Annotated in this window: 56 protein-coding genes, 1 tRNA gene and 1 pseudogene (2 of these 58 running past the window's edge); 40 read left to right on the top strand and 18 right to left on the bottom strand. The window is 63.7% G+C overall.

From position 1 onward, the window contains the following. Both rsmB and ACZLHH_RS21120 read left to right on the top strand, forming a co-directional pair. On the top strand, nt 1–569 hold the final stretch of the coding sequence (rsmB, locus tag ACZLHH_RS21125) for a 16S rRNA (cytosine(967)-C(5))-methyltransferase RsmB (RefSeq protein WP_180845230.1). The gene continues 763 nt to the left of window position 1, outside the view; only the last 569 of its 1,332 coding nucleotides appear in the window; its start codon lies beyond the left edge, outside the window; its stop codon occupies nt 567–569. Between the two features lie 23 nt (nt 570–592). Continuing rightward, nucleotides 593–2,314 carry an ArnT family glycosyltransferase gene (locus tag ACZLHH_RS21120; protein WP_180845231.1) on the top strand — a complete coding sequence of 574 codons (1,722 nt, stop codon included), beginning with the start codon at nt 593–595 and terminating at the stop codon, nt 2,312–2,314. Between the two features lie 18 nt (nt 2,315–2,332). Here ACZLHH_RS21120 and ACZLHH_RS21115 read toward each other — a convergent pair whose 3' ends face one another. Together ACZLHH_RS21115 and ACZLHH_RS21110 are read right to left on the bottom strand one after the other, a co-directional pair. Continuing rightward, on the bottom strand, nt 2,333–3,454 hold the full coding sequence (locus ACZLHH_RS21115; RefSeq protein ID WP_180845232.1) for a glycosyltransferase family 4 protein: 1,122 nt from the start codon (nt 3,452–3,454) through the stop codon (nt 2,333–2,335). Nucleotides 3,455–3,498: 44 nt separating this feature from the next. Then, nucleotides 3,499–4,317 carry a glycosyltransferase family 2 protein gene (locus tag ACZLHH_RS21110; RefSeq protein ID WP_180845233.1) on the bottom strand — a complete coding sequence of 273 codons (819 nt, stop codon included), beginning with the start codon at nt 4,315–4,317 and terminating at the stop codon, nt 3,499–3,501. Between ACZLHH_RS21110 and ACZLHH_RS21105 the strand changes: the two genes are divergently transcribed. Beyond that, on the top strand, nt 4,316–5,374 hold the full coding sequence (locus ACZLHH_RS21105; protein ID WP_049461970.1) for a CDP-glycerol glycerophosphotransferase family protein: 1,059 nt from the start codon (nt 4,316–4,318) through the stop codon (nt 5,372–5,374). The genes ACZLHH_RS21110 and ACZLHH_RS21105 overlap by 2 nt on opposite strands. A 97-nt stretch (nt 5,375–5,471) precedes the next feature. On the opposite strand, the gene ACZLHH_RS21100 is transcribed toward ACZLHH_RS21105, so the two are convergent. From ACZLHH_RS21100 to ACZLHH_RS21085, 4 genes are all read right to left on the bottom strand, one after another. Beyond that, nucleotides 5,472–7,016, bottom strand: a complete 1,545-nt coding sequence (locus ACZLHH_RS21100) for a PH domain-containing protein (RefSeq protein ID WP_180845234.1) — start codon at nt 7,014–7,016, stop codon at nt 5,472–5,474. Next, nucleotides 7,013–7,513, bottom strand: a complete 501-nt coding sequence (locus tag ACZLHH_RS21095; RefSeq protein WP_125892202.1) for a PH domain-containing protein — start codon at nt 7,511–7,513, stop codon at nt 7,013–7,015. Before ACZLHH_RS21095 ends, ACZLHH_RS21100 begins: the two co-directional genes overlap by 4 nt. 75 nt (nt 7,514–7,588) lie before the next feature. After that, a complete protein-coding gene (gene ribA, locus ACZLHH_RS21090; protein ID WP_180845235.1) occupies nt 7,589–8,725 on the bottom strand; it encodes a GTP cyclohydrolase II RibA in 1,137 nt (378 codons plus the stop codon). Between the two features lie 87 nt (nt 8,726–8,812). Next, entirely contained in the window at nt 8,813–9,733 is a 921-nt protein-coding gene (locus ACZLHH_RS21085) for a lauroyl acyltransferase (protein ID WP_049401011.1), read from the bottom strand. A gap of 60 nt (nt 9,734–9,793) precedes the next feature. Between ACZLHH_RS21085 and dtd the strand changes: the two genes are divergently transcribed. The 21 genes from dtd (at nt 9,794) to ACZLHH_RS20980 (ending at nt 30,343) form a co-directional block, all read left to right on the top strand. Further along, complete coding sequence (gene dtd, locus ACZLHH_RS21080) at nt 9,794–10,234, top strand: D-aminoacyl-tRNA deacylase (RefSeq protein WP_049401012.1); 441 nt, start codon at nt 9,794–9,796, stop codon at nt 10,232–10,234. 90 nt (nt 10,235–10,324) lie between these two features. Then, the gene (gene rpoD / locus ACZLHH_RS21075) at nt 10,325–12,178 is read left to right on the top strand and encodes an RNA polymerase sigma factor RpoD (RefSeq protein ID WP_014038623.1); all 1,854 of its coding nucleotides are present in this window, start codon (nt 10,325–10,327) and stop codon (nt 12,176–12,178) included. 257 nt (nt 12,179–12,435) lie between these two features. Then, the gene (yjjJ, locus tag ACZLHH_RS21070) at nt 12,436–13,836 is read left to right on the top strand and encodes a type II toxin-antitoxin system HipA family toxin YjjJ (RefSeq protein ID WP_065428852.1); all 1,401 of its coding nucleotides are present in this window, start codon (nt 12,436–12,438) and stop codon (nt 13,834–13,836) included. Between the two features lie 124 nt (nt 13,837–13,960). After that, nucleotides 13,961–14,036, top strand: a tRNA-Ile gene (locus ACZLHH_RS21065). A 176-nt stretch (nt 14,037–14,212) separates the two neighbouring features. Continuing rightward, nucleotides 14,213–15,427, top strand: coding sequence for a tyrosine-type recombinase/integrase (locus tag ACZLHH_RS21060; RefSeq protein ID WP_180845236.1), 1,215 nt, complete (start codon nt 14,213–14,215; stop codon nt 15,425–15,427). Nucleotides 15,428–15,776: 349 nt separating this feature from the next. Beyond that, entirely contained in the window at nt 15,777–16,034 is a 258-nt protein-coding gene (locus ACZLHH_RS21055) for a hypothetical protein (protein WP_180845238.1), read from the top strand. Nucleotides 16,035–16,048: 14 nt separating this feature from the next. After that, nucleotides 16,049–16,249, top strand: coding sequence for a hypothetical protein (locus ACZLHH_RS21050; RefSeq protein WP_180845239.1), 201 nt, complete (start codon nt 16,049–16,051; stop codon nt 16,247–16,249). 128 nt (nt 16,250–16,377) lie between these two features. Further along, nucleotides 16,378–16,647 (top strand): hypothetical protein, encoded by a 270-nt coding sequence (locus tag ACZLHH_RS21045; RefSeq protein WP_180845240.1) that lies wholly within the window; start codon nt 16,378–16,380, stop codon nt 16,645–16,647. A 589-nt stretch (nt 16,648–17,236) separates the two neighbouring features. Beyond that, nucleotides 17,237–18,061 (top strand): hypothetical protein, encoded by an 825-nt coding sequence (locus tag ACZLHH_RS21040; protein WP_180845241.1) that lies wholly within the window; start codon nt 17,237–17,239, stop codon nt 18,059–18,061. 528 nt (nt 18,062–18,589) lie between these two features. Then, nucleotides 18,590–18,820 (top strand): helix-turn-helix transcriptional regulator, encoded by a 231-nt coding sequence (locus ACZLHH_RS21035; RefSeq protein ID WP_164115661.1) that lies wholly within the window; start codon nt 18,590–18,592, stop codon nt 18,818–18,820. Then, nucleotides 18,820–19,515 (top strand): phage antirepressor N-terminal domain-containing protein, encoded by a 696-nt coding sequence (locus tag ACZLHH_RS21030; RefSeq protein WP_180845242.1) that lies wholly within the window; start codon nt 18,820–18,822, stop codon nt 19,513–19,515. The genes ACZLHH_RS21035 and ACZLHH_RS21030 overlap by 1 nt, the downstream gene beginning before the upstream one ends. After that, nucleotides 19,457–20,038 carry an HNH endonuclease signature motif containing protein gene (locus tag ACZLHH_RS21025; RefSeq protein WP_478478738.1) on the top strand — a complete coding sequence of 194 codons (582 nt, stop codon included), beginning with the start codon at nt 19,457–19,459 and terminating at the stop codon, nt 20,036–20,038. The genes ACZLHH_RS21030 and ACZLHH_RS21025 overlap by 59 nt, the downstream gene beginning before the upstream one ends. Nucleotides 20,039–20,066: 28 nt before the next feature. Then, on the top strand, nt 20,067–20,543 hold the full coding sequence (locus ACZLHH_RS21020) for a hypothetical protein (protein ID WP_051007174.1): 477 nt from the start codon (nt 20,067–20,069) through the stop codon (nt 20,541–20,543). A 326-nt stretch (nt 20,544–20,869) separates the two neighbouring features. Continuing rightward, nucleotides 20,870–21,586 (top strand): hypothetical protein, encoded by a 717-nt coding sequence (locus ACZLHH_RS21015; RefSeq protein WP_197573094.1) that lies wholly within the window; start codon nt 20,870–20,872, stop codon nt 21,584–21,586. A 201-nt stretch (nt 21,587–21,787) separates the two neighbouring features. Further along, entirely contained in the window at nt 21,788–23,467 is a 1,680-nt protein-coding gene (locus tag ACZLHH_RS21010; protein ID WP_164212590.1) for a D-Ala-D-Ala carboxypeptidase family metallohydrolase, read from the top strand. 3 nt (nt 23,468–23,470) lie between these two features. Then, nucleotides 23,471–25,732 carry a hypothetical protein gene (locus ACZLHH_RS21005; protein WP_180845244.1) on the top strand — a complete coding sequence of 754 codons (2,262 nt, stop codon included), beginning with the start codon at nt 23,471–23,473 and terminating at the stop codon, nt 25,730–25,732. 1,031 nt (nt 25,733–26,763) lie between these two features. Then, on the top strand, nt 26,764–27,435 hold the full coding sequence (locus ACZLHH_RS21000; protein ID WP_180845245.1) for a hypothetical protein: 672 nt from the start codon (nt 26,764–26,766) through the stop codon (nt 27,433–27,435). 1,020 nt (nt 27,436–28,455) lie between these two features. Then, complete coding sequence (locus ACZLHH_RS20995; RefSeq protein ID WP_180845246.1) at nt 28,456–28,905, top strand: hypothetical protein; 450 nt, start codon at nt 28,456–28,458, stop codon at nt 28,903–28,905. Beyond that, nucleotides 28,835–29,377, top strand: a complete 543-nt coding sequence (locus tag ACZLHH_RS20990) for a helix-turn-helix domain-containing protein (RefSeq protein WP_197573093.1) — start codon at nt 28,835–28,837, stop codon at nt 29,375–29,377. The genes ACZLHH_RS20995 and ACZLHH_RS20990 overlap by 71 nt, the downstream gene beginning before the upstream one ends. After that, nucleotides 29,370–29,897, top strand: coding sequence for a hypothetical protein (locus ACZLHH_RS20985; RefSeq protein ID WP_180845247.1), 528 nt, complete (start codon nt 29,370–29,372; stop codon nt 29,895–29,897). The genes ACZLHH_RS20990 and ACZLHH_RS20985 overlap by 8 nt, the downstream gene beginning before the upstream one ends. A 176-nt stretch (nt 29,898–30,073) precedes the next feature. Then, on the top strand, nt 30,074–30,343 hold the full coding sequence (locus ACZLHH_RS20980) for a hypothetical protein (RefSeq protein ID WP_180845248.1): 270 nt from the start codon (nt 30,074–30,076) through the stop codon (nt 30,341–30,343). Between the two features lie 59 nt (nt 30,344–30,402). Here the strand turns inward: ACZLHH_RS20980 and ACZLHH_RS20975 are convergent, their stop codons facing one another. Further along, nucleotides 30,403–30,624, bottom strand: a complete 222-nt coding sequence (locus ACZLHH_RS20975; protein WP_180845249.1) for a hypothetical protein — start codon at nt 30,622–30,624, stop codon at nt 30,403–30,405. A 328-nt stretch (nt 30,625–30,952) separates the two neighbouring features. Beyond that, nucleotides 30,953–31,205: pseudogene (locus ACZLHH_RS20970) on the bottom strand (SOS response-associated peptidase family protein); the annotation flags it as partial. Between the two features lie 445 nt (nt 31,206–31,650). On the opposite strand from ACZLHH_RS20970, the gene ACZLHH_RS20965 reads away from it, so the two are divergent. From ACZLHH_RS20965 to ACZLHH_RS20945, 5 genes are all read left to right on the top strand, one after another. Continuing rightward, the gene (locus tag ACZLHH_RS20965; RefSeq protein ID WP_180845250.1) at nt 31,651–32,100 is read left to right on the top strand and encodes a BLUF domain-containing protein; all 450 of its coding nucleotides are present in this window, start codon (nt 31,651–31,653) and stop codon (nt 32,098–32,100) included. 70 nt (nt 32,101–32,170) lie between these two features. Next, a complete protein-coding gene (locus ACZLHH_RS20960) occupies nt 32,171–32,461 on the top strand; it encodes a hypothetical protein (protein ID WP_180845251.1) in 291 nt (96 codons plus the stop codon). A 108-nt stretch (nt 32,462–32,569) separates the two neighbouring features. Beyond that, entirely contained in the window at nt 32,570–33,184 is a 615-nt protein-coding gene (locus ACZLHH_RS20955) for a hypothetical protein (protein ID WP_197573092.1), read from the top strand. Nucleotides 33,185–33,992: 808 nt separating this feature from the next. Further along, complete coding sequence (locus ACZLHH_RS20950; RefSeq protein ID WP_478478737.1) at nt 33,993–34,556, top strand: hypothetical protein; 564 nt, start codon at nt 33,993–33,995, stop codon at nt 34,554–34,556. Nucleotides 34,557–34,628: 72 nt separating this feature from the next. Continuing rightward, a complete protein-coding gene (locus ACZLHH_RS20945) occupies nt 34,629–35,072 on the top strand; it encodes a RidA family protein (protein WP_171956541.1) in 444 nt (147 codons plus the stop codon). Between the two features lie 79 nt (nt 35,073–35,151). Here ACZLHH_RS20945 and ACZLHH_RS20940 read toward each other — a convergent pair whose 3' ends face one another. Next, nucleotides 35,152–35,442, bottom strand: coding sequence for an excisionase family DNA-binding protein (locus tag ACZLHH_RS20940; protein WP_171956542.1), 291 nt, complete (start codon nt 35,440–35,442; stop codon nt 35,152–35,154). 20 nt (nt 35,443–35,462) lie between these two features. Further along, nucleotides 35,463–36,035: a hypothetical protein gene (locus tag ACZLHH_RS20935; RefSeq protein ID WP_180844720.1), complete on the bottom strand. Its 573-nt coding sequence runs from the start codon at nt 36,033–36,035 to the stop codon at nt 35,463–35,465. A gap of 246 nt (nt 36,036–36,281) precedes the next feature. Here ACZLHH_RS20935 and ACZLHH_RS20930 point away from each other — a divergent pair, with 246 nt between their 5' ends. After that, on the top strand, nt 36,282–36,929 hold the full coding sequence (locus tag ACZLHH_RS20930; protein WP_180844719.1) for a hypothetical protein: 648 nt from the start codon (nt 36,282–36,284) through the stop codon (nt 36,927–36,929). Between the two features lie 60 nt (nt 36,930–36,989). Next, on the top strand, nt 36,990–37,676 hold the full coding sequence (locus ACZLHH_RS20925; protein WP_180844718.1) for a hypothetical protein: 687 nt from the start codon (nt 36,990–36,992) through the stop codon (nt 37,674–37,676). Nucleotides 37,677–37,700: 24 nt separating this feature from the next. Here the strand turns inward: ACZLHH_RS20925 and ACZLHH_RS20920 are convergent, their stop codons facing one another. Next, complete coding sequence (locus ACZLHH_RS20920; RefSeq protein ID WP_180844717.1) at nt 37,701–38,093, bottom strand: DoxX family protein; 393 nt, start codon at nt 38,091–38,093, stop codon at nt 37,701–37,703. Nucleotides 38,094–38,211: 118 nt separating this feature from the next. Between ACZLHH_RS20920 and ACZLHH_RS20915 the strand changes: the two genes are divergently transcribed. Together ACZLHH_RS20915 and ACZLHH_RS20910 are read left to right on the top strand one after the other, a co-directional pair. Then, nucleotides 38,212–38,631 (top strand): H-NS histone family protein, encoded by a 420-nt coding sequence (locus ACZLHH_RS20915; protein WP_049423730.1) that lies wholly within the window; start codon nt 38,212–38,214, stop codon nt 38,629–38,631. Nucleotides 38,632–38,680: 49 nt separating this feature from the next. Then, a complete protein-coding gene (locus tag ACZLHH_RS20910; RefSeq protein WP_180844716.1) occupies nt 38,681–39,088 on the top strand; it encodes a hypothetical protein in 408 nt (135 codons plus the stop codon). 21 nt (nt 39,089–39,109) lie between these two features. Here the strand turns inward: ACZLHH_RS20910 and ACZLHH_RS20905 are convergent, their stop codons facing one another. After that, the gene (locus ACZLHH_RS20905; RefSeq protein WP_180844715.1) at nt 39,110–39,751 is read right to left on the bottom strand and encodes a glutathione S-transferase family protein; all 642 of its coding nucleotides are present in this window, start codon (nt 39,749–39,751) and stop codon (nt 39,110–39,112) included. 127 nt (nt 39,752–39,878) lie between these two features. Between ACZLHH_RS20905 and ACZLHH_RS20900 the strand changes: the two genes are divergently transcribed. After that, on the top strand, nt 39,879–40,295 hold the full coding sequence (locus tag ACZLHH_RS20900; RefSeq protein WP_180844714.1) for a hypothetical protein: 417 nt from the start codon (nt 39,879–39,881) through the stop codon (nt 40,293–40,295). 7 nt (nt 40,296–40,302) lie between these two features. Here ACZLHH_RS20900 and ACZLHH_RS20895 read toward each other — a convergent pair whose 3' ends face one another. Next, nucleotides 40,303–41,106: an AraC family transcriptional regulator gene (locus tag ACZLHH_RS20895; RefSeq protein ID WP_180844724.1), complete on the bottom strand. Its 804-nt coding sequence runs from the start codon at nt 41,104–41,106 to the stop codon at nt 40,303–40,305. A gap of 65 nt (nt 41,107–41,171) precedes the next feature. On the opposite strand from ACZLHH_RS20895, the gene ACZLHH_RS20890 reads away from it, so the two are divergent. After that, entirely contained in the window at nt 41,172–42,065 is an 894-nt protein-coding gene (locus ACZLHH_RS20890) for a DMT family transporter (protein WP_478478736.1), read from the top strand. An 8-nt stretch (nt 42,066–42,073) separates the two neighbouring features. Here ACZLHH_RS20890 and ACZLHH_RS20885 read toward each other — a convergent pair whose 3' ends face one another. Both ACZLHH_RS20885 and ACZLHH_RS20880 read right to left on the bottom strand, forming a co-directional pair. After that, a complete protein-coding gene (locus ACZLHH_RS20885) occupies nt 42,074–43,102 on the bottom strand; it encodes an IclR family transcriptional regulator (protein ID WP_049462006.1) in 1,029 nt (342 codons plus the stop codon). Nucleotides 43,103–43,360: 258 nt separating this feature from the next. Next, a complete protein-coding gene (locus tag ACZLHH_RS20880; RefSeq protein WP_180844713.1) occupies nt 43,361–46,195 on the bottom strand; it encodes a TonB-dependent receptor in 2,835 nt (944 codons plus the stop codon). Nucleotides 46,196–46,749: 554 nt separating this feature from the next. On the opposite strand from ACZLHH_RS20880, the gene ACZLHH_RS20875 reads away from it, so the two are divergent. Then, the gene (locus ACZLHH_RS20875; protein WP_005419568.1) at nt 46,750–47,202 is read left to right on the top strand and encodes a PA2169 family four-helix-bundle protein; all 453 of its coding nucleotides are present in this window, start codon (nt 46,750–46,752) and stop codon (nt 47,200–47,202) included. An 85-nt stretch (nt 47,203–47,287) separates the two neighbouring features. Here the strand turns inward: ACZLHH_RS20875 and ACZLHH_RS20870 are convergent, their stop codons facing one another. Next, complete coding sequence (locus ACZLHH_RS20870) at nt 47,288–48,778, bottom strand: MFS transporter (RefSeq protein WP_343205603.1); 1,491 nt, start codon at nt 48,776–48,778, stop codon at nt 47,288–47,290. Nucleotides 48,779–48,885: 107 nt separating this feature from the next. On the opposite strand from ACZLHH_RS20870, the gene ACZLHH_RS20865 reads away from it, so the two are divergent. Next, nucleotides 48,886–49,791: a LysR family transcriptional regulator gene (locus tag ACZLHH_RS20865; protein WP_032128595.1), complete on the top strand. Its 906-nt coding sequence runs from the start codon at nt 48,886–48,888 to the stop codon at nt 49,789–49,791. 198 nt (nt 49,792–49,989) lie between these two features. Then, nucleotides 49,990–51,177, top strand: a complete 1,188-nt coding sequence (gene cml / locus ACZLHH_RS20860) for a CmlA/FloR family chloramphenicol efflux MFS transporter (protein ID WP_180844712.1) — start codon at nt 49,990–49,992, stop codon at nt 51,175–51,177. 66 nt (nt 51,178–51,243) lie between these two features. Here cml and ACZLHH_RS20855 read toward each other — a convergent pair whose 3' ends face one another. Next, nucleotides 51,244–54,600, bottom strand: coding sequence for an autotransporter domain-containing protein (locus ACZLHH_RS20855; protein WP_180844711.1), 3,357 nt, complete (start codon nt 54,598–54,600; stop codon nt 51,244–51,246). Nucleotides 54,601–54,788: 188 nt separating this feature from the next. Here ACZLHH_RS20855 and ACZLHH_RS20850 point away from each other — a divergent pair, with 188 nt between their 5' ends. After that, complete coding sequence (locus ACZLHH_RS20850) at nt 54,789–54,989, top strand: hypothetical protein (RefSeq protein ID WP_080291777.1); 201 nt, start codon at nt 54,789–54,791, stop codon at nt 54,987–54,989. 124 nt (nt 54,990–55,113) lie between these two features. Next, complete coding sequence (locus tag ACZLHH_RS20845; protein WP_180844710.1) at nt 55,114–55,464, top strand: VOC family protein; 351 nt, start codon at nt 55,114–55,116, stop codon at nt 55,462–55,464. A 15-nt stretch (nt 55,465–55,479) separates the two neighbouring features. Here the strand turns inward: ACZLHH_RS20845 and ACZLHH_RS20840 are convergent, their stop codons facing one another. Then, nucleotides 55,480–56,024, bottom strand: the 3' portion of a protein-coding gene (locus ACZLHH_RS20840; RefSeq protein ID WP_180844709.1) for a TetR/AcrR family transcriptional regulator. The gene runs 85 nt beyond the window's last position; only the last 545 of its 630 coding nucleotides appear in the window; its start codon lies off the right edge, out of view; its stop codon occupies nt 55,480–55,482.

Raw genomic sequence — 56,024 nt, 5'->3', positions numbered from 1 at the left:
GCGTGCTGGATGCCTGCGCGGCACCCGGCGGCAAATCGGCGCATCTGCTGGAGCGTGACCCGAGCCTGCGCCTGCTGGCGCTGGATATCGACGCGCGCCGCCTGGCCCGTGCACGCGATACCTACACCCGTACCGGCGTGGGCGAGCATGCGCAGACCCTGGCGGCAGATGCCAGTGATCCGGGCGCCTGGTGGGATGGCGTGCCGTTCGACGCGATCCTGCTTGATGCGCCGTGCTCGGCGACCGGCGTGATCCGCCGCCAGCCGGATGTGATGTTCCACCGTCGCGCCGAAGACATCGATGCACTGGTCGGCGTGCAGGCGCGCCTGCTGGAAGCCTGCTGGTCGATGCTGCGCCCGGGCGGCGTGCTGTTGTATGCCACCTGTTCGATCCTGCGCGCCGAGAACATCGATCAGGTGCGCGCGTTCCTGAAGTGGCATCCGGATGCCGTGGCGCAGCCGCTGGGCGATGCATTCGGCGTGGATTGCGAAGGGGTGGCGCGCCAGCGGCTGCCGGGTGAAAACGATGCTGACGGTTTCTTCTACGCGCGTCTGTTAAAAGCAGCCTGACCTCCGCTGCCGTTTCGAGTCCCATGCTGAAAGCCCACGCGTCGCGCCAGACGTGGTTGTTGGTGGTGATGGCCCTGCTGGTGCTGGGGGCCGGCCTGGGCCTCCGTGATCCATGGCCCTCGGATGAGCCACGTTTCGCGCTGGTGGCCAAGCAGATGGTCGACAGTGGCTACTGGTTGTTCCCGCATCGCGGCCCCGAGCTGTATTCGGACAAGCCGCCGATGCTGATGTGGTTGCAGGCGGCGATGTACAGCCTGGTCGGCCACTGGCGGGTGGCGTTCCTGCTGCCCTCGCTGCTGGCCGCGCTGGGCACGCTGTGGTGCGTGGTCGATCTCGGCCGCCGCCTGTGGACGCGGCAGGTGGGGCTGTACGCGGGCTGGGCACTGCTGTTCGCGCTGCACTTCACCTTCCAGGCGAAGAAGGCGCAGATCGATCCGCTGGTGGTGCTGTTCATCACCCTGGCCAACTACGGCCTGCTGCGCCATCTGCTGTTGGGTCCGGCCTGGCGCTGGTGGTGGCTGGGCTGGTTCTTTGCCGGCATCGGTGTGATCACCAAGGGCGTAGGCGTGCTGGCGCTGATGATGATCGCGCCGGCGGCAGTCGCATCCGTGCTGCACTGGCCGCGGGTACGCCTGCACGTGCGCGACCTGCGTTTCTGGCTGGCACCGTTGGCCTTCCTGCTGGCGGTGTCGTTGTGGCTGGCGCCGATGCTGCTGGCAGGCTTCGCCACCGGTTCGGAACCGTACCGCGCCTACATGGACGACATCCTGTTCCGGCAGACCGCGCGGCGCTATACGCAGTCCTGGGACCATCACCAGCCGTGGTGGTACTTCCTGGCGATCATGCCGTCGATGTGGGTTCCCGCGTTTCTGCTGCTGCCCTGGGCGCTTCCGGCCTGGTTCCGGCGGCTGCGCCGGCGCGATGCGCGCTACCTGCTGCCGTTGGCCTGGTGGCTGCTGGTCGTGCTGTTCTTCTCCCTTCCGCACGGCAAGCGCGACGTCTACATCCTGCCGGCATTGCCGATGTTCTGCCTGGCGCTGGCGCCGTTGCTGCCCGGGTTGCTGAGGCGGCGCGATGTGCAGCGCGTGCTGGGCGCATTCACCGCGTTGCTGGCACTGGCGCTGGGGCTGGTCGGTGCGCTGGCGCTGCTGGGTGATCCGGATTTCGAAGTGCGCCTTACCCATGGCCGCGGGTTGCTTCCCGGTGCCACCGATGCGCTGGCCTGGGCGGCGCTGGCGATGGCGGTCTGGTCGGCCTTGAGCCTGTGGGTGTGCGGGCGCCAGCGTCGGCACGTTGCCCTGGTCTCTACCCTGGCAGGAGTCTGGGTGCTGTACAGCCTGGTCGGTTATCCGGTGTTGAACGACTCCAGCTCGGCCCGTGGCCTGATGCGTGAAGTGAGTGCACGCATCGGCCCGCAGGCCGAGCTGGGACTGGTGGCATGGAAAGAGCAGAACCTGCTGATGGCCGATCGCCCGGCGGCCACCTTTGGATTCGAAGCACGTTGGCATCAACAGCTGCAGGCGGCCGTGCGCTGGCAGCGGCTGGTTCCGCAGCAACGCTGGCTGCTGGTGAACGAGGATGCGATGCAGGCCTGCATCGATCGTGCGCGGGCCGAGATGGCGGGCATTTCCAATCGTCGCCGCTGGTGGCTGGTGCCAGCCGATGCGGTCGCCGGCGACTGCCGGCCGTCAGTGGCGGAACTCGAGCACGAGCGCCGCCTGCAGGGGCCCGGCATCACCGATTGAGCGTTCGGGGAGCGTGGCTCAGGTGCTGGCCAGGGCGGCGTGGTAGCTGGCCAGCGTGGCGTCGGCGAATGTCTGCAGGCCGAACTCCCGCTGTGCATGGCGGCGTGCTGCGCGGCCCTGTTCCGGCAGCGCATCGCGCTGTGCGTACAGCGCCTGTACCTGGGCGGCGATGGCGTCGATGTCGCGTGTGGCAACCACCCAGCCATCGACGCCTTGTTCGATGTTCTCCGGCAGGCCCGCGTAGTCGCTGACCAGCATCGGCTTGGCGCTGGCCATCATCTCGCGGCAGGCGAAGGAGATCGTCTCGACGTCATGGGACAGTACGAAGCCAGCATCGCCGGCCGCGATCAGGACACGGGTATCGGCCAGCAGGCCGGTGAAGTGCACCTGCGCGGCCACCTCGCCCAGCGCCTGCACCTGTTCGCGCTGCTGCGCGCTGGGCAGGTGGCCGGCCACGGCCATGTGCACATGCGGACGCACCGCATCGGGCAGCCGTGCGATGGCCCGGGCCAGGTCGATCCAGCCCTTGTAATCGTCGGTGCCGGCGTTGCTGACCAGCACCAGCGCCTGTGGATCCTGCGTCCACTGCTGGCGCAGCGCGCTGCCGGTGCCGGCCGGCTGCGGTGAGTAGCGCTCCAGGTCAACGCCATTGCGGACCACGTCGATCGGGCAGCGACGGTACGGGCCCTGTTCCAGCAGGCGCTTGGTGTCGGCCGAGACCGCGATCAGCCGATCGGTGGCCCAGCGTGCGCGCAGCGCATTGCCAAAGGTATTGGTGGGTTTGCTGTTGTGCTTGGTCAGCACGATCGGCGGGCGGCGCATGCCCAGCAGCCCCTGCATCACGAAACGGTGGTCGCGTGCACCGTTGACATGGATCAGGTCGATGCCTTCATCGTGGACCAGCCTGCGCAGCGCGCGCTGTTCGGCCAGCTGCCGGGGCAGCGTTGGCAGGCCGCTGCCGAACGCAATCGGCAGTGTGCGGGCAATGCCTTCATCGGCCATGGTCCGCAGCAGGCGGCTGTCGGCCGGCGCGGCGACGTGGAGCGTGTGCTGGCCGTGCAGCGCACGCACCAGCGAGACGATGTACGTGGTGTGGCCGCCACCGTCGCCGTAGTGGAAGTTGGTGTACAGGATTTTCATGGGGGGGGCTTCAGGCAACGCCCACGCAGTGTGACACAGCGTGGTCAAGGCCGGTCCGCGGAAGGCGCCGGGTCGGCCACCGCCTGTCCATTGCCCAGCATCCACAGCATGATGGTCTTCTGCCGCACGTAGTTGGCGCGGACGTAGGCGTAGACCAGGCCGTGCCAGCCGTCGCGGAAGCCGCCACGGAACAGGAAGCCGCGCCAGAACCGCCAGGCCGGCGCCAGCACCAGCTTGCCCAGCGTGGCCCGCTTGCCGCGTGCGAACTCGTGCTCGGCCATCATCCGCGCGTACTTCTCGGTCTTGGCCAGCTGCTGCTGCAATGACCGGTACGGATAGTGGATCAGGTCGCCGCGCAGGGTGCCCACACTACCGTCGGCACTGGCCGCCTCGTGGATCTCGCGCTTGCCGCGCCAGCCGCCGCGGCGGCGGTCGAACAGGCGCATCACCCGGTCCGGGTAGGCATTGCCATGGCGCAGGAACTTCCCGAAGTACTCCGAGAGGCGGGCGAAGCGGTAGCCGGCCTGGCCGCCGAAGCCACCGTCGCGGGCCTGCTCGATGGCGGTGCGCAGTTCGGGGCTGATGCGCTCGTCGGCGTCCAGGCACAGCACCCAGTCGTGGCTGGCCTGCTCGACGCAGAACGCCTTCTGGCTGCGGAAGCCCTCGAACCGGCGCTGCAGCACGCGGGCACCGGCGGACTCGGCGATGGCTACGGTGGCATCGGTGGACTGCGAGTCCACCACCACGATCTCATCGCAGAAGGCCAGCGAGGCCAGGCAGTCGCCGATGCGCCCGGCCTCGTTGAACGCGATAATGCACGCCGAGATGCGAGGCCGTTCGATGGGAGCGGTCGTGGAGGACATGATGGCCGGGTACCTGTTGTTTGCGACGGAGCGCTATGCGCTGCCTATTCTCGCCCCGTTGGCGCAGGCCTTGCACGCGTCAGGGCAGGAGGTGGCGGCCTGGTTCGAGGACGGCGCGGCCGGCAGCAGCCTGCCGGGGGTGCCCAACGTGGGCCTGAAGCAGGCCCTGGCAATGCGTCCGCGGGCGGTGTTCAGCGCGGCCAACTGGGTGCCGACCTTCCTTTCGGGGGCCAAGGTGCAGCTGTTCCATGGCTTCAACGTGGAGAAGCGGGACAGTGCGCGCGGCCACTTCCGGGTGCGCGGCATGTTCGACCTGTACTGCACGCAGGGGCCGGCCACGACCGCACCGTTCCGCGAGATCGCCAGCCTGCAGGGCCACTTCGCCGTGGCCGAGACTGGCTGGCCGAAGCTGGACCCGCTGTTCCGCGATGACGGAGGCGAGAGTTCCGCGCTGCGCGCACCGGCCGGTGACCGCCCGGTGATCCTGTTCGGTTCCACCTTCACCGAGCGGCTCAGCGCGGCTCCGCACCTGCATGCGCAGATCGCCGCTGATATCGCCGCCGGTGACCACTACTGGCTGCTGACCCTGCACCCGAAGTGCCCACCGGAACTGTTCGAACGCTACCGCGCGCTGGCCGGTGCCAATGCCCGCTTCATCGAGCCGGAGCAGGTGATGGCCGCGCAGCGTGCCGCCGATGTGCTGGTGTCGGACACCTCATCGATCGTTTCGGAGTTCATCGTGCAGCACAAGCCGGTGGTGACCTTCCGCAACCGCGTGCCGAAGCCGCACATGATCGACTTCGATGATCCTGCGCAGCTGCAGGCGATGCTGCAGCGCGCGCTGCACCCGGACGCCGCGCTGCAGGCGGAAATCGTGCGCTACGCCGATGCCATCCACCCTTACCGCGATGGCCGCTCCAGTGAACGGGTGATCGCGGCCACCGAGGATTTCCTGTCTGGTGAAATGGGTGCGTTGCGGCGCAAGCCATTCGGCAGCTGGGTGCGCGATCTGCAGATCCGCAAGGACCTGGGGTATTGGGGCCCGTCGCAGCGCTGATGCCTCGCTGACCCCGCTCGCGGTAGTGCCGGCCGCTGGCCGGCAACCTCGGGAATGGCGGCAGTTGCCGGCCGGCGATCGGCACGACCTGTAGTGCTTACCAGCGCAGCTTGCGCCGAGCCAGTGCCGCGGCCAGCTGCTCCATCAGCTGCTGGGCCTGTGCCCGCGGCAGATGGTGCAGGGTCAGCGCCACATCACCGTGCGCGCCGGCGGTATCCAGCTGCAGGCTGCTGGTGCTGAGCAGCTTGTCCAGCGGCGAGCGCTGCAGGCGCAGTCCCTGCACCTTGTCCAGTTCGGCCCAGCGCCACCAGCGCTTCCACCAGCCGCCCCGCACCGCCACATAGTGGTCGTCCAGATACCAGCCCATGCGTGCCATCTGCCGGTGCGCGACCAGCAGCGCCACCGGCAGCCACGCCAGCACCAGCAGCCCCCACGATCCCCAGCGCCAGTACGCGGCCGCAGCCAGCAGCGGCACCAGCACCAGTGCGCCCAGGCACAGCCGCCACCAGCCGCGCTGCGGAATGGACTGCCATTGCAGCGGAGGCCACTGCAGCTGCGGCAGCAGGTGCTGCACCAGCTGCTCACAACGTGTACTGGACGCCAGCGGCGCGAGTTCGCGCAGGGCGCGGTCCTCATCGCGCGCGGGGCCACCGGCGGCACTGTCGATGCGCAGCTGACGCAGCCCGAACCAGCGCTGCAAAGTACCTTCGCGCAGCGTCCAGGCCTGGATGCGCCGGCGCGCCACGCTGCTGCGGGTGCGGCTGAGCAGACCGGCCGATACGGTCAGGCGTCGGTCCTGCTCGCTGAGGGTGAAGCCGTGGTAGCGCAGCAGGGTCAGCACCACCGACAGCACGCGCAGCGCCAGCCAGCCCAGCAGCAGCGCGGCAGCCAGCAGCAGAAACGCGCCGGTCACGCCGGGGTGCAGATGGCTGGCGTAGCCAAAGGCTTCGCGTCCACCGCGCTGGAGGGCATCGTCCATCACCGGCCGTGGCACGGTCTGGAACAGCACGCCGAACGCGGCGATCGCCAGCGCCCAGCCGCGGTTGGAGAGCAGGCCCATGCGTACCACGTCCCAACTCGACAGGCGCAGCAGTACCTGCTCGTTCTCAGTCGCGGTGCTGGCAACCGGGTCGAGCTCGGTGATGCCGGCGGCCTGCGGCGCCTGCCCGCGCTGGCGGACCAGCCGTTCCAGCGCCAGCGCCTGGTCCAGCTTCAGCACCCGCATCTCCGCTTCCGGGCGCACGCCACCGGCTGATTCCAGGCGCAGCTCGGCCACACCAAACAGACGGTGCAGCGGGTTCTGTCGCACCTCCACGTTGTGGATGCGCGCGAACGGAATCTCGCGCCGGTTGCGCGCGAGCAGACCGCTGCGCACGGTGATCGCATCACTGCCGATACGGTAGCGGTAGCTGAGGTACTGCAGCACCGACACCAGTACCAGTGCGGCAATTGCCGTCAGCGGAATCAGCTGCGCCCACATCGGGTCGCGGTCGCCGCGCTGGCCGAACACCAGCAGTGCGACCAGCGGCAGGAAGTAATGGCGCAACTGCATCAACAGTACGAACAACCACGACCACGGATGCAGGCGGTGGTCCTCGCCACCGGCGGGCAGTGCTGCAGGCAGAGGCGGTGGCAGGCTCACAGGGCGTCGGCGTCCTGGTCGAGCTGGTGGGACAGGGTATCGCGCAGGCGCTCGGCATCCGCCTCGTCCAGGCCGCTGACGGTCACCGCGCTCATGCGGGTGCCGGCGGTGTGCACGATCAGCGTGGCCAGGCCAGCACGGCGTTCCAGTGGTCCACGGCGCAGGTCCAGGTGCTGCACGCGCGACAGGGGAATGCGGGTTTCCAGCTGCCACATCAGGTCACGGCGCAGGCCCAGGCCCTGTGCGTCCAGCCGCCAACGGGTGCGGACCAGGCGGCGGTGGCCGAGCCACGCGCCACATGCAGCCCCCACCAGCAGCCCAAGGGCGGCCGTCCACAGGCCGCCGGGCAGGTCGAAGAACCACGCGGCTGCGGCCAGCGGCAGGCCCGGCACAAACAGGCCGCCGAAGGCACCTTCCAGTGCGGCCAGCCGCGCGGCGCGGCGCGGCAGCGACTGCCAGGCATCGGTGGTCGGAGCAGTAAGGGGAACGTCGGTCACGCGGGCTCCGTCAGGTGGCAGGGCGGGCGGTGGCGGCCGTGGCCGCACCGCGCAGACGGTAGCAGGTCGGCTGCGTTACTGGGCAGCCTGGATCAGCGCGTCCACATCCAGCATGTGGCCGGCACGATCAGCCTTGGTGCGCAGGTAGTGCTCGTTCTCGGCGGTGATCTCGCCGGTGACCGGAATGCAGTCCAGCACCTCGATGCCAGCGTTGCGCAGGCGCTGCGCCTTGGTCGGGTTGTTGCTGAGCAGGGCCACGCGCGAAATGCCCAGGCCGCGCAGCATCGCCACCGCGCTGCCGTAGCGCCGTTCGTCGGCGCCGAAGCCGAGCTGTGCATCGGCATCGATGGTGTCCAGGCCGTCATGCTGGTAGCCGTAGGCACGCATCTTGGCCGCGATGCCGGTACCGCGTCCTTCCTGGTCCAGGTACAGCAGCACGCCGCCGCCCAGTTCCTTCAGCTTGCGCAGGCCGCGCCGCAGCTGGTCGCCGCAGTCGCACTTGAGCGAACCGAACAGGTCGCCGGTCAGGCACGAGGAGTGCACGCGTACCGGTACCACCGCCGACAGATCCGGTTCGCCGACGATGATCGCGACCTGGTCACGCTGGGCGACGCCACCACGGAACACCGCGAACGTGGTCATGCCGACATCGCGCAGCGGTACCGGCGAACGCGCCACCAGTTCGTAGTCATGCGCGGCATGTGCTGCGCCCTCGGCCAGGTCGCACAGCGCAACCTCGGCCGCGCCATCGAAGGTGCGGTCTTCTGCGTCCAGGCGCACCGCCACCATCGCCGGCAGCAACAGGCCGAGGCGGGCCAGTTCCACCGCGCCTGCATCGAAGGCGTCACCGGCGCTCCAGCCGTCCGGCATCGGGCCCGGTTCACGCAGGTAGCCCAGCGAGGGCAGGGCATCGAAGGCAACACCGGCCAGCGGCAGGCGCGCACCTTGCGGGGCCTCCACGCCAAGCACACGGGCGCGGGTGGCGGTCAGGAACAGGTAATGGCGCTCGCGGGCGGCATTGGCGAAGGCAGCGAAGCTGCTGGCCGTGGCGCTGTCCAGCGCGATCACCGCCAGGCGCTGGCCCTGGCCATCGTGGAGCAGCACCGGGCGACCGGCACGCAGTTCGGCCACCGCGCGCTCGCAGCGGATCGCGGCCGGATCGCCGAACAGGGAAGAAGCAGCAGACATGGCAGGACCGGGGGAGTTGGACATCGCAGTCTCTATGGGGGCGCCGGCGTCGTATTCAACGTGGTGCGGCCGCCGGTCGCAGGGGCCGGATGGGCCTGGGTGCGGCGGCCGTCAGTGCGGATGCTCTTCGGTCGCGTACGGGTCTTCCTCGCCGCTGCCCGGTGGCCGCAGCGTATAGCGCTTGTAGGTCCACTGGTACTGCGCCGGATCGCGGCGGGCAATGCGCTCGATGCCGGCATTGAGCGCGGTGGCGGCCACCTGCGGGTCGGGGTCGGCCACGGCGGGGTCGGTCGGTTCGATGTGCAGGGCGAATTCCATGTCCGGGCCGATGCGCTCGCACCAGCCATACAGCACGGTGGCGCCGGTGCGCTCGGCCAGCCGGTTGACCAGGGTCATGGTCAGCGCCTGCACGCCGAAGAACGGCACGAACACGCCATCGCCGGCCTTGGGCTGCTGGTCGGGCAGGATGCCGGTGGCACCGCCGTCCTTGAGCACCTTGAACAGCTGGCGCACGGCCGGGCCTTCGGCGCGCACCTGCTGTACGTTCTGGCCGCCCCGCACCAGTTGCAGGAAGGCATCGCTGGCTTCGTCCTCCGGCGGCTTGTAGACGATGGCGATCTGCCCGCGCGAGGCCAGCCACTGGTTCAGCAGCTCCCAGTTGCCGAAGTGCGGTGCGGCCACGATCACGCCCTTGCCGCTGGCCAGGGCCGCGTCGTACAGGGCCTCGCCGTGGCGCTGCTTCAGATGCAGGCGCAGGTTGTCCGCCGGCGCCTGGCTCCACAGGCGCAGGGTCTCGATGGCCTGCAGGGCGGTGGAGCGCAGCAGATCGCGGTGCAGGCGGTCGCGCGTGGCGCGGTCCAGGTCCGGGTAGGCCAGCTCCAGGTTGCGTCGGGTGACGCGGCTCTCACGGGCGTTGAGACTGATCCAGGTCCAGGACAGGGCACGGGCGATTCCCCGCAGCAGCGGCCAGGGCAGGCGGGCGAACAGGGTGGTGGCGCGGTAGACCAGCCGGGCTTTGCGTTGCGGATTCATCTGCGCCAGTTTAGCCAAGGGCGCTGCTATCGTGGCCGGCCCCGTTCATTGGAGCCCACGATGCTCGTCCTTATCCAGCGTGTCAGCCAGGCTGCCGTCCACGTCGATGACGAAGCGGTCGGCCAGATTGGTCCGGGCCTGCTGGCGCTGGTGGGCATGGAACCGGGCGATACCGAGGCCCAGCTGCGGCGCATGGCCGAGCGCCTGCTGGGCTACCGGGTGTTCGCCGACGAGGCCGGGAAGATGAACCGCTCGCTGCGCGACACCGGCGGCGGCCTGCTGCTGGTCAGCCAGTTCACCCTGGCGGCCGATACCCGTTCGGGCATGCGGCCCAGCTTCACCAGCGCCGCACCGCCGGACGAGGCTGAACGCGGGTTCAATCGATTTGTCGAGATCTGTCGTGAAAATCACGCACCAGGGGTGGAAACGGGCCGATTTGGTGCCCATATGGTCGTCAGCCTGGTCAATGACGGTCCCGTGACCTTCCTTCTCAGGCCCTGAGCCTGCGGGACCACCGCCCGGCAGGCGGGGCCCCGGGCTGGTATAATGCTACGTTCCCTATTTCTCCCTAGCCGGTGGCGCGAGCACTACATGGCCAACGAACGTCCTGCCCAATCCGAAATCAAGCAACTGATCAGCAAGGGCCTGGAACAGGGCTACCTGACCTACGCCGAAGTCAATGACCATCTGCCGGACGACATGGTCGACCCGGAACAGATCGAAGACATCATCGGCATGATCAACGGCATGGGCATCGATGTCCATGAAGTTGCGCCGGATGTGGAAACCCTGCTTCTCAACGATGGCAACACCGGTAACCGCGAAGTCGATGACACCGCGGCCGAAGAAGCTGCCGCCGCGCTGAGCGCGCTCGACACCGAAGGTGGCCGTACCACCGACCCGGTGCGCATGTACATGCGCGAAATGGGCACCGTCGAGCTGCTGACTCGCGAAGGCGAAATCGCCATTGCCAAGCGCATCGAGGAAGGCCTTTCGCAGGTCCAGGCCGCCCTGGGCCAGTTCCCGGTCTCGGTCGAGTCGCTGCTGACCGACTACGAAGCCCACAAGGAAGGCAAGAAGCGCCTGGCCGAAGTGATCGTTGGCTTCAACGACCTGGCCGACGAAGAGCCGGCGCCGCCGGCGGCTGCTGCCGATGACAGCAGCGATGCCGACGCCGAAGGCGACGAGGACGAGGACGATGATGTCGAGGGTGGCGAGGAAGAAGCCGCACCGACCGGTCCGGACCCGGAGGAAGTCGCTGCGCGCATGCAGGCGCTGAGCGATGCCTTCAACGCCTTCAAGAAGGCGGCGACCAAGGGCGACAAGAAGAACCTGCCGCGCCTGCGCGAAGAGATGTCGGCGGTGTTCGTCACCCTGAAGCTGCCGCTGCCGCTGACCGACGTGCTGACCAAGCAGCTGCGCGACACCATGGCGTCGATCAAGGCCCACGAGCGCCGCGTGCTGAACCTGGCCACTGTCACCGCCCGCATGCCGCGCAAGGACTTCATCCGTTCCTGGGAAGGCAACCAGACCAACCTGGAGTGGGTGGAAGACGCACTGAAGCGCAAGCAGAAGTGGTCGTCGGCCCTGCGTGAAGTGAAGGACCAGATCATCGCCGAACAGCAGGCGACGATCGACATCGAGAAGCTGACCCAGCTGGACCTGGAAGAGCTGAAGGAAATCAGCCGTGCCATGGCCTACGGTGAAGCCAAGGCGCGCAAGGCCAAGAAGGAAATGGTCGAGGCCAACCTGCGCCTGGTGATCTCGATCGCCAAGAAGTACACCAATCGCGGCCTGCAGTTCCTCGACCTGATCCAGGAAGGCAACATCGGCCTGATGAAGGCCGTGGACAAGTTCGAGTACCGCCGCGGTTACAAGTTCTCGACCTACGCCACCTGGTGGATCCGCCAGGCGATCACCCGCTCGATCGCCGACCAGGCGCGCACCATCCGTATTCCGGTGCACATGATCGAGACGATCAACAAGTTGAACCGCATTTCCCGCCAGATGCTCCAGCAGTACGGCCGCGAGGCTACGCCGGAGGAGCTGGCCAAGGAAATGGACATGCCGGAAGACAAGATCCGCAAGGTGATGAAGATCGCCAAGGAGCCGATCTCGATGGAAACCCCGATCGGCGACGACGAGGATTCCCATCTGGGCGACTTCATCGAGGACACCAACGTGGAGTCCCCGATCGAGAACACCACCAACATCAACCTGTCTGAAACCGTGCGCGACGTGCTGGCCGGCCTCACCCCGAGGGAAGCCAAGGTGCTGCGCATGCGCTTCGGTATCGACATGAACACCGACCACACCCTTGAGGAAGTCGGCAAGCAGTTCGACGTGACCCGCGAGCGCATCCGCCAGATCGAAGCGAAGGCCCTGCGCAAGCTGCGTCACCCGAGCCGCTCGGAGCAGCTGCGCAGCTTCCTGGATATCGATTGATTTCCAGCGGCTGTTGAAGCGTTGAGAGAAACCCCGCTTCGGCGGGGTTTTTCTTTGGTCACCATATCCCTGCAAAGCCCAGCCCATGCTCGGCTGAGGGTTATGATTACGTAACAAATAATGTAACAAAGACCCGCGTCGAAGCTGGCTATTCGTGAATATGCCCATTATTTTCAAGCTCATAGGTGCACGGCCGCGCTTGCAGCCCCGCTTTTTTGATGCTAATTACGTAACAAATTTCGTATTACGTAATGCACATGCCACGCGCTCAACGCCCACAGGTACTGGATCTGATCGCTCAGCTGGCCCCCGGCCAGCCGCTACCTGCCGCGGCGCTGGCCGAGCGTCTGGGGGTGGACCGGATGGCACTCAGCCGGCTGGTGGCCGCCAGTGGCCCGCAGGTGGTGCGCATGGGCAGCACCCGGGCAACCGCCTATGCACTGCGGCGGCCCACCCGGGCCGGCAGCGAATGGCCGCTGTACCGGCTGCGCGAAGATGCGACGCTGGAGGAGCTGGGGCGGGTAATTGCGCTGGTAGGAGGGGGCTTCCACGTCGATGCCGGGCCTGACTGCCCGAACCTGCGACGCGCGCCCGAAGGTGACGTTGCCGCCTTCTTTCCTGACTTGCCGTGGTACCTGGATGACCTGCGACCGCAGGGATTTCTTGGTCGCAGCTTCGCCCATGGCCGTGCGCAGGCGCTCGGCCTGCCGAAGGACCTCAAGAGCTGGCAACCGGACGATGTGTTGATGGCCCTGGTAACCGCTGGCGGGACTGAAGCGGGCGATCTGCTGCTCGGTACCGCCGCCGTGGAGGCGGCGATGGAGACGTTGCAGGTGCCGATCGATCGGGTTGCGGCCGACGATCGTCTTGCACAGTATCGCGAGCGTGCGCGTGCTGCGCTGGACGGAGAGGACGTGGGCTCCTCGCCGGGTGGCGAGCAACCCAAGTTCACCGCCACCGTAGAGGCCTACGGCAGGCGCCGCTCGGTCCTGGTCAAGTTCGCGCAGCCCGATGAAGGCGCCGCCGCCCAGCGCTGGAGCGATCTGCTGGTCTGCGAACATCTGGCGCTTGAGGCCCTGCGCGAGTCCGGACAAGCCGCGGCGTCCAGCGAACTGCTGCAGTCGCCCACGCACACCTTCCTGGAAATCGAGCGCTTCGACCGCACGCCCGATCTGCTGGGGCGGCGAGGCCTGGTCTCGCTGCTGTCGCTATCGTCTGCGTTCACCGGCGAGGTCACCCCAGCGTGGCCGGTTGCAGGCGCCGAACTGCGTGATCAAGGCTGGCTGACGGCCGACACCGTGCAGGCGATGGGCCGACGCCATGCGTTCGGGCGGCTGATCGGCAACAGCGACATGCACCACGGCAACATCGCCTTCCACTTCATTGATCGCGGCCCGCTGCCGCTGGCGCCGGTCTACGACATGCTGCCGATGTCGCTGGCGCCGTCAAAGCTGGGCGTGTTGCGCGCGGACGAGCCGCTGTCGCCGGTCGCGCCGCTGGGCAGTGGTGATCTGCAGCATCTGCGCTGGGCGGCACCGGTGGCTGAAGCATTCTGGCAGTGCGTGGCTGTTGACGGGCGGATCCAGTCGCCGGCAATGCGGTCGTTGGCGGGGGCGAACGCCGAGCGGGTGCGGGAGATGGGCGCGCGGTTTGGGTGAGCCAGCTGTTGCGCAAGCCTGGGCGCGTGGCGTTGCGCAGCGATGGCTGAGGGTTTTTCAGTGTGTCTTGGCGCCGGCGGGTAGCCGGTTGAGCGCAGGCTCCACTACACTGTGACGCTGCGCAGGGCCTATAGCTCAACGGTTAGAGCAGGGGACTCATAATCCCTTGGTTCCAGGTTCGAATCCTGGTGGGCCCACCACATTGACGTCCGGCTAAGTCCAGAGACGTCCGCAAATCCCTTGAGTTGCTTGATTTAACCCTTGCGAGGCATCCAGCGCCGTCCACCGGCATCCACTTGCATCCACAAAAAAAGTGAGTCAGGCTGTGTGTCAGCGGGCTAGACGCCCCTAAACGACTCACAGGCGCTCGACTCACATGCTGACCGACACCAAGTTGCGCTCGCTCAAGCCGAAGGCCAGCCCCTTCCGTGTGGCTGATGCCAACGGCTTGTGCATTGAAGTGCGCCCCTCGGGAGCCAAGGTGTGGCGCTACCGCTACCGCTATCTGGGAAAGGCCAGCATCGTCACGCTCGATGAGTACCCGTCGATGTCGCTGCAGGCTGCCCGCGTCGAACGCGACCGTCTGCGCTCGCTCCTGCGCGGCGGGGCTAATCCCGCTCAAGTGGCCAGGGTCGAAAAGGCAGTCCAAGGAGAACGGGCCGCGAACACCTTCGGAGCCATCGGCTTGGAGTTGCTCGCCAAGCGAACGAAGGAGGGCCTTTCCCCTGGATCGGTTGTGCGTGAGCGTCGGCTGATCGAGAAGGATCTGGCTGGACTGGCGGATTTGCCTATTGGGGACATCACCGCCCCCGTACTGCTGGCTGCGCTGCGGAAGTTGGAACAGCGCGGTGTTGTAGAAACCGCGCATCGCGCCCGGGCACATGCTGGGCGGGTCTTCCGCTACGCCATAGCTACGGGGCGTGCTGACAGAAATCCCGCTCAGGACCTGACAGGAGCGCTTGAACAGCCTCAGACCAAGCACTTTGCCAGCGTGACTGATCCTGCCGTTATAGGAGGCCTCCTGCGCGCGCTGTGGGGCTACCAGGGGGCACTGGTCACGCAAGCCGCTCTAAAGCTGGCCCCAATGGTGTTTGTTCGCCCTGGGGAGCTTAGGCAGGCGAAGTGGGCTGACATCGACCTCGATGCTGCAGAGTGGCGCTACGTCACCAGCAAGACCAAAACGCCGCACATCGTCCCTCTGTCCGATCAGGCCGTTGAGGTTCTCCGGGAGCTGTACCCGTATACGAAGCGGAGCGAATTTGTCTTCCCTGGCGTCCGCAGCTCGCTAAAGCCAATGAGCGAGAACACGATGAACGCGGCGCTCCGAAACCTTGGCTTCGACTCAGACACGATGGTTGGCCATGGCTTCCGAGCGATGGCAAGAACCGTGCTGGACGAAGTGCTTGGCTATCGCCCGGACTACATCGAGCATCAGTTGGCGCATGCCGTAAAGGATCCGCTTGGGCGGGCCTACAACCGGGCAACCCACCTGCCGGAACGCCGGAAGATGATGCAGGCTTGGTCTGACTATCTCGACCAGCTGCGCGTTACAGAACCGAACGTGCTGGCCTTCAAAGCCAAGCGCGCATAACCACCGGAGACAGGCCTTTGAGGAGGGCCGAACAAAGAAGCACAGCCGCATAAACAAAGCGGCCGAGAAAGGGGCTGGAACCCCTAGCTCGGCCTACCACAACCGACTATTGGAGAGTCGATCATGGATTGCAGCATTGTACTTGTTGCGCCTGAACGGGCGCGTTTGGCCAAAAAATGGCCATCAAACACCATCCGGGCAACTCGCCCAATCACGCTCGTCCGAGTCCACCGCTGGCTTGCCCTCAACGACGACGCGAACACATACAAGCTTTGCACGGCGCTGTTTGTCGCCGCCCTGGCTTTGGCCACTGCTTCCCCTTCGGTCGCTACATGCCTGGAGGTGATCTATGGCTGCTTCTGAAGTGACCATTGAGGCCACGTATGGCGGGATCCCAGTGCAGGACAACGCGCCCACGTACAAGATCTGCGCCGGCATCGACACACTGCACGCACTTGGCGACGCCAGCCTTTACGTCAGTTTTGTTCGCTCCTTCTTCAAGACTTGCATGGAGAACGACTCGGTTCCCTCGTTCGATGATCTTGCCGTTCTGGACCATCTCTTGGAGCAATCCCAAGCACTCCGCCGTGCATCGAGGGTCGACTAATGGAAGCGACAGCGATGAAAGAGCGTCTCACTGAGCTGCGCCATGCGCTTAACGATGCAGCACAGGCTGTATGGGATATCCAGGGTGTAACCGACCTGCTCCTCAACTCCGGCGAGATGGGAGAGTCGGCGATCCATCCTGCGGTTCGGGCTGTGGTCAATTTGGTCAACGAAAGGGCCACCGCTGTTGCCAAGAAGATCGAGGAGGTCCTGTGAGCCGGGCAATCAGCCAAGCTGTAACAAGCTCTAACGGAGGAGGGCTCGTCAGTCAGTCGACGGCCATGGAGGCGGTCTGTGTGGGTGACTGCTCGGCCGGCGAGCGCACTGGGGCAAGTGTCGCCTACGTGTCCGTCAAGGATGATCTGAACGCACCAGCCTTGGAGGCTGGCGACGTTCTGTTGGTCGATCTCGGTGTTACCCGATGGGGATATGACGGCGTCTACGTCGTAGATCTCAACGGAGAGCCTGTTGTTCGCTTCGTGCAGGACCGAGGTGGTGGAGGACTTTACGTGTACTGCCTGTCGCTCATCGATCAAGGACAATCGCTGCCGCGCGAGTCGGTGCCCATTCTGGCTGCGGTAATTGCCGTTACGAAGACCAGGAGGACCGCGTGAATCGATCAATCACACCCCGGCATAGACGACCGGTCCGATTCAATCGGACCCGTGCAAACCCCATCCAGCGCTTGCCGTTCTACCGCCAGAGCCACGCCAAGCTTGGGGACTACTGGCGCATGCCGGAGGTCCATGGCCACCTGATGGGCCGTGAGGTGGGAAGGGTGTGTTCCCTTGCATTTGTGCAGGCCTTCTGTGCAGCTCTGACTAGCCACGAATTCTTGCGGGAAGCTCACCTGGCGAACTTGGTTCTTTCAGCCATTGAGGCCCACGGCGCCGCTGTCACCGAGGAACAGAGGGGAATTCTCAACGGATTCTTTGGAGCTGGTTCACCTTTGGTGGAATTGCTGAGGCTCGGAGCCGGCGCCAGAGGTAATGGGAAGGACTATGAGGAATCTCAACTGGAAGAAGCACTTAGTCAGCTATCAACCCTGACAGCGGACAGCTACGGCCTGCTTCGAGATTCCACTGTGGCCAGTCTTATTCCAGAATCGAGAAGCAAGCCCCGATTGGTGCTGGAGAGTCCTCACGCATCTCCGCCAGTGAGTAAGGCCCGCAAGCCAGACTAATCCCGTGGAGGATAGTAGTAGTGAATCGTGAGCCTTTTGACTTCTTTAAAGACAGCCCAGTTGCGTTTTTCGATGAAGGATCTTGGGAACCAGGCGACCTCCTCACTCGTGATTACGATGAGGGGTTGGCGTTCGGGGTGCTTAAAGAGATGGTGGAAGATGCGAGGTCGGCGCTAGAAGGCGTTCGCGCCGAGGGCGTTCGAGCGATTCTTCAACTTGCTGATGCAATGCTGCACGCCGGTGCTTTTGCGGGTTTGCTCAGGGATGAGCATGGCGAACCCGTGGCATGGACGTCGGAGACAGCGTTGAGGGTGAGCCATCTAGCATTGCTGCCGTTTGTTCTTGAGTCTCTTAGCAAGGATTCGTTCCTACTCGGGGACGCAGAGCTTGGAATCGAGGCCTTCGAGGTGACGCCAGCTAGGTTCTGTGCGGCATATCTGCTGAGAGCGACCTTCTCAGCTCTCGATTTTGGCTATGACCACGGTATCGATGATCTCCCGATCTGCTATCTGATGCAGGCCTCGGCGGTCTATGGATACCTATCTGTCCTGAGAAATGGGGAGGCAGACTCCGTACGCCAGATCGTGATTAAAGGAGCGAAGAGCGAAAGCGCCAGAACATCGGCGTCTCTTCGGTGGTCCAAGGATCCGAGCCGCGACATGTGGTCTGCGGTGTTTACCGAATGGTCAAAGTGGCGAGATGATCGTAGCTCTATGCCCAAGCCGGCAGACTTCCGGAGGGCAATGCAGCTGCGTTTCCCCGATCTCGTCGACGGCACTCTCAAGAATAAGATGTCATTGTGGGAGCGGCAGTTCCGTAACGATGCAGGCAGAGTGTCACGCTGATAGCAGCGTGACCAATGCTGCGGGAAGCTGATCATTAATAGTTGCACCCGCCGCACAGCGGCCACACGGTGCAGTCAGTGGATACACATGGACAACGGGACTTCCGGCCCTTCATTCCGGAATGCGCAAAAGTCGGCATTGGTCGCTCCAAGGCTTACGAGCTGGCGAATGCAGGCCTTCTTGAGACCGTCAGTATTGGCCGTCGCCGCTTCGTGTACCTGGATAGCCTGTACACGCTTCCCGCGCGACTGGCGAGGGAAGTCCGGGAGGCCGTTCAATGAGCGGATTCGACTTCTCCGATCTGAGCCCAGATCAGCGACGTCTGCTGGACCTCGGTGGCTGGACCGCAGATCACCCCCATGCCGAGACCAAGCCGGGCCGTAAGGATGCCTGGGGCTTGATCGAGCGCGGGCTCCTTCTCGCTGTCAGCGTTCGGAGGCGTGACAGCTACGGCTCTTACTCCCTCACTGAGTACCGGGTGCCGGACACGGCCCGCCGGGCTTGGGCTCAGCATAAGGAGACCTCGGTATGACCTCCGATGCTATCCGGCTTGGGCGCGTGGCCGCTCAGGGCCGAACCCTAATGCGCCTGCCCGAGGTGATCGCGGCTTGCGGTATGTCCCGCTCTCTCATCTACAAGATGGCGAAGGATGGTCGGTTCCCCCGACCTATCCGAGTAGCTGCGCGCTTGTCTGCCTGGGACTCGGAGGCGGTGAGGTGCTGGATCGACTCCCGTTGCGAAGAGGGGAGGGCCGCCTAATGGCTACTGGAATCGTCCACGTCGAGTTCCACGGTGCCGAACTCATCGGCCGTCTCCACCAAGGACAACCCTTTGTCGCCATGCGGCCCATCGTGGAAGGTATGGGGCTGGATTGGTCCAAGCAGCTCGAGAAGCTGAAATCTCACCCCGTGTTGGCCCGGCAACTGTCTACCTTAAGGGGGATGGTTGCCGGTGATGGCAAAGGTCGCCAGATGCAGGCATTGCCCCTGTCTAGGCTCCCGTTCTGGCTGGCCACAGTGAACCCTAACAAGGTGAAGGCTGCCATTCGGGAGCGCGTGGTGCTGTTCCAAGAGCAGGCGGCTGACGTTCTCGCAGCGGCATTCCTCTCAAATGGCACGAGGCAGGATGCGGCAATGGCAAAGCGTGTCGCAGGCACCGTAATGTGCCGGATCCTGCACGACACCCTGGTTGGGCTGGGCAGGGACCCGAAGGGTTACGACTACGCTACCGAGCATCGACTCGTGAATCACTGCATCACTGGGGTCTTTGGCGGTGTCTGTGAGGACTCGCTTTCCAGAGACCAGCTCAAGCTGCAGCAAGAGCTCAGGATGCAGAACGCGGTGTGGATCGGGCAGGGCAGACCATATCGTGAGCGCAAGCCTCTCCTTGAGCAGCATGCAGCCACTTGGTGCAGCTCTCAGCAGATCGGTTGGGAGGCCCCCAATGCTTCCTAGCGTGACTGACAGGCTATTGCATTGCGCCAGCGGTCTCCTCGTCTCGCCGAGTACTGGGGAGCTATGGAGCGCCTGCGGGCGGACAGTAGGCCGGAGATACCGTGACGGGTACATCAGGGTCATTCACCGCCGGGCAGGTGGTTCCTGCACAACCTGGTATGCCCACAGGCTCGTGTGGGAGGCCGTCCACGGTCCTGTACCCAAGAGGATGGAGGTGGACCACCTCGATGGTGATTCGTCGAACAACAGGCTGGACAACCTGCAATTGGTGACTGGTTCGGAGAATCGCCGACTTCAACGCGCACGGAACATAGCCAAGTTCGGCAGCCCCTCCTCACAGTGCAAGCTCAGCGTTGCAGAGGTGGAAGCGGTCCTGCGCACGGTGGGAATCGTTCCAACCAAGGTTTGGGCGCGCCGCTACGGCGTGAATAGTTCAACTATCAGGTGCATCCGCAAGAAGAAGACTTGGCGTCACGTGGACGCAGGGACGACCTGTAGAGCCAAACGTCCTAAGCGCGGCTGAGGCCGTGTTCCTTGCCCTTGGGGGGCACATGCACAGTACAAGCCAAGACCGCGCCCAGCGGTCTCCAGAGGGCGGCGCAAGCTATGGCCAGGCGCAACCCAAGAAGAACACTGACAGGCGGCGCCAGAAGCTCGTAGGGCGGTCGAAGGGCGCGCCGTTCCTGATGCTTGAACACAGGATTTCCGACTCGCCGGAGTTCGGCCAGCTATCTGGTAACGCCGTAAAGCTGCTGCTGGAACTGGCCCGGCAATACAGGCCTGGCAAAAACGGCGATTTGAGCATCCCCTGGTCGATGCTCTCGACCCGTGGTTGGAGGAGCAAGGCGACGGTGCACGGCGCCAAGCTTGAGCTCCTCGCCGCAGGCTGGATCATCGAGACGCGCAAAGGTGGCAAGAACATGTGCAGCCTGTACGCGCTGACCTATTACGCCGTCGATGAGTCCGAAAAGCACCTTGAGCCACCGACCGTAACTCCACTGAACCTGTGGAGGAATCGCAATGGGTAGTCGCTATGTAGGCCAACTAGGTCGCTATGCAGGCCAATCCCGCTATGAGTTGGCCCGCATAGAGACCTACGAGGTCGCAATGCAGGCCAGTCAGGCGGTTATCCACACCCCTTCGAGGTCGCTATGTGTACACCCTTCTAGATATATACCAAGCGGAGCGCGCTCTTCTTGCTTCAAAGCATTGGCTTTAGGGCTTCATGCCACGGCGGTCGTTTCTGGACGCCTCCAAGGAGAAGCGCGAACCGGTTCGCGAGGCGGAGTAGTCCGTCTGGCGGACGGGTCGTGCTGGGAGGCCGACCATGGCATCTCGAGAACATGAGCGGTACTTGGAGATGGTGCTGCTGGAGAACGAGGCAGTCGATTTGGTTGTGAGGAGCATCGCTCGTGCGTTTGGCTTCGGGGCGCCAACACGGCCCGCAATCCGGCATGCGACGAGGCGGAGCCCCAGCGAGGAGTGCTGCCCGGATGACGGTGCGTACCTGCCTATCCATCGGGTGCACTCGATTGAGCAGGCCGCATCCAAGTACCTGCCGACGCAGGCGGCGGCCCGCAAGCAAGCGCTGGATAGGTTCAGCCCGAGGGATCGCCAAGCGGTGCTGGATTTTGATCAGTTGGCAATGATGCGCTCGTCGGCTGCGGCTGATCGTACTCGCCAGCTACGGAGCTGGAAGACGCAGGGCTCGCTTACGGCCGCGCCTGTCAGGGGGCAGAGCAGGCTGGTGCTGCACGCTCTGGCGGATGCCCAACTGGACGGTCCACTTGGCGCCTGGCTGATGCTGTACGCCATCGGTGACGAGAGAAGCTGGCCGTTGGTCTGTATGCACATGACCGCATGCGGCCATCCGGAATGGGCTGCGTTGGAGGCGGCGCGGAGATTGCTGGTGAGTCGGCCTCAGCGGTCCTATCGGGAGTCGGCGAAAGACCAGGCCCTCCAAGAACAACGGTTTCGTACCGAGGTCCAGTCGGCTGAGAGGCGCCTGCTTGAATGGCTGGGCCGCGCCAGCCGGAGAGTTGCCGCCGCAATGGGCGCTTTCTGCGAGTAGTAGACCCCTGTGGACGCCAGTGGACGCGGGAGTCAGAAACACCCAGATCCCGACCTATCTAGTAGGACCCCACGTCCCCCCAAGGGCGGGTCCAGGCGGCAGCCCCCGAGAGCTGCCGCCTTCTTTTTTTGCTGATGAAGGCGCGCCAGGCGCTCCTTCCCACTCGCAGCCAGGCGACTACAGACGGAGTACCCGAATCCAATGGCCACCTTCTACGATTCTTTCGCTCAAGGCATGCAGAACGGTCTTGAGCGCCAAAAGGCAGTCACGCAGCGGAACATGCTGGCGGAGCTGCAGGACCTGGGTCCCAAGGTGATCGCAGGCGATCGCGCGGCTACAGATCGGGCGTTTGCTCTCGATCCGCAGCGCGCCCAGGTGTATCAGGGGCAGCAGGACCGTAATCGAAACATGGTCTACAACGCGGCTCGCTACCTCAAGGGTGCCTTGGATCGGCAGAACCCAGCTGAGATTTCTGGGGCGTGGCGTGCCGTCCGTCCGAGCCTCATCAACGCAGGCATTGCTACTGAGCAGGACCTGTCCCCCGATTGGCAGCCGGACTACGCGCAGACCGTGTATCAGGTGCTGGCAATGGGCGGCGGAGGGACATCCCAAACTCCTACTGATGTTCGCTCTTTTGAGATGATGACTCAGGGTCTCAAGCCAGAAGATGTGGAGCGCGCACGCCGCATCAATTTGGGATTGGATGGCCGCGCCTCCAACGCTGGTTATGGATTCTTCGAATTCCAAGGAGCGGACGGTCTTAAGCGCATGGGCCGGAATAACCCGCGTACGGGATCGCGTGAGGTGTACGACGAGTCCACTGGGGAATTTGTGCCGCTGGGCGGCACTGCTGGGATGGGTGCTGCTCCGCAAGCCCCGACTGGTCCGCAGCCTGTAGCTACTCCGGCAGACGGCAATCACTTCGCTGCATTCAGCCAATTGGCGACCGAATTCCCAGCTGTGACTATGACGAGCGGCGTCCGATCTGCCGAGCGGAATGCCCAGGTCGGGGGGCAGCCCAACAGCCAGCATCTCAATGGCACTGCAGCAGACTATGCCGTCCCGACCAACCAGAAGCCTGCATTCATCTCCCGTGCGCGCCAGCTGGGCTATCAGGCCATTGATGAGGGCGATCACATCCACCTGCAGCTTCCCCGTGGCGCGTCCAACAATATTAATCCTGCACTTGCAGTTGGTCGCAGTCCCGAAGACCAGGCTGCGCGTACTGCGCAGGCTACGACGAATGTGGAGAACGCCAACTTCCCGAACAAGCTCAATCAGGAGCGTCAGCTGCAGGATGTGAAGACTCAGGGGGCGATCACTCAGGCAGCCGGAACAGCAGCGGCGGAAGCACAGGCTAAGGACGCAGCACAGCGTCCGAAGCGTATCCAGCAGTACAGGCAGGCTCTGACCGCCGCCGGGAACGTGGAGACGTCGCTGGACAAGGCGCTCGGTCTAGTAAGCCCATATTCGACTGGCTTCGTAGGCGCTCGCTCTCGTGGCGTTGAGGGGAGCCCCTCCTACAACCTGGCTGCAGAACTGGAAACCATCAAGGCCAACCTCGGCTTCGACAGGCTGCAGCAGATGCGCGATTCGTCGCCCACGGGCGGTGCGCTCGGCGCCATCGCGGTACAGGAGCTGGTTGCGCTGCAATCAACGATTGCCAACCTCGATCCCAATCAGTCTGAGGCTCAGATCAGAGACAACATTGAGCGTGTAAAGACACACTACAAGAAGTGGAGGTCTGCGGTGGAACAGTCCTTGGCGGACGAGGAGCGGGCTCAGAGCGCAGCGCCCGCTGTAGGGGCTGGTCAGCACTACGGAGGCGCAGCTCCTTCATCAACGCCATCTTCTTCCAACTACAGCAATCTCTGGAACTGACCAATGGCCAAGAAATGGGTTGACGTGGCCGCTTCCCCTGCCTACCAGGCCCTTGCGCCAGAGCAGCAGGAGGAGGCTCGTAATCAATACTGGAACGAAGTTGTTGCTCCACATGTGCCTGCTGCTGAACATGCTCAGGTTCGTCAGGCGTTCGACAGTGATACCTCGCGCACTGTGAATTGGCCTGGACAGGCTCCAATGGAGCTCGAAGTCGTTGGCGGAAGACCCGAGCGGGCTGATTTCTCGGATGTGACCTCCAGTGTTTCCAGTACTGCAGATGGTCGCCAAGCCGATGGGTGGATGCCGGGCAGGGGGCGTGACTTCGCATTCGGCGTTCGCTCGGCGTTGCAGAGTGCTGGCGGCCTCCTAGGGGCAGTTGGCGGCGACGCCTTCAACAACTATGTCGCCAACCCAGTGGCGCGCGCTGCGGGGATGCAGGAGGCCCGCCCCTACCGCGAAGAGGCTGAAGCGCTGGCGGATCGGCTCGGCCTACCCAAGGCGCAGACTGGCGCTGATCGTGTTTTGGGCGATGTCGCTGAAGCACTGGCGGGCACTAGCCTCACCATGGGTGCTGGCGTCGGGATCAACGCACTTGCCAATCTTGGAAGGAGCGCTGCAATACGAACCCCGGGCTATGTGGCTCCCGTCAGGAATCGCCTTGCCGACCTCCTGACCACCCAGCCTGGTCTGCAGACTGTGTCTTCCATTACCGGATCTGGAGCATCCTCTGTAGCGCGCGAATCAGGAGCATCTGAACGCAATCAGCTCCTTGCCGGGCTTGCGGGTGGACTCGCCCCAGGTGTTGCGACGGCTGGTGGCGCGGCTACATTGCGCGGTGCGGTTCGGGGCCGCTCTGGCCAAGGCATGCAGAACACACTTGCTGACTTTCAGGCACTTGGTGCGACGCCTTCCGTTGGACAAGCTGCGGGGCCGGGATGGGTTCAGGGGATGGAGGGCCTGCTATCCAAGGGTCCTACGAGTGGTGGAGTACTCGGCCGATTTGCCGAGGACCAGGCTGATCGGATCGGCGCAGGGCTTAAAGCAAAGGCTTCCAACCTTTCGCCAAATCCGGGCTCGGAGAACGCTGGTCTCGCAATTGAGAGAGGCATGAATGCCTTTAAGGGCGACACAAACGCGGTGAAACGCGCGTTGTACTGGGCGGTCGATCAGCAGATCCCTGGAACCGCGCCGACTCCCATGGCCAATACGCAACGCGTTCTTCAGCGGCTCACCACTCCCAACCCGAGTGCAAGGGCAACAACCGGGGATTTGATCCAGCCCAGCATGACTAGGCTTCGAACCAACCTCGAAGCGGATCTCCAGGCGAATGGCGGAAACCTGACGTATGAGGCGCTCAAGCGCATCCGCACCGACATCGGTGAGCAGATCGGGCGCTCCTCGCCCCTGAACCCTAGCACTGATCTGCAGGAACTCCAGAAGGTCTATGTGGCCCTGTCGGAGGACATGCTTGCGGCTGCGCAGAACAGTGGACCGGCAGCAGTGCGGGCCGCAGCACGTGCTAACAACTACACCCGGAACGTCGCTGAAAGGAATGATCTGGTTCAGCGCATTCTGAACAAACATGGAGGCCCAGAGAAGGTCTACCAGGCAGCTACTTCGGGCACCAGGGATGGTGCAACCACGCTCCGCGCCGTGATGTACTCGCTACCGCAGGACGAGCAGAAGGCCGTGTCCGCAGCTGTGATCAAGCGCTTGGGGCTAGCCACGCCGGGGAATCAGAACGTAGAAGGCGACGTTTTCAGTTCGTCCACTTTCATGCGCAACTGGAATGACCTGAGCGAGGAGGCCAAGGCGGTGCTGTTCGGTCGCTATGGCAAGAACTTCAGGGAGTCGATGAACCAGGTGGCCCGGGTTGCGCACAACATCAAAGAGGGCGCAAAGGTCTATGCGAACCCATCTGGCAGCGGCGACAAGGTTACCGCGATCGCTTACTGGGTTGGCCTTCTCAATGCTTTGGGCAGTGGCCATTTCAGGACTGCAGCCGGCGTGGCAGCGGGTGGAGTTGGAGCAAATGCGACTGCTCGCGCACTCACCAGCCCAATCGCCGTGAGGTGGCTTGCCTCACAAACCAACATGCCGAGGGGGGCGGCAGTGCCGCAGGCAATTCTCCTGCAGAAGCAGGCAGCTGCCGCGAACGATCCAGAACTGGAAGAGATCGCAAAAGCCCTAGTGGAACGGGCCAAAAATGACCGAGATCAGCATCCAGGCAGCGAAGACGAACAAGGCAATGATCGCTCCAACTGATAGGAATACCTTCCACCCATCAGTCGAGTTTGATGCGACTTCCTTCTCATGCTCCCGCTGCATCCAATCCTTCTGCTGTCCACCGACATTGGAGAGGTCTACCTTGTCACTGCTCATCGGGTCACTCCATTGGGTAGGTGATTTTGGCTCATCGATGCTTCTCTGCGCATGACGATTCGTCAGTCTGAAGGCAGCAGATATACGACCAGTCGTCTGCGCTGTCCTTCTCCCTCGCCTGCGCGGTATTCCAGGCGACGGTCCCGCACTGCTGAAGCCCAATGGCTGTGCCAAGGAAGATCTCATTCGGCTCAGATGAGGTATCCGTGACTTCGTAGTAGTAGACGTTGAAGGTCTGCGTTTCAAGTTGCTTGCAGGTAAATCGGGAGTATTCCTTACAGGAGTCCGTTTGGCACCCTGGCAGAGCCACTAAGGAAGCAGCGGCTAGGAGGGAAGCCATAAATAGGCGCGCATCTTGCGGCTTCATCTTCCACCCTGCCCAGTCCTAGAAGCTACATACGCCATGCAGCCTTCCACGAACGACTTGGAGCTCCCTCGGCAGTTCTGCACCGAGGATGTGCCTTGCTCTGAGGCCCAAGCATAGCCCGCCCTGTGCCCGCTGCAGTCTGAGGAGCACTTGTAGCCCATAAAGGTGCCAGGCGGATCAGGCTGTACAGAGCGCTTGTCTACCCAGCGGTACTTGATGGTCCGGCATGCACTATCAGTGGGCAGGGGCGTAGCAGTGTACGTCCGTAATCCATCTCGAACGCAGGCATACAGGACTCCCTCCTTTCCCTCATAGGTCTGGGCGGAGGTGACACAGGACATCGTTAAGAGGGCCATAAAGGCGAGCGCGGTCGGGAACAGTCTGTCCATGAGTCCTCCCCCTGTTTGGGCGGATCGTACACCAGGGGCTGGCGCGGGCCGTAGGTCGACTACCACCGATTTTGAGACCAGTACGCGCGCGTTGGGCCGTCCAGCGGCGTCCACATAGATCCAGCAGTCTGAACGAGACAACTGAGGGGAAGTGCCAGATGGACCCAAGCATCGCCGAGCTGAAGATCACACGCCGCCCAGGCCAATCGGACGAGGAGCTCCATGCCGAGCAACTGGCAGATGGGGTTAACAGCAACGCGTTCCTGGCGCTTCTTTTTGCTCAGCATTCTGGCTTTGCCAAGGGTTCGGAGATTGGCGAGCTTGTAGGGGCTACTCAGCAGGCAGTGGAGCGAGCTAAGCGGGGAGGAACTGAGCAGGCCGACTCCCTTCTCACCAGTCAGGCCATAGCTCTCAACGCGGTGTTTCTGGAGATGAGTCGGCGAGCGGCTCTCAACATGGGTAGCCACCTGAGGGCGACCGAGACATACATGCGGCTGGCCCTGAAGGCACAGTCCCAGTGCCGGACGACTCTGGAGACCTTAGCCGAGATCAAGAACCCCAGAGCCGTGGCGTTCGTGAAGCAGGCCAACATTGCCGGTGGCCACCAGCAGGTGAACAACCTTGCCCCGGAAAGTTCCGGGCCGGTCCCGGAAGAGGCCGGGCGCGCGGGAACAAAAAGTCGGCCGAACGAACTATTGGAGGAGATCTCAGATGCGCAATGGCTGGACCCCAGAGCGGCGCCAGCGGCAGGCGCAGGCAATCCAGAACTGGCGACCGTGGGAGCGGGCGACCGGCCCGCGAAGCGTCGAAGGAAAGGCCAAGGCGGCTAGGAATGCCTGGAAGGGTGGGGAGCGCGTGTCGCTTCGGCAACTGGCCGGTGTCCTTCGGGAATCCTGGGGCTAAGGTGGCAAGACGCGCACGGCACAGTTTTGTGGAGTGCTTGTAAATCAATGAGTTATCGGGCTCGGATCGTTCCATGCGCGAGGGCGCCGGAATTAATGGACGCCTCTACGCGCGCGAGTCCGGCGACCGCCAACCCGGAGTTTCGCGACAAGTACGCGCACGCGCGCGAGGCCGGCCGGGTCTTCGGAATTTAGTGACACCTTTACGCGGGCGAGCGCTGAGGGCGGCACGTCCGAGCTGGGCCTTAGCCCCAGTATCTGGAGCCCCTAAAAGGAGCGGTTGTATGTTGCTTTGCGATGTTCCCCAAGTCCCTCCGGCAGAGGGAGAGCTGGACTATGTGGACCTGATTACGCGCGCTGGGCTGGCGAAGGACCTCATCCGTAGGATTGATCGGCACTACCTCCTGCATGAGGACGGGTGCCCCGGGGAGGGCGGTGAGGCTTGCTCCTGCGGCTTGGTGGTCGTCTTTGTGGGCCCAGCGGCGTTGGTCATGGTGGACAGTCACTATGCCTACCGAACTGACCCCATCAACTGAGTTTTGTCAGGCCTAAAGGACTAGAGTTCTTGGCTGTGGGTGCAAGGCCCTAGCCTTGCTAGGGGCGGCTAGGGCGATCAGCCGAAACCAAGGCGTCGTCGAACTTTGCCTGGAGAGCAGGGCCCAGCAGCATCCACCATGAGGCCCTAATGGCCGCTTGCGCAAGCGGGCGATCAGCGGACAGACGGCGTTACGCGAGTAGGGGCAATTCTCAATAGATCGCCGTTGCAATCGCTGGTTCATCAGAACAGACGCATCATTGCGTAGCTGGCTAGGTGGTCTGAGCCAGTACTGGAAGTTGTCTTTCCATTCAGCTACCTTGCGGGGATGTGGATCTGAGACATGGATCCCCGAAGATGAATGGGGCGCGGTTGCGCTTGACGCCGATCTAACGGAATATATCTTATAAGACATGGTAGTCAGAGGCGGAGCCGCCTACACCCTGAAGGTGACAAAGGCGGCGGAGAGTGACATAGACGATGTCTGCGGGGAGGACGATGAACTCTTCGATGCTGTGTGGCTGTATGTGAGAGAGCTAAAAAATGATCAGGAACTGCTGGAAAAGCTTCTGGAAGATCGTTATGGAAAACTGAGGCACGAAGACCGTTTCACTCACCGGATCGGAGTTCAGCAGATCGGTGAGTTTTTTCGCGACAGGCCAGCTAGGGATACCTGGGCATGGAAGTTCTGGGATATCGAGAACAAGGGCGTCGCACTTCGCTTCGTGTACATGTATCTGCCAAGGCAACGCTGGTTCATCGTGTTAGCTGTGGCAAAAAGGGAATGGAACTATGAATCTTCTCACCCTCTCTCCGATCGGATTCGAGCGGACTACGACCGATTTAAACGTAATTACGGCTAGAGTTCTGAAGAATTTCTCTGCTGAGGCGGAAGCGCCGCATACGCTAGTGGGTGCGTGGAAGAGTTTGGCTGGCACCGTAGCCGCACCAGGCGTTCGTATACACAGATTCCCTGCCGTAGAGCCTTCGCCGGAAGCCGACTTCGTCGATATCGATGCTAAGGCAGAGGCGGCCTCGGCACGAGCGACTGCCGCTGGGCGTTTGCCGCGTGTTCTTCAGCGCGTGGGTGCAATGCTGTATGGGGATGATCTTCCTTCCTTGAAGGCATTGCGCTTAAAGAGTGGACTCTCGCAAGAGCAGTTCGCGGAGAAGATGAAGACCAGTCAGGCTACAGTCTCAAAGTGGGAGCGCGGCTTGATCGATCCTCGTCGGTCGACCATGAGCAAGATTGCTGACGTTCTTGGGGTGAGTGTGGGATTAGTCGCTGAAGTCTGGTGCCGTTCCTGCAAGGCTGAGGGATCTGGCAATGCCTGATTTGGATGTCAATGTAGTCTTTTGTGATGACGTTCGTCGTGAAGCTGATGGCCGCGTCTCCATCATGGGGGTGTTTGAGGGACTACGCATCCTCCCTTCAAGCGTCGACACCCTGCCCAAGACAACAATTTTGGCGCTAGTTTCGGCTACTCCTGGAGTTGATCTGAGTGAAATTGACCTCAGAGTCAGTGTCTACCGCAGCGGACAACTGGAGCATGAAGAAAGCTACCCAGCGCTGCCAAATCAAGCCGAAGCTGATTCGCGCTTGACTTCGGCTGCTGAAGATTTGGGTCTAACTTTTCCAGTGAAGGCCTACTATGCAGGGTTGGTTGAGCTGCAGAATTTTCCGGTTCATGACGGTTGCTCCATTCAAGTCCGTGCGATGAAGGGAGAGCAGGTGCTGTCCGAGCATGGCGTGGTCTTTATCCAAGATGCTGACGCTGTCAGTGAGATCCAGCAGTCGGCCGTTGTTCAATCGAAATCGAAGTCGAAACGAGTTCGCCGAAAGCCGCGCAGCTGATTAGTTCATGGCTGCGAGTAGGTACGAAAACGGCTCGGCACGATGCATCTGCACCTCCATTAGCCTTGGACGCCTTCACTAGCCAAGGCCAGCAACAGGTAGCTGTGATCGGCGACACAAGTTCCCGTCCTGTAGGCCGATATCGCTCCAGATGTCTAAACAAAGGAGCGGAGAACATGGACGATCAGATGATCTGCCCGATGTGCATGGGATACGTGCCACGCGGTGCCGTCGTGTGTCGGGGGTGCAAGGCTAGGATTGAGTACGGCAGCCCCGGCTGGGCTTCTCTGTTCGTCTTGATCTGTTCTATTTCCTTCGGGATCTGGTCGGGCAGCGTCCTTGCATGGTGGATCGGCCTGGTCGGTGGCTTGGTATTGTTCGGCCTCGGCTCTGCTGGACTCGAGCGCCTGTTTCGCAACCGAGTCGTATTCCGCCTCAAGTACTGAGCACGGTCTGACGTGCTTGGAACAAGTCGATCTAGTGGCCGATAGGCGAAGTGGCGTCGTCAGAAGTCATCAGGATCGTAAGGTTCGAGATGTGGCGTTGCTCCGGCTAGGCCAAGCGCTTCATTGAGCGCGTCCATAGTCGTCCAGATCCCGCCGTTTCCGTCATACAGGAAGCGGATCCCGCATTCGTTGGCCCATCGGATCACAGTGGCAAGCCTAGGCCTCTTGCCTGGCTGGCAGAGTTCCTGCAGGTCGCGGAACTGAAGGATCGACTTGTTCAACGGGATAGCTCATCTGGCGGGGAACGTGCGCCCTTCCTTCAGGCATTGGGACAGTCTCTTCTCAAACGCGAAAGAGTCGTTTTGAAGCGCCTCCAGTCCTGTGCAAGCGCGCCGGTCGTGCAGCTCAAGGTGGAAATTGAGATACATGCCGCCTACCCACAGGGACAGGAGTATGGATAGGGAAATGGGCAGCCACTTGGGCAATTCGATGTCTAGGATGTCCAGCATGGCTCCGCGCAGGCTTGTCTGGTTGTAGCCGTACCGTCTCAGACGCAGCTTATAGCCGCCAGTCAGGACAATCCTGACGCCCCACTTGGGTCGATGGCCGACGCCGAGTCGGTTTCGTGGCCACCGTCTTGATCCGGGCGTTGATGGTCGAGCCCTGCAGGCCCTTGGCCTTGGCCCAGAACGGCAGCAGGCCTCACGACAGCCGGGCCTTCGCCGCGATCCAGAATCACCGAGGCGCGTTGTGTCGGCGCCAGGTTGTAGCTGGGCTGGATCTCTGCCAAGCCGGGGGCAAGGTCTGCCAGCCCGGGCTGGCAGAAGTCGACAACGGGGAGCTGGACGAATCGGCCGCACATGGCGCGATTCAGGCCGGTATCGCTAGGGGCATCGTAGGCCCCAACACTTGGTCGCATTCGACCAAGCGGGCGTTGCTGACTGCCTGACGCTCGCCGCATCCAGCGCAAGCGAGCAGGGTTCCTCCCGGCATTGTCTGCAGGTCCGGAGCGCTTGAATGGGTGACATGTCTGCACTGGTTGCAGCGGACAGTAATGGCACTTACGTGCTTCAACTTGCCCAGCTCGTCGCGGTCCGCGTCGAGGTCGATAACGTGAAAAAGGCCTGTATCTGGCATTGCTAACTACCGGGAAATTTTGCGCATGCTGCGCTTTGTGGTGCCTGCATCTTGTGACGAAGGTCCGAATTCAGCAACACCCAAACCTGACGCGTTCAGAACGTTCCAACGACCTCACGCTCACATGAGCCCGCTGGTGCTACGGTGGTCCTTCATCAAGGAGGTGCGCAATGCCCATCAGGGCAGTTGTATATGTGAGCGGTGCCGGAGAGGGAATCGCCGGCGACAAGCTGGGCCTATCCAACGGAAAGCTGGATCAGATCGTGGATGACGCGGCCCGGTTCAACCGTAATGCTGGGGTTACGGGGGTGCTCCTCTTCGATGGCGAACGCTTCCTCCAATACATGGAGGGGCCAGAGGACGGATTGGCAGTGGCCTACTCCAGGGTTCTGGGTGCCACCAGCCACAACGGCGTTGTCGAGCTGCAAAGGGGCAGGGTGGGGCAACGACGCCTGCCGTTCTGGCCGATGAAGTGGCTTCCGGTAGAGCCAGTGGAACTGAAGCGCTTGGCCCACGCCGATTGGACCCGATTCAATCAGCGCGGCGATGCCGACGATGCCAACGCTACGGCCATGGACCTCTTGGCCGCGTTGGTCGAACCGTACGCTATTGCCGCGTAGTCGGTGCCAAGTGGGCTCCATGGCGCTAGCATGGTCATGGAGCTCTTGACTGAAATGGCCGGACTGGATCATGGAAGAATTGCCAAAGCGAAATAAGAAGCCCAGCCGCAAAGACGGCTTCCCTTGGAAGAGCACCATTGCCGTCGTGGTTATCCTCGGTATTGTTCTTGCCGTATTTGAAATGGGACGAGTCGAACGGGCGTACCGCGCGCAAGCCAACCGGCAGGCCCTTGAAGCCATGCACGCTGTGCTTCAGCAGGAAGAGATCGTCGGCCATCCGGCTGCGGACACGATCCCGGCCAGCGATGCAGATCAGAACGATCAGCAGGCCGGAACAGACCCCTCCACCAAAGCGAAGTGAAGCGTCGGTGCGTAGGTCAAGCACCTGATCAGCGCCGCACCGGCGCAAGTGCAGTGGACAGAGGGTAGGGCTCCGGCCATAGTCATGGCTGGCCAATGGACGTGTCCCATGAGCATCCTCAACGTGCTGATCAGCCGTGACCAGCTTGTCGTTGCAGTGGATACGCTTGCGGAGGATGCGCTGACTGGCGCCCACTCTGCCGGTGCCAAGGTACTCCTGATACCGCAGCACAACGTGCTGCTGGCCACCAGAGGTGGAGCCCAGTTCTTCCTGAAGATCTACGAGCTGGCTCTGCAGGCGAGCTTTCGGGCCGACTTCTCCATTGAGCAGCTTTCGGCCGAGATGGGGCCTGTAATGGACCAACTGTGGTTGAACTATGAGAGGGCGGCCGCAGAGGCTGACCTGCCTATCGAACAGTTGGGGACCGAGATTGTCCTGGGAGGCTGGTCGCCCAGAAGCGGCAGGATGATGGCCACGGTTTATGCCAAGAGCGACAGCCGGCAGGCTACGGCAGTGCAGCCGATCGGTGGCCAGTTCGCGTCACCCGGTGATCCTCTCAAGGGCGTGGCGCCGAGCATGCTGCAGGCCGACCTGATGGCTGCCGGACGGCTACAGGCGGGCTACCTCAATGAGCAGATGGGCCGGCAAGTCGCCGGAGGGCGTCTGCTGATCGGATTCCTTCAACGGGGACAGGCCGTCGTGAAGGACCTTGGGGCGATATGAAGTAGTGTCCCCGCTCGCGTGGGGACGATCCTGCTCGTAGTAGTCAGATGGGGATCAATAGCTCTTAAGGCACGTCGCCTGAGAGCTTGATGTTTGGATGCCGACTACTGGCAAACGTACTCCGTAGAGCTTTCGAAGAACCTGTCGTAGTAGTCGTTGGGATTATCGCCAGAGCCGAAGTACACAAGCTCTGCACGGTAGTAGTTGGTGACCCCGTAAAGTCCCGGTGTACTACAGGTCGCGGGTATCGGACCCTGGTACTTCTGACCTGCGAAAACGTGGTGATACTCCTGGCAGGAATAGCCGCCTCCAACGCCCTGAGGATCTGGCCTACAGGTGCCGCCACCGTACTTCATGTTGTCAAAACCGGTGTATGCGTCTGTCGGGCACGAGCCAAGCCCTTCCGAACCCCAGTCGCCGTACAAATAAACTCCGCTCGGCCCATCCACGCCGCCCTGGCAAAAGTTGGTATACGCCACTGGATAAGGCTGGATAGTTTCCGAATCCACCCATAGCAGGCGGCCCGTTGGCACCCACTGACCAGCGAACGCGCTTTGGGCGAAGCCGACTGACAGCAAGGCAAGTGACATGCCCAACATCAGGCGGCGCGGGGTCGAGCGGCCAGTCCTGCAATCATTTTGCACTGAGTTCACTTCCATCTCTCCATGAGTAGGGTAGTGCTGCACTGCTCGCGCAAGGTCGCAACAGTAAGACGGGGATACAATCGGAAAACCGCCAACACGGCTGTAGGTGAAGCCCTACGCCGAAGTGCAAGAGGCAGCCCGTAGGGGAGTCTGAGCGGTTAAGAATGGCAATTGGTTGGATCGCAGTGGTTGAGACGGCCGGTCGTATCCTTCCGGCCATGATCTCCGCCACCTACCAAGGCTTCCGCACCGCGCCGATCCCGTCTGGCTGGGTCCAGACAGGTGAGCGCTGGGCGCTTTGGTACAACGGCCGCGAGACGGCCAGCGTCACGCCCGACGGCGGTCCCGGGGTCCGGCTATGGATGGAAGGCCAGAAGATGTGGCAAGTGAAGGAAGTGCGCGCGGCCAACGTCCGGCAGGCGAAGCGGTACGCCGAGCGCTGGTGTGCGGCTAGGCTCTATCCCGATCTGCCCTTGCGCCAGGGAGTTGCCAGGCTCACCGACAGCACCCCGATCCAGCCGGAGTCCCCGCTGCCTGGCCTGCCGCCTACCCGAGAGCAGCAGCAACAGGCACGGCGTCTGGCCGAGGCTGGGGCGGTGGAACTGGCGCGAATCAAGGAAGCGCTGGAACCACGCCGACCGCCGAAGGAGATCAAGCCCAGGGCGAGGGATCCTATGAAGGCCTGGGTCAGAGCAGGTAGAGATCAGCTGTCCCGCGCTCGAATCTGATCCCCCGTTCAGGGGAGGCAGTCGCCGCTGATTGCTTGCCACACTTGCCCTTTCCCTAGAGAGAGAGCAACGATGAGCGCCGCCATTCGCAAGACCGCTAGCTTCGGAGTGCCGTGGGAGTCGGCCTACGGGTACGTGCAGGCCGTCCGCGTCAACAACACGATCTTCGTGTCCGGTCAGCTGTCGCATACGGCGGAGGGGCAGTTGGTAGCGCCGGCGGAGCTGGGGGCGGACGGCAAGCCCGCCAATTTCGACACCATGGAAGCCCAGATGAGGCGCACCTACGAGAATGCCCAGGTGCTGCTAGCGGAGCTGGGCGGGTCGCTCGCGGATGTGGTCGAGGAAACGCTGTTCGTCATCGACGTTCCGGCCGCGTTCGCGGCCAGTGGCAAGGTTCGGCCGGCCGTCTATGGTCAGCCCATGCCGCAGGTCGCCAGTAACCTCATTGGTGTCTCGGCGCTTGCATTCCCAGAGCAGTTGATTGAGATCGCCTTCCGGGCCGAGGTCCAAGATTAGGGCGTAGTGCGGGCGGAGCCTTCTCCGCATTGCCGGACCTCGCTGGCCGGACCTCGCTGGCGTTGCAGATCCTCATTGCTTAGCGTCGGCGGGGAACCGTCTTGCCCTTGGCACTGATTCCCAGCCTCTTCTCGAGTCTCGCCTCCGCCGTATCGAGCGGTGGCGGGGGAATGTCACGCACAGATATTCTGGGAGCTGCTACAGGTCGCAGGCGGCATTGGTTCCACCAAGTCTCTAAGTCTTCTCTATGGATGCGATCCGACTTGGCGCTTTGTCCAAGTCTCACAGCGGTGAGTTGCCCGCCATCAATGGCTCTGCGTATCGTCTTGGCAGAGCACGCGCTCTGCTCAGCCGCTTCTGCAACGGTCATTAACTTGCCGGGATGTTGCACTAGCGTTTCCCCTTGCGCTCGTCATAGCGCTGTAGCCGGGCAAGAGCTTCCTTCATCTCAGGGGAGGTTGCAGCTAGGGTTGGTGCGGAAGTTACCGATGGACGCGACCAAGCCTTCGCGCCGTAGATCGCCCGGTAGAGAGCCGCCTTGGCATAGAGCTTCTTCCCCATGAACTTGCGCGGATCAAGATCGTATTCGTGGGCGCGGGCATTGAACTGGCTAACTGACACGCCGCAGTAGTGGGCGGCCACTCGAGTGGCACCAGCGGCGTCGGACGACTGGTATCTGCCCTCCATGAAGCCGTTCCGTTCTGCAACGGCGGCTTTGGCGCATCCGTAGTGATACCAAGCCGCCTCGACATCGCCGCTCCGATGAAGTTGCCGGGCGTGGTCCAGAGTCTCGTTAACGTATCGCACCTGTCTGGCGGTCAACGGGATGGTGCACATCTTCTCGGTCATCGGGTCGCCCTCCAGTCCGAAACTCGACTCTACTTGGCCACACGCCTCGCTAAAGGTCGGCGGCACCAACTCGAAGAGCTCGTAGAAGTCGTCTTCCTTGTCTTCAGTGTTCATGGCTCACTCCTTTGATAACCCATTCAGTTTGATCCCATTGGCCCCAAGTGGCTATCACCGCCCACGGCATCCCCCACGAAAGTGAGTCCGAATGCGAGTCAACGCAGTGAGTGATTACTCGTGACCGCAATAAATTCAATCACTTGAGGATTCGATGTGGTTGCTGGTGGGCCACCAACCCAGCATGCATGAACGGCTGCTGGTCTGCCTTCAAGGCAACATCTGATCCACACGCAAGGATCGAACATGCCCGACACCCGCGCCCCGGTGGAAGACTTCACCACTGAAATCGAAGACAGCCGGCATCTGTTCGCCTGGTGCCTGGTGCGCTACGGCCAGATTCCCGAAGCGCTGGCAATCGAACAGGCACGCGAACGCTATCCGGACCAGACCGCCGGCCACGAATACGAGCACGAACTGCTCTTCCACGACGAGCCCTGGCATTGGGCGATGCTGCACGTGCTGGGCGAAGGGTACTGGCACCAGAACCCGGAACTGGTGCAGCCGTCGCTGGAGTACGACACCGAATCGGACGCGCTGTGCCTGGCGCGTGGCGAGCCGATTCCCTTGCTGGATGAGGATGAGTATCTCGGTGCGCTTTCGCACGCGCGCCATATGCATGCGTGGACGTTGATCCATCAGGCAGGGATTGACGAAGAGCAGGCACAGCGGCAGGCGCTTGAGTACTACGCGTACTTTCCGCCGCATCATCGCTGGCGCATGTGCGTTCACGATGCGCGCGCTGCATGGGTCGACGTGATGAGCGTGCTGCACATCAATGACTACTGGAGCCGGCCCGAAATGCAGAGGCCGCCTGAGGCGTACTGGCGCGCGTCACGTGCATTCGCCCTGGCGCAGGGGCTCCAGCTTCCGGAAACTCCGCCTCCCTCATGAGAGGGCGCTGCAAGGGTGGCATGATGCGGCTTCCGCCGATCCGTACGACAAGGAGCCCGCATGATGCGCAGTGCCCGTATGTTCGTCGCCCTGACTGCCCTTGCGGCACTGCCTGCCGCTGCCGAGCCATCCGACTCACCCAAGCGCCCGTCGGTTGACACCCTGCAACGCCTGATCGTCGACAAGGCACCGCAGACGCGCGTAGCAACACCGGACCACGAGCGCATCACCGCACGGCGCATCGATATCGTCGATGACACGGGGGTGATCCGCATGACGCTGTCCGGCAAGACACCGGCACCGATCATCGATGGCCTGCAGTACAAGCGCGCCTTCAACGTGGCCGGCATGGTGCTGTACGACGACAAGGGCAGCGAACGCGGTGGCTTCGGCACCGCCGATGTCGACGGCGGCATGGCGGTGCTTGCGCTGGACCATCCGGCGATGGATGCGATCGGCTGGCGGGTATCACCCGATGGTGCGGTGAGTTTTTCGATCAACCAGGCGCCGAAACTGATCCGTGAGCCTGCATTGGGCAACAAGCTGATTCCTGGGGTGCAAGCACCGACCCGCATCGGTCTGGTGGTCGGGCCTGACGGCACGCCGGCCATTGCCTTGAACGACAAGGCAGACCGCACGCGACTGCGGCTGACTGTCACTGCGGAAGGCTACGGCGCGATCGAGTTCCTCGATGCGCAGGGCAATGTGATCCACACATTGGCGCCGGAGGCTGAACTTCGGCGCTAGCACGTGCGGGTCGCCGATCGGCGCTTACCCGCGCCGCCCCCTGCCATCAATGCTGTACCGCCCGGCCCCGGTGCAGGCCAGCAGCAGGAAGCCACCGGCCAGCCCCAGGTTCTTCAGGAACATGATCTGTTGGGTCTGGTTGGCGAAGTTGTGATGGAAGATGAAAGCGGTGACCAGGCTGAAACCCACCAGCACGATCGACACCAGCCGGGTCTGGAAGCCGAACAGGATGCACAGTCCGCTGCCGATCTCGAAGGCGATGGTGGGCCAGAGCAGGATGCCGGGCACGCCCATCGCTTCCATGTAGCCCTGGGTGCCGCTGAGATCACCGAGCTTGCCCAGGCCGGAGATGAGGAACAGCGCCATCAGCAGGATGCGTGCAAGCAGGTAAGCGAGCGAATGGGATGAGTGGCTCACGTCGGTGTCCTCGGAGATGGCCGGCGAAGGCGATCGGAGCCCACCGGCAGTGAAGCCCGTGTCTACGCCAAGGGCAAGGCGCCTTGACAGCTGGCCGTCCGCAGGAGACCTTTCTCCCATGACGATTGATATTGAATCGCTCAGCCTTCGGGAGCTGGGCGCCTTGGTGGTTGCCGCTGAACAGCGGAAACAGCTGATATCCAGCCGCCGTCCGGCCAGTGCGGTACGGCGGATGTTGAAGGCCGCAGCAGCAGAAGCGGGGTATACCCTCGAAGAGCTGTTCGGCGGAGAGGTGAACGAAGAGGCCGCTCCCCGCCGGAAACCGGCACGGCGCAGAACCGGGAAAGTGGCTGCCAAGTACCGTGACCCGGAGTACAAGCGCCTGACCTGGTCCGGCCGCGGGCGCATGCCGCGCTGGCTGGCGTCCAAGGTGCAGAAGGGCCACAAGGTGACCGACTTCCTGATTCCCGGCCTGGCCCGGCCGACGGCGCGCAAGAGCAGCCCGATCGGCAAGCGCACGGTTTTCAAGAAGGATTGAACCTGCCGCGCTGCTACCCTGCCGGGGTCTTTGAACGAAGGAACACGGGATGGCGCACGATGGCAGCATGACGATCTCATCCAGAGCCCTCTACATCGCGGCAGGCGCGGCGGTGCTGGTCAGCCTGCTGGCCTGGGCGGTGGAATGGAGTGGGATGGCCTATGTCTGCCCGTACTGCCGCGTGCAGCGCACGGTCATCGGCGTCTTGGGCGTGCTGATGCTGTTTGCACGACCGGGCGGCCTCATCGTGCCCTGGTTGTCGTATACCGCGGGCGGCTTCGCATTCGTGGTCGCGGCGATGCAGCACTTCAACGGCTGGAAGCGTATTTCCGCCGGAGATTTCAGCTTCAACGCGCAGTGGTATATCGACCCGTGGCTGCTGTCAGGTTGCGCGATGCTGATCCTGGTGGCGCAGCTGATGCTGGTGCAGGCCGCATGTCGGCGTAGTCTGCACTGAAGCCTGCCCACGGGCGTAGCGTCAGGCGTTCTGGAACACCGCCAGCTGCGCAGCAAACGCACGCTGGTAGGCGGGGCGCTGCGTTGCACGGCCCACATAGGCCACCACCTGCGGGTACTCATCGAGGAGGCCGCTGCTCTTCAGGCGCAGCAGCACCGAAACCATCATCAGGTCGCCGGCGCTGAACTCGCCCTCCAGCCACAACGCCGATCCCAACCAGGCGGACAGCTGTGACAGCCGCATACGCACGCGCTCATCGAGCATTGGCAGACGCTGCGCATACCAGGGCTGCTCGTGCTCCAGCACCCAGACCATCGAGCGCTCGACGATGGGCGGCTCCACCGTATTCAATGCAGCGAACACCCACATGATCGCGCGCATGCGTGCATCTGGATCAGCAGGAAGCAGGCCGGCATGCTGCTCGGCCAGGTGCAGCACGATCGCGCCGGATTCGAACAGGACCTGGCCGCCGTCCTGCCAGGTGGGGATCTGCCCGAAGGGGTTGCGGGCCAGGTGCGCGGGCTGCTTCAGCTCGGCAAAGCCGAGCAGCTGCACGTTGTAGGGCACGCCCAGCTCCTCCAGCGCCCAGCGCACGCGCATGTCACGGGCCAGGCCCTGGCCGCGGTCCGGTGAAGTGGCGAAGGCGGTGAGGATCGGGCACATCGTGGCACTCCTGCAGGTCGAAGGGCCTGCCTTTCCTGTTCCGACGAACCACGGGGCGGGAAATCGACACCCTTCCCGGGGCGGCGGGCGATACACTGCCCGCCACCCACCACACCTGTGCCTCCTCATGTGGCAGCGCCGCACTTCCCTGGCCGAACTGCAGCAGCAACGCGATGTGCTGCAGGCTGAGATGGATGCGGACGCCCAGCGATGGGTCTCACAGCTTCCGCCGGATGATCTCGTGGCAGCGCTGATGCCGCAGGCGCGCCGGCTTCAGGAGCTCAATCAGCTGATCCTGCGGGCTACACCGCCGCGTGAGCTGATGAAGCGCCTGAAGGCGCTTGAGCGACAGCTGCTCGAACCCGGTGCACAGAACGCAGGCGTGCGGAGGGGGCTGGAAGATGAACTGCGCGATCTGCACCTCTATTTCAGCAATCCCCGCCGTCGCCCATTGACGGCAAAGGTCATTCTCATCCTGTTCGCCTGCGTTCTGGCCGCCTTGTTCCTGCCGAGGCTGCTTGTGGACCTGCTGATCGCTCTCTAGGCCGCCCTCACCCCGCCCGATGCAGCTTCCGGTACTGATCCGGCGTGCACTGCGCGTGCCGCTTGAACATCTCGGCGAAGGCGCTGACGCCGGAATAGCCAAGCTCCTCGGCGATCCGGCTGATCGGCCGGCGGGTGCACAGCGCCTCGGTGGCGCGCACGAACTTCACCCGTCCACGCCAGTCGCCGAGCGACATGCCCAGCTCGCTGCGTGCCATGCGCTCCAGCTTGCGCACGCTCATATGGTGCCGCTGCGCGATTTCGGCAACCGATTCGGCCACCGACAGGTGTTTCTCCATGTACGCCATCACCTGCTTCAGTGCATCGCTGCTGGCGATCGGCAGGAAGCTGGGCAGTACGGCCGCATTGACGATCTGGTCGATGACCACGGCGGCCATACGCCGCTGGGCCGGGGTCTGCGGATCGGTCACGCCCTGCCGTGCCAGTTCGTGCAGCAGCTCGCGCAGCAGCGGGCTGACTTCCAGTGCACGGCAGCGATCAGGCAAGCGGCGTGACAAGGCCGGCGACAGATAGGCCGAGCGGTAGGCCAGCTGCGAGCGGTTGCGCGAGTAGTGGGCCATTCCCGGTGGAATCCAGATCGCGTAGTGCGGCGGGGACACCATCCATTCGCCGTCGATCTTCATCTCCATCACACCCTGCGCGACGAAGTTGAACTGGCCCCACGGATGGCTGTGCGTGCCCCAGTCCGTGGGCTCCATCGCACCCTGCCGGAAGTAGATCGGACCGGGCAGCTGGCGGAAGGTGGGGATTGGCTCCATCGGTTGCTGCAAGCCGGGGTCGGTGTGGCGCATTTTCGGGATGTCCTCGATATGCGCCAAGCGTACGCTGGCCATTCCCCTACGTACACCCGCGTTCCGTGAACTATCTTTTCCCGATCCTCGCCTGCCTGCTGTGGGGCGCGAACACCATCGTTACCAAGCTTGCTTCGGGCTCGGTCGGTCCCATCGACATCGGCTTCTTCCGCTGGCTGGTCGCGGCGCTGGTCCTGCTGCCGTTGGCGCTGCCACGTCTGCGCGAAAACCTGCCGACCGTGCGCGCCAATCTCGGGCGCTTCCTGGTGCTGGGCTGCCTGGGTGGGGTGATGTACCAGTGCCTGGCCTACTATGCGGCGCACTTCACCTCGGCCACCAACATGGGGGTGATCCAGGCGCTGATTCCGTTGATCGCGCTAGCGCTGTCGCGCGTGTTCATGGGCCATCCGGTGCGAGGCACTTCCATTCTTGGCGCGGTGATCTCCACCGTCGGCGTGGTGGCGGTGGTCTCGCAGAGCGACCTGGCGCGGTTGGCAGCGCAGGGCCTGAACCGCGGCGACGCGATCATGCTGATCGGTGCATTGGCGTTCGCCGCCTACAACGTGCTGATGCAGCGCTGGAAGATTCCGCTGTCGGTGCTGGAGTCGCTGTTCCTGCAGGCCACCGCTGCATCGCTGATCCTGTTGCCGGTACAGCTGCTGGTCGGCACCGGGGTGAACAACCTCACGGCGGTCGGCTGCATCGGCTTCGCCGCCGTGTGCGCTTCGATCCTGGCGCCGCTGACCTGGATGACCGGACTGTCACGCCTGGGCGCTGCGCGCGTCTCTGGCTTCTTCAACCTGGTGCCGATCGTGACCGCCGCGCTGGCTGTACTGCTGCTGGGAGAATCGCTCAGTGGCTGGGTACTGGGCGGTGGCCTGCTGGCGGTGTCCGGCGTGGTGTTCGCCGAGTACAGCGCCAGGCGCGCCGCCGCAGTGCCGAGCGAGCAGCCCGCATAGGGCTTCGGTCATGCGGGATACGTGTCTCCGCTCAGCGCCTGTTCCACCCGCTGTTGCAGCGCGTCTGCATCATGGCCGCGTTTGCCCTGCAGGCTGAGATACAGCGAAAGCGGGTCCACCACATCGCCAATACTGGTGAATGCCGGCGGATAGGCCCAGATCTGCAGCCGTGCGCTCTGAAGGCAGTCCGGGCCGGGCATGGGAAGTGCGCCCAGCAACCGCCACGCATCGATGTGCAGTGCGCGGGTGCCACCGATCGGGGGCGGTGACGTTTCAGCAAGCGCATCGAGGCCGGCCGTCGGCGCCGGATGCCCCGCATCGCGGAGTGCCTCGGCGGTCGGGCCCCAGCAGACATCCACTTCCTTCAGGATGGGGGAACGCAGGAACGGCTGTGCCCTGGCCCAGACCTCGTCGCGGTTGCCGGCCAGCTTCAGGAAGCGCTCGCGGCCCCCGGTGGAGCGTTCAACCAGGCCGCGACCGACCAGTTCGGCAGACAGGCGCGACGCCGTCATCGAGGTGTAGCCGGCGACGGCACTGATCTCGCGCGGCGACCACCAGCGCGACTGGCCGCTCAGCAGCACGTGGATCAGTACGGCCTGCGCCGAAGGCAGCAGCGAGATGGCTTTCTTCTCATGATCGGGGTCGTCGCGGAACTCAATGGCCAGGCTCGGCGCGAACAACTGGGTGTGCGGGACCACGAAGTCGATGTGGTTCTCGACCAGGAAGCGGCGCTGGGTCGGCGTGAGATAGGGCGAGACGTACAGCACCAGTGCATTCGCTGCAGAGCGCAGGCAGCGCACATCCTGGATCACGCGGGTGCTGGACTCGCCCGGCTCGCGGGCCACGGCGAGCATGGCGGGGGTTTCCCCGTACAGCATCAGCCCGGCGAGGTGGTAGCGCGATGCCATCGCGTGGGGAATGGCATGCAATGAAGCAAGTGGATGCACTGCCGAGGCGAGCCCGGGAAGAATCCTGCGCAGGTACCGCTGCGCGTCAGCGACCAGGTCGGTCAGGCCGGTGCGAACTGCCGTCGTCATCTCGTACTTCCCTTGCGGCGGCATGTCCGGAAGATCGGAACCCGGCCACACCGTCACATTCAGTGGTGAACCTGGAGACGGGTGTGCAGTGTCGGGGCGCGTGGCGATCCATGCGGTCCTGCTCCTTAGCCGTCATGACATCAAGTGTTGCCGGGAACCTTGGAGATTCCGTCGAAAAACGATGGAGATTGGGTGGAGGCGGTGTGCATCGTGGCCGGCGGACTCCCCTTCCGCCGGCCACGAGCACGGACCTGCCCGTCAGAAGCGCTGCGAGTACTTCACGTACACGGTGCGGCCGATATCGAAGCCGCCGTAATAGGGGAAGGAGCTGGACGGCTTGGAGAACATGATCGGGCCCTGGTGGTTGAACACGTTGTTCGAACCCAGCGCCACGGTGCCGTCCCACGGCAGCTTGTAGCTGACCTGGATATCGTGGAAGGCATTGGAACCGACCTTGCGCAGGGCATCCGGCTCACCGTAGGCGTAGCGGTCGGGCAGGGTGCACGGACGGTTCGGTACGCAGTTTTCAACCATGCCGGAGTAGTAGCGCACGGTGTACTGCGTGCTGAAGTTGCCGAGCTGCCAGTTCACACCCAGGTTCGAGCGCAGGCGGGAAATGCCCGGCTGGCCGATCCGGCCCATCATGATCGTATCGCCGGCCGAGTTCTGGTTCTCCTCGTCGTACTTGGAGACATAGCTGTTCTGCAGGTCGATGGTGAAGCGGCCGAACGAGAACTCGGGCAGGCGGTAGCGGATACCCAGGTCCCAGCCTTCGGTTTCCATCGAGCCCAGATTGGCCAGACCGTAGAACATGCTGGTGATGTGGCCATCGCCAGCGCGCTTGACGCTGCCACAACGCGAAGCGTTGCCGAGCACGTAGCAGTCACGCAGGATGCGGTCGACGCTGTCCTGGATGATCATGTTGGTGATCTTGTAGCTGTACCAGTCGAGGTTGATGTCCAGCCCGTCCACCCAGCGCGGGCTCCAGACCACGCCCACGGTCTTGCTCTTGGACTCTTCCGGGCGCAGCTTCGGATCGGAGCCGGTGGTGAACTCGTCAGGCGTGGCGCACGGATAGCTGGCGCAGGGCTTCAGGCTCTGGTTCAGCTGCTGGTAGCCCAGCGGGACGCCGGCGGCGTTGCAGGCGGCATTGCCGTTGACGCTGTTGGTGGCGCCGATGCCGCACGGGTCGACATAGGTTTCGAAGCTGGTGCCCAGGCCGCCATACAGATCGGAGATGCTCGGTGCGCGGAAGCCTTCGGCGAAGGTGCCACGGATCATGAGCTCTTCGATCGGACGCCAGGCGAAGCTCGCCTTGGAGTTGGTGGTGCTGCCGAAGTTGCTGTAGTCGGAGTAGCGCGTAGCCAGGTTCACGGTCAGTTCCTTGGCGAGCGGCAGGTCGCGCAGGATCGGCACGTTCACTTCGGCGAAGAACTCGTTGAGGCTGTAGTCACCGGCGGTGGTGGATGCGCCCAGTGCGGTGCTCTGGCGCGACTGGGCGAAGGCATCGGGCACGAAGCGGCCTTCTTCCTTGCGGTACTGATACCCCAGGGCGACGGACAGGTCACCGGCAGGCAGTTCGATCACCGGGCCGGAGATGTTGGCGAAGTAACTGCGGGTCTTGGTGATGCCGGTATCGTTGAACGTCGGGAACAAGAAGCGCTGCAGTTCGGGATCGGAGAGAGAGCCAGCCCCCGCGACCCCGAACGGCAGCAAAGGATTCCAGGCCAGGCAACCCGAGACCGGCGATGCCGCCGTGCCACACCGGGCCACACCGTTGGCATCGAGGTAGGAGGGCCCCAATGCCTGCCGGGAAGCGATCAGGCTCATGTCGCCACGGCCTGTTTTTGTAACTTCATTTCGGTTGAACAACGCGCCGACTTCCCAGTCGTACGTCTTGGTGCCCAGCTCGAAGTAGCCGGACAGACTGGGTGCAACCCGCAGCGACTTCAGCTTGCTTTCGGTCGTGCGCGGCACTTCCCACAGGCGGCGATTGAACGCGATGCCGTGGTCGAGCGGGTTGAATACGCTGGCCGCGTCCAGGGGCGTGCCGAACTTGGTCGACTGGTACGGGTAGCCCGCGATCTGCTGGTCGGTGGTGCGCTCGTTGTAGCCGATGTCGGCAGTGAACTTGATCTGGTCGGTCAGCGCATAGTCCGTGCTCAGGAACAGCGAGCGGCGCTCGATGCCGGTCTGCAGGTGCATCTGGTCGTTGCCGTTGGCGAACTCGGCCGGCGTGATCGGGTGGTAGTCGTTCGGGTTCTTCGGATCGCCGCCACGATTGAGGGTCTTGAATACGGCATCACCGGTATTGCACTTGTAGAGCGCCGGGTCGCACCACGAACCGTTCTGGCTGATGTTGCTCCAGTCCGCGCCCGGGTAGTTGGGGCCGGCGCCACCGTACCGGGAGAACTCGCGGTCGCGGGCAAACACCGGGTCTGACTTCTGGTATTCCAGTGCGAGCGTGTACCCGCCACGCTCCCCACGGGCGCCGGTGACCAGCGAGAACGTGCTGTCCTTGCCATCGCCCTGGCTGAACTGCCCGTGCTGCATGGACACTTCCAGGCCTTCGTAGTTCTTGCGGGTGATGATGTTGACCACGCCAGCGATTGCATCCGAGCCGTACAGCGAGGAGGCGCCGTCCTTCAGCACGTCGATGCGTTCCACCGCGCTCATCGGAATCTGGCTGAGATCCTGCAGGCCGCTGGTGGTGGCGCCGAGCCGCTTGCCGTTGACCAGAACCAGGGTGCGCGTGGCACCCAGATTGCGGATGTTGACGTAGTAGCCGCCAACGTTCTCGCCGGACGCCAACGCGCGCGCACGCGAAATGGTCGGCGCGCCGGTGGAGGTCAGGTTCTGCAGCAGGTCGGCGATGGTGGTGAAGCCCTGCTGCTCGATCATCGCGCGGGTGATGGCGATGATCGGCTGCTGCGTTTCGATATCCACGCTGCGGATGGCCGAACCGGTAACCTGGATGCGATCGAGGTTCTTCGGTGTTTTATCGCTGTCATCCTGCGCATGCGCGGCCGGTGACCAGGCAGCGGCCAAGGCCGTGCCCACTGCCAGGGAAAGCAGGGTGTACTTGTAGTGCATTTGGCTCTCTCCAAATCCAGTTGAATGGGTTTCCGCATCGCTGCGTGGAAACCGATCTGAAATCCCGCTGTGCGGAATCGGAAGGAACCTAACACTCCGTTTACAACTCGATTACGTTATGGACGCGTTATCGTCGCGCGCCGGATACAGCGTTCATGCACAGGCCATGCACGAAACCGCGACGCGCACCAAGGGTGCTCTGCTTCAGTCTGGCTGCGGGCTGATGACAGACTTCAGGAGACATCCGATGAATACCCCCGGCAAACCAAGACCCACGTGGAAGCAGTGGCATGTGCTGTTGCTGGTGCTTGCCATCGCACTGTTGGTGACGCTGATCATCGTCATCGCGCCATGGTGAATCGTCGGCGTTCTGCTCAGGTACCGTGAACGCGGAAATGCGACGGGATGAAGGAGTCAGGGCGCGTTGAGGGTGGTGATGCATGCATCAATTCGTACTCACCCAATCGGCACATTCAAACCTCCACAGTGGTCCCGAAGGCAACGCACTCGCGCTGTCATTCTCCATAGACCATCGAGCACACAGGAGCGATTCCATGAGCACCCAGTCCACCATCGAACACCGCCTCAACGACCTGATCGAGATCGCCCGCGACGGAAAGTCGTTCTACGAGGAAGCTGCGACCAAGGTGAAGGATGCCGAACTGTCGGCCCTGTTCACTCGTATTGCCGGCGTCAAGGGCCGCATCGTCGCCGCACTGAGTGGCTCCGTTGCTGCCAGCGGTGGCAAGCCGGCCGAGCACGGCACCGTGGTCGGTTCGATGCAGCAGTTCTATGGCAAGGTCCGCGCTGCATTCGGCGACACCAACTATGGTTACGTGGCCGAGCTGGAAGAGTCCGAAGACCGGCTGCTTGGCGCGTTCAAGGACGTGCTGAAGGATAACGAACTGCCGCCGGCCGTGCGCCAGGAAGTCACCCAGCTTCTGCCTGAAGTGCAGGAGTGCCATAACGTGATGCGTGCGCGCAAGCACGCCATGAAGGCGGCCTGACGATCATCGGCGGCCTTCTCCCCGGGGCCGCCACGGTCGGGGCAGCGTGGCTGCCCCGGCCATCTTTGCAACCAGCGCTCCAACATCATCGCCGCGTGGTGCTACGGCCCAGCAGCAACACCGCAAGGCTGGCCAGCAGCGCGGCGATGGCCGACGTCCACAGTGCACTGGAAAATCCATGGCTGTAGATCGCCTGTGCGAAGGCGGCGGTGCGCGCATCGGCGAAGGTGCCGGTAGCGATCGCATCGGCCATGGGCAGTACGTCGCGCGCGGGAACCGTCGCGGACAGTGCGCTGCGGATGCCCAGGCTCAAGGCACTGGACAGTACGGTGAATCCGAGCAGGATGCCGACAAAGCGCGTGGTCGCGCTGATGCCGGAGGCCATGCCGGCGCGCTCGCGCGGTGCCGCGCCGATGATGGCTTTGGATGTCTCGCCATTGAGGATGCCGCCGCCGGCACCGATCACCACCATTGCGACGAGTGCCAGCCAAGGCAGGTGCTGCCACGCGGCCAGTCCGGCCACGGCATTGCCCGCGGCGGTGACCGACAGCCCGATCGCCAGCACCGCCGGACTGGTCAGATGGCGACCGAGCCGCCGGCCCACGCTGGGAAACAGCAGCATCGCCGCAGCGAACGGAAGCATGCCAGCACCGGCAGCCAGTACGCTCAGGCCGATGCCGTTCTGCAGGTACTGCGGCAGCATCGATGCCATCACCTGTGCGCTGACCGAATAGCCGACCATGGCAATGAGTGCGCCGACGAAACGCGGACTGGCCAGCAGCCCGAGATCGACCATGGGATGTGACCGTGCCCGTTCAACGATGACGAAGGCAACAGCCATGATGATGGCCAGGCCCAGCCCAATCAGCGCCGGGGCCGATGTCCATCCTTCTGCCAGTCCTTCCACCAGGAAGAACACCATGCCGAAGATGGCAGCGCTGAACGTGATGATGCCGGGTGGATCGAGCGGGCGGACCACGCTGTCTGACGACTCGGGTATCCAGCGCAGCGTGCCGTAGCCGAGCAGGCCCAGGAACGGCAGGATCGCGACGAACACCGCGCGCCAGCCCCAGAGTGCGGACAGCACGCCGCCGATCAGCGGTGAGAGCACCATCATCACGCCCATGGCTGTGCCCCAGAACGCCCATGCAGTGTCCTTGGCGGCCCCCTCGTGGTACGTGTGGCCGATGATCGACAGCGAGGGTGCCAGCAGAAAGGCTGCACCAATGCCCTGCAGAGCCCGCGCCAGGTAGAGCAGGGCAGCACCGGGCGCCAGTGCGCAGAGCAGAGAGGTGAGGCCGAACAGGCTGATGCCGATCAGCAGCACCCGGCGGCGGCCGTAGCGGTCGGCGACAGCGCCGGCGGGCAGCAGCAATGAGGTAAAGGACAGGATGTAGGCACTGATCACCCACTCGATATCGGCGAATCCGGCGTGCAGGTCACGCGCGATGCTGGGCAATGCGACCGCGACGGCATTGGTCTCCAGCACGGTCATCGTGCAGCCCAGCGAGGCCACCAGCAGGACCGCGTCAGGCAGCGTGTGCCGTGCAGGCGAAGAGGGAGGAGAGGGCGGCACCGGTCACTCGCAGGAAGAGGAAGACGGCCATTCCATCAATGATCGGTGTTTGTTTCATTCTCGGTGTTTTCTGGTTACGTTAGCTTGAGCCTAACGAAATGCCGCCCATGGAACGCCGTCACCTGGAGTACTTCGTCACCCTGGCCGAAGAACTGCACTTCGGTCGTGCGGCTCTGCGCCTGGGAATTGCCACTCCCACGCTGAGCGTGCAGATTCAGGACATCGAGCGTCGGCTCGGCACGCGCCTGTTCGACCGCGGCCGGCGCGAGGTGCTGCTGACCTCGGCAGGCGAGGTTTTCCTGGCGGAAGCCCGTGATGTGCTGCGCCGGTTCGAACAGGCCGAAACCCTGGGCCGGCGCGCGGGGCGGGGTGAGATCGGCAAGATCGAGATCGGCTACGTCGGCTCGGCGCTGTATGCCGGAGCATTGCAGGATCAGCTCAGCCGGTTCCGCAGCCGCTACCCGGGCGTGGAACTGCAGGTGAGCGAATGGCCGATGGGCGAGCTCCCGCAGCTGCTGCAGGAAGGACGGGTGGATGTGGTGTTCTGCCGGCCTCCGATGGATGTACCCGACAGTTTCGGCGAACACACCCTGGTCGAAGACCAGTTCTGCGTGGCCCTGCCGGAAACCCATCCGCTGGCGCAGGCCCGGTCGCCGGTGCAGCCGGCGTCATTGGCCCGGGAGGGTTTCGTCATGCCGGAGCAGCCGGTGGGCGCAATGGAAGTCGGGCGCCGCGGCGGTTTCATTCCACGTATCCGTTCCCAGCCCGGGCATCTGGCGGCGGTGTTGGCCGAGGTGTCGGTCGGCGTTGGTTCGGTGGCGATCGTGCCATCGGTACTGCAACGCACGCTGGTGCTGCCCGGAATGATCTATCTGCCACTGGCGGGCCCCACCATCGTCTCGACCATCGCTGTGCAGTACCGGCGGGCAGAGACTTCGCCAGTGGTGCGGCGGCTGATCGAGCAGGTGAAGGAGACACCGTGCAGGCGCATCGACATGTTGCCCCTGGCCTGAGCGCCGCGCGGCAGGTGGACGATTGCTACACTGGTGCCACCTGCATTCGCATTCGATGGACACCATGAACAACGGGAACGGTCCGCAGACAGTTCGCTGAGCCGCAACAACGACGCAGACGTTGTTGCGGTGATCATCCCTGCGATGCACGCGAATTGGATGGATCACCGCCGGATTCACTCTGGGCGGAGACTCCCCATGTTCAATCGTCAGGCCCCGCGTTGGGCCCATACCCTGCCATCGGCCATCGTGCTGATGGCGCCGTTCGACCTCCTGGCCTCGCTGGCCATGGATATCTATCTTCCCGTGGTACCGGTGATGCCGCAGGCATTGCAGACATCACCAGCGGTGGTGCAGCTCACGCTGAGCATCTATCTGCTGGTGCTCGGCCTGGGCCAGTTGCTGTTCGGTCCGTTGTCCGACCGCATCGGGCGGCGGCCGGTCCTGTTGCTGGGGGCGTTGCTGTTCGCGCTTTCGTCGTTCGCGCTGGCCATGTCCAGCAGTGGCGCGGCATTCCTGGCCTGGCGAACCGTGCAGGCGGTGGGAGCGTCGGCGGCATTGGTGGCGACCTTTGCCACGGTGCGTGATGTGTATGCTGATACAGCCGAAGGCGCGTCGCTGTACGGGCTGTTTGCCTCGATGCTGGCCTTCGTGCCGGCGCTGGGACCGATCCTCGGCGCCCTGCTGGCAGGCGCCTTCGGCTGGCGCGCGATCTTCGTTCTGCTCGGCGTACTGGGCATGATCGCCGGCATGCGCGCGGTACGGCATTGGCAGGAAACCCGCCCGCAGTGCCGGGAGGCGTCGCGACCCGCGCTACGACGCATCCTCGGCAGCGGCGCGTTCTGGGTCTACACGCTGGGCTTCAGTGCGGGCATGGGCACGTTCTTCGTGTTCTTCTCGGTCGCGCCCCGGCTGCTGGTCGGGCGCATGCAGTACTCGCCGCTGTCGTTCGGCCTGGCCTTCGCCACGGTGGCGCTGGTGATGATCGTCACGGCGCGGATGGCGAACGTGTGCATTGCCCGCTGGAACGTGCGCGGTACCTTCCTGCGTGGCCTGTGGGTGATGGTGGCCGGCGTACTGCTGATGGCGTTGGCCGCAGCGTGGCCTCCCTCGTTCGTCGGAGTGGTGCTGCCCATGTGGGGCATCGCGGTGGGGCTGGTGATGGTGGTTTCGGTGGCTGCAAGCGGCGCGCTGCGTGATTTCGCCGACGCGTCAGGTACGGCGGTGGCCCTGTACTACGCCGTGCAGAGCCTGATCGTGGCAGGCATCGGCACGCTGGTTACCCTCGTGCTGCCCGGCGATACCGTGTGGCCGCTGGTGGCCTATGGGTTGCTGTTGCCACTTGCCAGCCTGGCAGGTGCCGCCGCGCTGCGGCATCGCGCATAACGCTGGGTGGCGGGCAAAAAAGGGGGCGGCCGCAAGGCCGCCCCAACCCGTCAAGAGAGCACGTGTTTAGAAGCGCACAGACCAGCGTGCGGTGGCGCCATGGTCGCGGCTTTCACTGCCGAACTGGCCGCTGTAGCCCAGCTCCAGCTGCTGCCGCGGGGTCAGCCACGCCGCCAGGCCCAGCTCGGCCACGACGGCGTTGTCGGCAATCGGTGCGCCCTCGACTGCAAAGGTGGTGCTGCTGTTGGCGAAGGCCAGGTTGGCCACCTGGCTGCGGTCACCGAAGGCGCGGCGATAGCCCACGCCACCGCGCAGGTGCAGCCAGCTGTCCTGCTGGAACGATGCCTTCAGGCCCTTGTCGAAGCGCAGGCCAGCGGTGGCGATGGTGGTGCCGGTGTCGTCCACCTTGCCGTGCAGTGCGGCCGCGCCGCCACGCTCGTTGATCTGCTTCAGGTCCACTTCCACGCGGGCGACCTGCAGGTACGGCTCCAGCCCGCCTTCCGCATTGCCGAAGCGGTAGCCCGCTTCGATGAAGGCCTGGCGCGTACGTGCGTTGTAGCGCGCGCTGAGGCTGTCGCTGAAGCCGGCGAAGGCAACATCACGCGTGCTCTTCACTTCGTTGCGGCTCCATGCCACGCCACCACGCAGGCCGAAGCCGCCCCAGGTATGGCTGGCATAGGCGCCGAAGTGCGTGTTGTCGATCTTCGACTTGGCACGACGCTCCTGCTGCTTCACGTCGGTGCGGCCGGTACCGGCCAGCACGCCGATCTGCCAGCCACCGAACTCGCGGTCGATGCCGACCAGCAGGCCGTTGCTGTTGGCGTCGGTGCGCGCGGTGTTGCTGTTGCCATCCAGCTTGCTGTTGCCGCCCAGTGCCTGCACCCAGGCGCCGGTGGCATCACCCGCATCGGCACCGGGTGCGGTGGCACCGGCACGACGTGACAGTGCGGCATCGCGCACATAGCGGCTGCCCTCGACCAGGGCCAGCGCCGTGGCCGGATGCAGCTCGCCGCTGAGGCCATCGAGCACGCCACCCACCTGTTGCGGGAACAGTTGGGTCAGCGGCTTGGGCAGGCCCTGGTTGATCGCCAGTCCATCGGCCACCGCCGCGGCCGCACGCTGGTTCGGCGTGGTGGCGGCGCTGGCGAGCGAGGCACCCCGAGCCACGTCGATGCGGGTGCCATTGGCGCCGTAGGCCAGGCTGAACTGCAGGAACGGCGAGAACGCACTGAAGTCGGTTTTCGCGAACTGGCCGCTGACACCGCCGTCGGCGCGGATGAAGTTGAACTGCTCGCCGAGGTAGTAGGTACCCGGCTCCGGCAGTGCGACCAGGGTGCCGCCGAGAGTGGCGGTGCCGGTTACGTGCAACTGGTCACTGCGGCCGCCCGGGGCAAGTTCGGCGGCATAGACGCCGGTTGCGCCCTGCACGTAGTTGCCGTTGATGGTCAGCGTGCCGATCGAATTGCCGGGCGCGATGATGCCGTCCACACGGGTGTTGCCCAGCGTGCCGATGCCCTTCAGCAGGCCGTTGGCACCGACCGTGGTGGTGCCGCCGGTCTGCGTGCCGTTGAAGGACACCACGCCACCGTTGACCGTCAGGTTGCTGTCCTTCAGCAGGCCGCTGCTGCTGACCGTGCTCACGCCTCCGGTGGTGTTCAGGGCGGTGGAGACCAGCGAGCCGTTGAGCAGGAACTGGCCACCCTGAACTTCGACCGCTGACGTGAGTGTGTTGGTGCCGTTCAATTCCAGCGTGCCGTCCTGCAGCACTGCGCCGTTGAAGGTGTTGCCACCACTCAGGCGCAGCCAGCCGATGCCGGACTTGGTCAGCTTGCCGGGGCCGCCGATGTCGTTGGTCCAGTCATCCCAGGCATCGCCTTCCCACACCTTCAGGCCACCGGCCTTCTGGTTCATCACCACGTTGGTGTCCACGCGCAGCGAGCCGTAGCCTTCGATGGCCTTGCGCAGGTCGACCATGCCCCAGCCGTAGATCTCATCGACGCCCGGATCGCCCAGATCGCGGGCGGTGGTCAGCAGCACGTCGCGGACCTGGGCGTTGTCCAGATAGGGGAAGCGCTCCATCAGCAGGCCGAGCGCGCCGGTGATGTGTGGCGCCGCCATCGACGTGCCCGTCTTGGTGCCATAGACGTACTGGGTGCTCTCGCTGTCGATGATCAGGCGGACATAGGCGGAAGTGTTCTCGACGCGACCCTGGATATCACCGGACACAATGGTGCTCAGGATGTCGGTGCCCGGTGCCGAGATGCACCAGTTGGCGGCAACGCCGCAGATACTGGAACTGCCATCGATCACGTAGTCGGTTTCGCCCGCAGCAGCGTTGGGCCGGCGGACGTTGGCCACGGCCAGCCAGTACGGTTCAAGTTCCGGCTTCCAGCGCGGCATGGCGGCCGTGATTCCGGCGACGGCGCCACTGCCGTTACCAGCCGACCACACCTGGATGAGGGTGGAGGAGGGGGCATCGCCATCGTTGGCGTAGATGCTGCCATACACGCCGTAGCCGTCACCGATCGCTGCATACTGTGCATCCAGCGCGGCAGCAGTCATGTTGCGGGTAGAGATACCCCAGCTGTGGTTGATGGCGCGCACGCCCTGCGCCTGGATCTGCGCATACATATCCAAGGTAGCGGTGTCATCGGGATCGGTGCGATATAGCGCGCGCGGACGATAGAAGTTGTCCGGATCCAGGCGCCACTCATAGTAGGTATCACCAAACACACGGGCTGCGGTCAGGTTCGAACCGAATGCTACGCCATGCATGCCTTTGCCATCGCGGTTGGCACCGATGGTACCCAGCACGTGGGTGCCGTGGTCGGCGTAGCTGAAGCCATAGGGCTGGCCTGCCGCGATCAGGCGTGCGGCCAGTGCGGCGGGAACGCCGGGGCCAAGGCCGTAGTAGTTGTAGCCTGGCTGCTCGCCACGGGTTTTTTCGCAGGCACCGGTACCGGCCACCACGCCTGGCGTGGCGCAGTCCGCGCCGATGGTGATGCTGGACGTATTGCGCCCCGCAAATTCCTGATGGGCCAGTGCCGAGCCCGAATCGAACAGGGCAAGACGTACGCCCTGGCCGGTCAGTCCACGTGCATAGGCGTAATCGGCACCCATCGCACCCAGCCCCCAGTCAGCGTTGAATTCATCGCTGCGCCAACTGGCTGCATCGCCGGGGTTGCCGAGAACGGACGTGTTGGCCGCCGCTGGCGTGGTGGCCGTCGGTGCTGCGGACGCGCCGACGCCTGGTTGCGCCCAGGCCGCCTGCAACTGGCGCTGTTGTTGCCAGACCTCGAATGAGTCGTTGGCCATGGCGGGCAACGTGCTGGCAAGCAGCAATGTGCTGGTGACCGCCAGCGCGAGGCGGCTGTGCAGGGGAGAACGGGAGTGGGACGAACGGCCGTGCAGCGGGTGATTCATCGGACAACTTCCTTGATTGACGGACAACAAGGCCGTTAACCCCGCAGCGCGCCGATCCCCCCCAGTGGTGTGAAGGAAATTTAATGAACAGGTTAATGTTCCGTGACACGGGCGTTCACTCCATCTCCCGGAGGCCTCGCTGCCGTGGCCCGGCCTGGGCTCACCAGGCTTATCAAGGAGTGATGTCGATGCGTACTTTCAGGAAAATGATCGCGGGTGCGGTGTTCGCCTTGGCCTGCAGCGGTTCGGTTGCTGTGGCTGGGCCGATTCCGCCATGCGATCTTCCCTGTTGGAAGGCTTACCAGGCGTGTCTGTCCGGTGGCGTTGATGCGATGGAATGCCAGTACGAATACGATCGTTGCATCATGGATCGCTGCGGCGCTGTGTAAGCAGTGGCAATGCAGGATTGATGACGAGCCCCGTCCCTGACGGGGCTCTTCTGTTTCAGCGCCGCCCGCTTGCAGGTCATGCACGCAGCAGCGAGGATGGGGAATCGCATCGGAGCCGCCACACATGGCCGTCAAACGTGTCGTCGCCAACATCGCCACGCCTGACCCTGCGCGTGCCGCAGCGTTCTATGGCGAGCTGCTGGGCATGCCGGTGGTGATGGACCACGGCTGGATCGTCACCCATGGCGGCCAGGGCAGTGCGCTGGCACAGGTCAGCTTCGCCAGCGAAGGCGGCGCCGGAACCCCGGTGCCGGACCTGTCGATCGAAGTGGACAACCTGCAGGAGGTGCTGGATCGCATGCGCGCGGCCGGCATTGCGCTGGAGTATGGCCCCGTCGATGAACCCTGGGGCGTGCGCCGCTTCTTCGTACGCGACCCGTTCGGGCGCTTGTTGAACATCCTCGCCCACGCCTGAGCGAGGGACAGCCCGTCAGCGGCGCCTGCCACCACGCGCCGAGGTGGGCGAGACGCCGACCATGCGCAGGCAATCATCCACCACGGCGGCGATGAAGGCATCGGCATCCTGTGCGGGTATGGCGATCAGGTCGTCGGTGGCGCCGTGCACGCCGGCATAGATCAACGAGGCGGTGACTTTGGGCGCTGGAAGCTGCCACAGAGCTGCGGCATTGCCTGCTTCGAGGATGCCCAGCAGTTGCTGCTGGATCGCATTGCGTTCGGCGTTGCCACGCTGGTGGTGATGATGGTTGGCGTACACCACGTCGTGCAGTGCATGGGTACGCACATAAAGTTCGATGTTGGCGCGGATCCAGGCGCGCAGGCGTGCTACGCCATCGCTGGCCGGGTAGCGCTGCACGGCGTGGTCGACGTCTTCCATGAAACGCTGGGTATAGCGCTGCGCCAGCGCCTGCAGAATCTCGGTGCGCGAGGCGAAATAGGTATAGAAGGTGCCCTTGGCAACGTCGGCTGCGGCGACGATGTCGCTGATGGTGGTGGCATCCACTCCCTTTGACAGGA

The sequence above is a fragment of the Stenotrophomonas sp. 28608_Sma genome (assembly GCF_056486185.1).
The sequence above is the reverse complement of the archived record's forward strand: the minus strand, read 5'-3'. Positions and strand labels throughout refer to the sequence as shown.

Coding starts and splice junctions, on each gene's coding strand:
- ACZLHH_RS21120 (WP_180845231.1), top strand. CDS start 593: ATGCTGAAAGCCCACGCGTCGCGCCAGACGTGGTTGTTGGTGGTGATG.
- ACZLHH_RS21115 (WP_180845232.1), bottom strand. CDS start 3,454: ATGAAAATCCTGTACACCAACTTCCACTACGGCGACGGTGGCGGCCAC.
- ACZLHH_RS21105 (WP_049461970.1), top strand. CDS start 4,316: ATGATGGCCGGGTACCTGTTGTTTGCGACGGAGCGCTATGCGCTGCCT.
- ACZLHH_RS21110 (WP_180845233.1), bottom strand. CDS start 4,317: ATGTCCTCCACGACCGCTCCCATCGAACGGCCTCGCATCTCGGCGTGC.
- ribA (WP_180845235.1), bottom strand. CDS start 8,725: ATGTCCAACTCCCCCGGTCCTGCCATGTCTGCTGCTTCTTCCCTGTTC.
- ACZLHH_RS21085 (WP_049401011.1), bottom strand. CDS start 9,733: ATGAATCCGCAACGCAAAGCCCGGCTGGTCTACCGCGCCACCACCCTG.
- dtd (WP_049401012.1), top strand. CDS start 9,794: ATGCTCGTCCTTATCCAGCGTGTCAGCCAGGCTGCCGTCCACGTCGAT.
- rpoD (WP_014038623.1), top strand. CDS start 10,325: ATGGCCAACGAACGTCCTGCCCAATCCGAAATCAAGCAACTGATCAGC.
- yjjJ (WP_065428852.1), top strand. CDS start 12,436: ATGCCACGCGCTCAACGCCCACAGGTACTGGATCTGATCGCTCAGCTG.
- ACZLHH_RS21060 (WP_180845236.1), top strand. CDS start 14,213: ATGCTGACCGACACCAAGTTGCGCTCGCTCAAGCCGAAGGCCAGCCCC.
- ACZLHH_RS21055 (WP_180845238.1), top strand. CDS start 15,777: ATGGCTGCTTCTGAAGTGACCATTGAGGCCACGTATGGCGGGATCCCA.
- ACZLHH_RS21050 (WP_180845239.1), top strand. CDS start 16,049: ATGAAAGAGCGTCTCACTGAGCTGCGCCATGCGCTTAACGATGCAGCA.
- ACZLHH_RS21035 (WP_164115661.1), top strand. CDS start 18,590: ATGACCTCCGATGCTATCCGGCTTGGGCGCGTGGCCGCTCAGGGCCGA.
- ACZLHH_RS21030 (WP_180845242.1), top strand. CDS start 18,820: ATGGCTACTGGAATCGTCCACGTCGAGTTCCACGGTGCCGAACTCATC.
- ACZLHH_RS21025 (WP_478478738.1), top strand. CDS start 19,457: ATGCAGCCACTTGGTGCAGCTCTCAGCAGATCGGTTGGGAGGCCCCCA.
- ACZLHH_RS21020 (WP_051007174.1), top strand. CDS start 20,067: ATGCACAGTACAAGCCAAGACCGCGCCCAGCGGTCTCCAGAGGGCGGC.
- ACZLHH_RS21010 (WP_164212590.1), top strand. CDS start 21,788: ATGGCCACCTTCTACGATTCTTTCGCTCAAGGCATGCAGAACGGTCTT.
- ACZLHH_RS21005 (WP_180845244.1), top strand. CDS start 23,471: ATGGCCAAGAAATGGGTTGACGTGGCCGCTTCCCCTGCCTACCAGGCC.
- ACZLHH_RS21000 (WP_180845245.1), top strand. CDS start 26,764: ATGGACCCAAGCATCGCCGAGCTGAAGATCACACGCCGCCCAGGCCAA.
- ACZLHH_RS20995 (WP_180845246.1), top strand. CDS start 28,456: ATGGTAGTCAGAGGCGGAGCCGCCTACACCCTGAAGGTGACAAAGGCG.
- ACZLHH_RS20990 (WP_197573093.1), top strand. CDS start 28,835: ATGAATCTTCTCACCCTCTCTCCGATCGGATTCGAGCGGACTACGACC.
- ACZLHH_RS20985 (WP_180845247.1), top strand. CDS start 29,370: ATGCCTGATTTGGATGTCAATGTAGTCTTTTGTGATGACGTTCGTCGT.
- ACZLHH_RS20980 (WP_180845248.1), top strand. CDS start 30,074: ATGGACGATCAGATGATCTGCCCGATGTGCATGGGATACGTGCCACGC.
- ACZLHH_RS20965 (WP_180845250.1), top strand. CDS start 31,651: ATGCCCATCAGGGCAGTTGTATATGTGAGCGGTGCCGGAGAGGGAATC.
- ACZLHH_RS20960 (WP_180845251.1), top strand. CDS start 32,171: ATGGAAGAATTGCCAAAGCGAAATAAGAAGCCCAGCCGCAAAGACGGC.
- ACZLHH_RS20955 (WP_197573092.1), top strand. CDS start 32,570: ATGAGCATCCTCAACGTGCTGATCAGCCGTGACCAGCTTGTCGTTGCA.
- ACZLHH_RS20950 (WP_478478737.1), top strand. CDS start 33,993: ATGGCAATTGGTTGGATCGCAGTGGTTGAGACGGCCGGTCGTATCCTT.
- ACZLHH_RS20945 (WP_171956541.1), top strand. CDS start 34,629: ATGAGCGCCGCCATTCGCAAGACCGCTAGCTTCGGAGTGCCGTGGGAG.
- ACZLHH_RS20940 (WP_171956542.1), bottom strand. CDS start 35,442: ATGACCGTTGCAGAAGCGGCTGAGCAGAGCGCGTGCTCTGCCAAGACG.
- ACZLHH_RS20935 (WP_180844720.1), bottom strand. CDS start 36,035: ATGAACACTGAAGACAAGGAAGACGACTTCTACGAGCTCTTCGAGTTG.
- ACZLHH_RS20930 (WP_180844719.1), top strand. CDS start 36,282: ATGCCCGACACCCGCGCCCCGGTGGAAGACTTCACCACTGAAATCGAA.
- ACZLHH_RS20925 (WP_180844718.1), top strand. CDS start 36,990: ATGATGCGCAGTGCCCGTATGTTCGTCGCCCTGACTGCCCTTGCGGCA.
- ACZLHH_RS20915 (WP_049423730.1), top strand. CDS start 38,212: ATGACGATTGATATTGAATCGCTCAGCCTTCGGGAGCTGGGCGCCTTG.
- ACZLHH_RS20910 (WP_180844716.1), top strand. CDS start 38,681: ATGGCGCACGATGGCAGCATGACGATCTCATCCAGAGCCCTCTACATC.
- ACZLHH_RS20905 (WP_180844715.1), bottom strand. CDS start 39,751: ATGTGCCCGATCCTCACCGCCTTCGCCACTTCACCGGACCGCGGCCAG.
- ACZLHH_RS20900 (WP_180844714.1), top strand. CDS start 39,879: ATGTGGCAGCGCCGCACTTCCCTGGCCGAACTGCAGCAGCAACGCGAT.
- ACZLHH_RS20895 (WP_180844724.1), bottom strand. CDS start 41,106: ATGCGCCACACCGACCCCGGCTTGCAGCAACCGATGGAGCCAATCCCC.
- ACZLHH_RS20885 (WP_049462006.1), bottom strand. CDS start 43,102: ATGACGACGGCAGTTCGCACCGGCCTGACCGACCTGGTCGCTGACGCG.
- ACZLHH_RS20880 (WP_180844713.1), bottom strand. CDS start 46,195: ATGCACTACAAGTACACCCTGCTTTCCCTGGCAGTGGGCACGGCCTTG.
- ACZLHH_RS20875 (WP_005419568.1), top strand. CDS start 46,750: ATGAGCACCCAGTCCACCATCGAACACCGCCTCAACGACCTGATCGAG.
- ACZLHH_RS20865 (WP_032128595.1), top strand. CDS start 48,886: ATGGAACGCCGTCACCTGGAGTACTTCGTCACCCTGGCCGAAGAACTG.
- cml (WP_180844712.1), top strand. CDS start 49,990: ATGTTCAATCGTCAGGCCCCGCGTTGGGCCCATACCCTGCCATCGGCC.
- ACZLHH_RS20855 (WP_180844711.1), bottom strand. CDS start 54,600: ATGAATCACCCGCTGCACGGCCGTTCGTCCCACTCCCGTTCTCCCCTG.
- ACZLHH_RS20850 (WP_080291777.1), top strand. CDS start 54,789: ATGCGTACTTTCAGGAAAATGATCGCGGGTGCGGTGTTCGCCTTGGCC.
- ACZLHH_RS20845 (WP_180844710.1), top strand. CDS start 55,114: ATGGCCGTCAAACGTGTCGTCGCCAACATCGCCACGCCTGACCCTGCG.